Annotated in this window: 55 protein-coding genes (1 of these 55 cut by a window edge); 27 read left to right on the top strand and 28 right to left on the bottom strand. The window is 70.1% G+C overall.

Annotated elements, in window-relative coordinates; all coding sequences use genetic code 11:
- From IFT89_RS03240 to IFT89_RS03210, 7 genes are all read right to left on the bottom strand, one after another.
- Positions 1-932, bottom strand: the 5' portion of a protein-coding gene (locus tag IFT89_RS03240) for a glycoside hydrolase family 32 protein (RefSeq protein WP_202938203.1). 646 nt of this gene lie to the left of the window's left edge; 932 of the gene's 1,578 nt are visible here — the first part of the coding sequence; the start codon lies at positions 930-932; its stop codon lies beyond the left edge, outside the window.
- Between the two features lie 82 nt (positions 933-1,014).
- Positions 1,015-2,457, bottom strand: a complete 1,443-nt coding sequence (locus tag IFT89_RS03235; protein WP_202938202.1) for a glycoside hydrolase family 32 protein — start codon at positions 2,455-2,457, stop codon at positions 1,015-1,017.
- 10 nt (positions 2,458-2,467) lie between these two features.
- Positions 2,468-3,508: a LacI family DNA-binding transcriptional regulator gene (locus IFT89_RS03230; RefSeq protein WP_202938201.1), complete on the bottom strand. Its 1,041-nt coding sequence runs from the start codon at positions 3,506-3,508 to the stop codon at positions 2,468-2,470.
- Complete coding sequence (locus IFT89_RS03225) at positions 3,505-4,419, bottom strand: carbohydrate ABC transporter permease (RefSeq protein ID WP_124769781.1); 915 nt, start codon at positions 4,417-4,419, stop codon at positions 3,505-3,507. The genes IFT89_RS03230 and IFT89_RS03225 overlap by 4 nt, the downstream gene beginning before the upstream one ends.
- Complete coding sequence (locus IFT89_RS03220) at positions 4,416-5,297, bottom strand: carbohydrate ABC transporter permease (protein ID WP_056013507.1); 882 nt, start codon at positions 5,295-5,297, stop codon at positions 4,416-4,418. The genes IFT89_RS03225 and IFT89_RS03220 overlap by 4 nt, the downstream gene beginning before the upstream one ends.
- Positions 5,298-5,367: 70 nt before the next feature.
- Positions 5,368-6,729: an ABC transporter substrate-binding protein gene (locus IFT89_RS03215; protein WP_241160920.1), complete on the bottom strand. Its 1,362-nt coding sequence runs from the start codon at positions 6,727-6,729 to the stop codon at positions 5,368-5,370.
- Positions 6,730-6,810: 81 nt separating this feature from the next.
- The gene (locus IFT89_RS03210) at positions 6,811-8,301 is read right to left on the bottom strand and encodes a glycoside hydrolase family 32 protein (protein WP_124769780.1); all 1,491 of its coding nucleotides are present in this window, start codon (positions 8,299-8,301) and stop codon (positions 6,811-6,813) included.
- A 139-nt stretch (positions 8,302-8,440) separates the two neighbouring features.
- Here IFT89_RS03210 and IFT89_RS03205 point away from each other — a divergent pair, with 139 nt between their 5' ends.
- From IFT89_RS03205 to IFT89_RS03190, 4 genes are all read left to right on the top strand, one after another.
- Positions 8,441-8,716 carry a hypothetical protein gene (locus IFT89_RS03205; protein ID WP_079706952.1) on the top strand — a complete coding sequence of 92 codons (276 nt, stop codon included), beginning with the start codon at positions 8,441-8,443 and terminating at the stop codon, positions 8,714-8,716.
- A 135-nt stretch (positions 8,717-8,851) separates the two neighbouring features.
- Positions 8,852-9,832 (top strand): intradiol ring-cleavage dioxygenase, encoded by a 981-nt coding sequence (locus tag IFT89_RS03200; RefSeq protein WP_202938200.1) that lies wholly within the window; start codon positions 8,852-8,854, stop codon positions 9,830-9,832.
- A 56-nt stretch (positions 9,833-9,888) separates the two neighbouring features.
- Positions 9,889-10,092, top strand: coding sequence for a twin-arginine translocase TatA/TatE family subunit (locus IFT89_RS03195; protein ID WP_202938199.1), 204 nt, complete (start codon positions 9,889-9,891; stop codon positions 10,090-10,092).
- Between the two features lie 15 nt (positions 10,093-10,107).
- Complete coding sequence (locus tag IFT89_RS03190; RefSeq protein WP_202938198.1) at positions 10,108-10,593, top strand: Sec-independent protein translocase TatB; 486 nt, start codon at positions 10,108-10,110, stop codon at positions 10,591-10,593.
- On the opposite strand, the gene IFT89_RS03185 is transcribed toward IFT89_RS03190, so the two are convergent.
- On the bottom strand, positions 10,574-12,160 hold the full coding sequence (locus IFT89_RS03185; protein WP_202938197.1) for an MFS transporter: 1,587 nt from the start codon (positions 12,158-12,160) through the stop codon (positions 10,574-10,576). The genes IFT89_RS03190 and IFT89_RS03185 overlap by 20 nt on opposite strands.
- 237 nt (positions 12,161-12,397) lie before the next feature.
- Here IFT89_RS03185 and mmuM point away from each other — a divergent pair, with 237 nt between their 5' ends.
- Positions 12,398-13,297: a homocysteine S-methyltransferase gene (mmuM, locus tag IFT89_RS03180; protein WP_244650561.1), complete on the top strand. Its 900-nt coding sequence runs from the start codon at positions 12,398-12,400 to the stop codon at positions 13,295-13,297.
- Here mmuM and IFT89_RS03175 read toward each other — a convergent pair.
- Complete coding sequence (locus IFT89_RS03175) at positions 13,294-14,085, bottom strand: SDR family oxidoreductase (RefSeq protein WP_202938196.1); 792 nt, start codon at positions 14,083-14,085, stop codon at positions 13,294-13,296. The genes mmuM and IFT89_RS03175 overlap by 4 nt on opposite strands.
- A gap of 54 nt (positions 14,086-14,139) precedes the next feature.
- The gene (locus tag IFT89_RS03170) at positions 14,140-14,727 is read right to left on the bottom strand and encodes a TetR/AcrR family transcriptional regulator (RefSeq protein WP_137243485.1); all 588 of its coding nucleotides are present in this window, start codon (positions 14,725-14,727) and stop codon (positions 14,140-14,142) included.
- Between the two features lie 32 nt (positions 14,728-14,759).
- On the opposite strand from IFT89_RS03170, the gene IFT89_RS03165 reads away from it, so the two are divergent.
- Positions 14,760-15,785, top strand: coding sequence for a DMT family transporter (locus IFT89_RS03165; RefSeq protein ID WP_244650560.1), 1,026 nt, complete (start codon positions 14,760-14,762; stop codon positions 15,783-15,785).
- Here the strand turns inward: IFT89_RS03165 and IFT89_RS03160 are convergent.
- Together IFT89_RS03160 and IFT89_RS03155 are read right to left on the bottom strand one after the other, a co-directional pair.
- Positions 15,703-16,320, bottom strand: a complete 618-nt coding sequence (locus IFT89_RS03160) for an FMN-binding negative transcriptional regulator (protein WP_079706959.1) — start codon at positions 16,318-16,320, stop codon at positions 15,703-15,705. The two genes, IFT89_RS03165 and IFT89_RS03160, sit on opposite strands and share 83 nt — an antisense overlap.
- Before the next feature lie 7 nt (positions 16,321-16,327).
- Positions 16,328-17,242, bottom strand: coding sequence for a DMT family transporter (locus IFT89_RS03155; RefSeq protein ID WP_202938195.1), 915 nt, complete (start codon positions 17,240-17,242; stop codon positions 16,328-16,330).
- Between IFT89_RS03155 and IFT89_RS03150 the strand changes: the two genes are divergently transcribed.
- Positions 17,241-18,653, top strand: coding sequence for an aminotransferase-like domain-containing protein (locus IFT89_RS03150; protein WP_202938194.1), 1,413 nt, complete (start codon positions 17,241-17,243; stop codon positions 18,651-18,653). The two genes, IFT89_RS03155 and IFT89_RS03150, sit on opposite strands and share 2 nt — an antisense overlap.
- Positions 18,654-18,674: 21 nt before the next feature.
- Here the strand turns inward: IFT89_RS03150 and IFT89_RS03145 are convergent, their stop codons facing one another.
- Complete coding sequence (locus tag IFT89_RS03145; RefSeq protein WP_202938193.1) at positions 18,675-19,160, bottom strand: pyridoxamine 5'-phosphate oxidase family protein; 486 nt, start codon at positions 19,158-19,160, stop codon at positions 18,675-18,677.
- Between the two features lie 283 nt (positions 19,161-19,443).
- Between IFT89_RS03145 and IFT89_RS03140 the strand changes: the two genes are divergently transcribed.
- The 4 genes from IFT89_RS03140 to IFT89_RS03125 all read left to right on the top strand — a co-directional run bounded on the left by IFT89_RS03140 (position 19,444) and on the right by IFT89_RS03125 (position 21,156).
- Positions 19,444-19,752 (top strand): hypothetical protein, encoded by a 309-nt coding sequence (locus IFT89_RS03140; protein WP_079706962.1) that lies wholly within the window; start codon positions 19,444-19,446, stop codon positions 19,750-19,752.
- Positions 19,753-19,833: 81 nt separating this feature from the next.
- Complete coding sequence (locus IFT89_RS03135; RefSeq protein ID WP_202938192.1) at positions 19,834-20,166, top strand: biopolymer transporter Tol; 333 nt, start codon at positions 19,834-19,836, stop codon at positions 20,164-20,166.
- A gap of 100 nt (positions 20,167-20,266) precedes the next feature.
- A complete protein-coding gene (locus IFT89_RS03130) occupies positions 20,267-20,917 on the top strand; it encodes a DUF2975 domain-containing protein (RefSeq protein WP_202938191.1) in 651 nt (216 codons plus the stop codon).
- Complete coding sequence (locus tag IFT89_RS03125) at positions 20,917-21,156, top strand: helix-turn-helix domain-containing protein (RefSeq protein ID WP_079706965.1); 240 nt, start codon at positions 20,917-20,919, stop codon at positions 21,154-21,156. Before IFT89_RS03130 ends, IFT89_RS03125 begins: the two co-directional genes overlap by 1 nt.
- 18 nt (positions 21,157-21,174) lie before the next feature.
- Here IFT89_RS03125 and IFT89_RS03120 read toward each other — a convergent pair whose 3' ends face one another.
- From IFT89_RS03120 to IFT89_RS03100, 5 genes are read right to left on the bottom strand one after another with little or no spacing between them, the layout of a single operon-like run.
- Positions 21,175-22,203: a FecCD family ABC transporter permease gene (locus IFT89_RS03120; protein ID WP_192018446.1), complete on the bottom strand. Its 1,029-nt coding sequence runs from the start codon at positions 22,201-22,203 to the stop codon at positions 21,175-21,177.
- Positions 22,200-23,255 (bottom strand): FecCD family ABC transporter permease, encoded by a 1,056-nt coding sequence (locus tag IFT89_RS03115; RefSeq protein WP_307783408.1) that lies wholly within the window; start codon positions 23,253-23,255, stop codon positions 22,200-22,202. The genes IFT89_RS03120 and IFT89_RS03115 overlap by 4 nt, the downstream gene beginning before the upstream one ends.
- On the bottom strand, positions 23,252-24,187 hold the full coding sequence (locus IFT89_RS03110; RefSeq protein ID WP_307783407.1) for an iron-siderophore ABC transporter substrate-binding protein: 936 nt from the start codon (positions 24,185-24,187) through the stop codon (positions 23,252-23,254). Before IFT89_RS03110 ends, IFT89_RS03115 begins: the two co-directional genes overlap by 4 nt.
- Positions 24,188-24,243: 56 nt before the next feature.
- Positions 24,244-25,095 (bottom strand): siderophore-interacting protein, encoded by an 852-nt coding sequence (locus IFT89_RS03105; RefSeq protein WP_202938190.1) that lies wholly within the window; start codon positions 25,093-25,095, stop codon positions 24,244-24,246.
- Between the two features lie 50 nt (positions 25,096-25,145).
- A complete protein-coding gene (locus IFT89_RS03100) occupies positions 25,146-26,342 on the bottom strand; it encodes an MFS transporter (protein ID WP_202938189.1) in 1,197 nt (398 codons plus the stop codon).
- Positions 26,343-26,463: 121 nt separating this feature from the next.
- Here IFT89_RS03100 and IFT89_RS03095 point away from each other — a divergent pair, with 121 nt between their 5' ends.
- The 3 genes from IFT89_RS03095 to IFT89_RS03085 all read left to right on the top strand — a co-directional run bounded on the left by IFT89_RS03095 (position 26,464) and on the right by IFT89_RS03085 (position 29,731).
- A complete protein-coding gene (locus IFT89_RS03095) occupies positions 26,464-26,829 on the top strand; it encodes a MerR family transcriptional regulator (RefSeq protein WP_191941536.1) in 366 nt (121 codons plus the stop codon).
- 40 nt (positions 26,830-26,869) lie between these two features.
- Entirely contained in the window at positions 26,870-27,823 is a 954-nt protein-coding gene (locus IFT89_RS03090) for an alpha/beta hydrolase fold domain-containing protein (protein WP_202938188.1), read from the top strand.
- 135 nt (positions 27,824-27,958) lie between these two features.
- Positions 27,959-29,731 (top strand): glycoside hydrolase family 3 protein, encoded by a 1,773-nt coding sequence (locus tag IFT89_RS03085; protein ID WP_202938187.1) that lies wholly within the window; start codon positions 27,959-27,961, stop codon positions 29,729-29,731.
- A 306-nt stretch (positions 29,732-30,037) separates the two neighbouring features.
- Here the strand turns inward: IFT89_RS03085 and IFT89_RS03080 are convergent, their stop codons facing one another.
- Together IFT89_RS03080 and IFT89_RS03075 are read right to left on the bottom strand one after the other, a co-directional pair.
- On the bottom strand, positions 30,038-31,060 hold the full coding sequence (locus tag IFT89_RS03080; RefSeq protein WP_202938186.1) for a LacI family DNA-binding transcriptional regulator: 1,023 nt from the start codon (positions 31,058-31,060) through the stop codon (positions 30,038-30,040).
- Positions 31,061-31,085: 25 nt separating this feature from the next.
- Positions 31,086-32,162, bottom strand: a complete 1,077-nt coding sequence (locus IFT89_RS03075) for a carbohydrate kinase family protein (RefSeq protein ID WP_202938185.1) — start codon at positions 32,160-32,162, stop codon at positions 31,086-31,088.
- 125 nt (positions 32,163-32,287) lie between these two features.
- Between IFT89_RS03075 and IFT89_RS03070 the strand changes: the two genes are divergently transcribed.
- A complete protein-coding gene (locus IFT89_RS03070) occupies positions 32,288-33,130 on the top strand; it encodes a class I fructose-bisphosphate aldolase (protein WP_202938184.1) in 843 nt (280 codons plus the stop codon).
- Complete coding sequence (locus IFT89_RS03065; RefSeq protein WP_202938183.1) at positions 33,127-34,305, top strand: Gfo/Idh/MocA family protein; 1,179 nt, start codon at positions 33,127-33,129, stop codon at positions 34,303-34,305. The genes IFT89_RS03070 and IFT89_RS03065 overlap by 4 nt, the downstream gene beginning before the upstream one ends.
- 642 nt (positions 34,306-34,947) lie before the next feature.
- Here IFT89_RS03065 and IFT89_RS03060 read toward each other — a convergent pair.
- A complete protein-coding gene (locus IFT89_RS03060) occupies positions 34,948-35,274 on the bottom strand; it encodes a GIY-YIG nuclease family protein (protein ID WP_202938182.1) in 327 nt (108 codons plus the stop codon).
- A 1,424-nt stretch (positions 35,275-36,698) separates the two neighbouring features.
- Between IFT89_RS03060 and IFT89_RS03055 the strand changes: the two genes are divergently transcribed.
- Together IFT89_RS03055 and IFT89_RS03050 are read left to right on the top strand one after the other, a co-directional pair.
- Positions 36,699-37,250, top strand: a complete 552-nt coding sequence (locus IFT89_RS03055; RefSeq protein ID WP_202938181.1) for a GIY-YIG nuclease family protein — start codon at positions 36,699-36,701, stop codon at positions 37,248-37,250.
- A gap of 39 nt (positions 37,251-37,289) precedes the next feature.
- Positions 37,290-38,231 (top strand): linear amide C-N hydrolase, encoded by a 942-nt coding sequence (locus tag IFT89_RS03050; RefSeq protein WP_202938180.1) that lies wholly within the window; start codon positions 37,290-37,292, stop codon positions 38,229-38,231.
- Between the two features lie 168 nt (positions 38,232-38,399).
- On the opposite strand, the gene IFT89_RS03045 is transcribed toward IFT89_RS03050, so the two are convergent.
- Both IFT89_RS03045 and IFT89_RS03040 read right to left on the bottom strand, forming a co-directional pair.
- Positions 38,400-39,383, bottom strand: coding sequence for a LacI family DNA-binding transcriptional regulator (locus IFT89_RS03045; RefSeq protein ID WP_192018458.1), 984 nt, complete (start codon positions 39,381-39,383; stop codon positions 38,400-38,402).
- A gap of 36 nt (positions 39,384-39,419) precedes the next feature.
- Entirely contained in the window at positions 39,420-40,148 is a 729-nt protein-coding gene (locus IFT89_RS03040; protein ID WP_202938179.1) for an SDR family oxidoreductase, read from the bottom strand.
- A 221-nt stretch (positions 40,149-40,369) separates the two neighbouring features.
- On the opposite strand from IFT89_RS03040, the gene IFT89_RS03035 reads away from it, so the two are divergent.
- Positions 40,370-41,062, top strand: a complete 693-nt coding sequence (locus IFT89_RS03035; RefSeq protein ID WP_202938178.1) for a nucleoside/nucleotide kinase family protein — start codon at positions 40,370-40,372, stop codon at positions 41,060-41,062.
- A gap of 85 nt (positions 41,063-41,147) precedes the next feature.
- Complete coding sequence (locus IFT89_RS03030) at positions 41,148-42,641, top strand: mannitol dehydrogenase family protein (protein WP_202938177.1); 1,494 nt, start codon at positions 41,148-41,150, stop codon at positions 42,639-42,641.
- A gap of 875 nt (positions 42,642-43,516) precedes the next feature.
- Here the strand turns inward: IFT89_RS03030 and IFT89_RS03025 are convergent.
- The 3 genes from IFT89_RS03025 to IFT89_RS03015 all read right to left on the bottom strand — a co-directional run bounded on the left by IFT89_RS03025 (position 43,517) and on the right by IFT89_RS03015 (position 47,421).
- Positions 43,517-45,034 (bottom strand): HNH endonuclease signature motif containing protein, encoded by a 1,518-nt coding sequence (locus IFT89_RS03025; protein ID WP_202938176.1) that lies wholly within the window; start codon positions 45,032-45,034, stop codon positions 43,517-43,519.
- A gap of 329 nt (positions 45,035-45,363) precedes the next feature.
- On the bottom strand, positions 45,364-45,984 hold the full coding sequence (locus tag IFT89_RS03020) for a CPBP family glutamic-type intramembrane protease (RefSeq protein ID WP_202938175.1): 621 nt from the start codon (positions 45,982-45,984) through the stop codon (positions 45,364-45,366).
- 225 nt (positions 45,985-46,209) lie between these two features.
- Positions 46,210-47,421 (bottom strand): HAD-IA family hydrolase, encoded by a 1,212-nt coding sequence (locus IFT89_RS03015; RefSeq protein WP_202938174.1) that lies wholly within the window; start codon positions 47,419-47,421, stop codon positions 46,210-46,212.
- A 355-nt stretch (positions 47,422-47,776) separates the two neighbouring features.
- Here IFT89_RS03015 and IFT89_RS03010 point away from each other — a divergent pair, with 355 nt between their 5' ends.
- From IFT89_RS03010 to IFT89_RS02985, 6 genes are all read left to right on the top strand, one after another.
- Positions 47,777-48,814 carry a LacI family DNA-binding transcriptional regulator gene (locus tag IFT89_RS03010; protein ID WP_159879498.1) on the top strand — a complete coding sequence of 346 codons (1,038 nt, stop codon included), beginning with the start codon at positions 47,777-47,779 and terminating at the stop codon, positions 48,812-48,814.
- Positions 48,811-49,905 (top strand): class I mannose-6-phosphate isomerase, encoded by a 1,095-nt coding sequence (locus tag IFT89_RS03005; protein ID WP_192018464.1) that lies wholly within the window; start codon positions 48,811-48,813, stop codon positions 49,903-49,905. The genes IFT89_RS03010 and IFT89_RS03005 overlap by 4 nt, the downstream gene beginning before the upstream one ends.
- 130 nt (positions 49,906-50,035) lie before the next feature.
- Positions 50,036-50,797 (top strand): ATP-binding cassette domain-containing protein, encoded by a 762-nt coding sequence (locus tag IFT89_RS03000; RefSeq protein WP_079707372.1) that lies wholly within the window; start codon positions 50,036-50,038, stop codon positions 50,795-50,797.
- A complete protein-coding gene (locus IFT89_RS02995; protein ID WP_085512287.1) occupies positions 50,794-51,879 on the top strand; it encodes an ABC transporter permease in 1,086 nt (361 codons plus the stop codon). The genes IFT89_RS03000 and IFT89_RS02995 overlap by 4 nt, the downstream gene beginning before the upstream one ends.
- Before the next feature lie 73 nt (positions 51,880-51,952).
- Positions 51,953-52,948 carry an ABC transporter substrate-binding protein gene (locus tag IFT89_RS02990; protein WP_056013014.1) on the top strand — a complete coding sequence of 332 codons (996 nt, stop codon included), beginning with the start codon at positions 51,953-51,955 and terminating at the stop codon, positions 52,946-52,948.
- A 124-nt stretch (positions 52,949-53,072) separates the two neighbouring features.
- The gene (locus tag IFT89_RS02985; RefSeq protein WP_192018465.1) at positions 53,073-53,372 is read left to right on the top strand and encodes a hypothetical protein; all 300 of its coding nucleotides are present in this window, start codon (positions 53,073-53,075) and stop codon (positions 53,370-53,372) included.
- Positions 53,373-53,410: 38 nt separating this feature from the next.
- Here IFT89_RS02985 and IFT89_RS02980 read toward each other — a convergent pair whose 3' ends face one another.
- Both IFT89_RS02980 and IFT89_RS02975 read right to left on the bottom strand, forming a co-directional pair.
- Entirely contained in the window at positions 53,411-54,229 is an 819-nt protein-coding gene (locus IFT89_RS02980) for a class II fructose-bisphosphate aldolase (protein ID WP_192018466.1), read from the bottom strand.
- 55 nt (positions 54,230-54,284) lie between these two features.
- A complete protein-coding gene (locus IFT89_RS02975; protein ID WP_192018467.1) occupies positions 54,285-55,055 on the bottom strand; it encodes a DeoR/GlpR family DNA-binding transcription regulator in 771 nt (256 codons plus the stop codon).
- A gap of 132 nt (positions 55,056-55,187) precedes the next feature.
- Here IFT89_RS02975 and IFT89_RS02970 point away from each other — a divergent pair.
- On the top strand, positions 55,188-55,390 hold a 203-nt coding region (locus IFT89_RS02970), incomplete at its 3' end, for a hypothetical protein (RefSeq protein ID WP_202938173.1).

The following is a 55,390-nucleotide window of genomic DNA, read 5'->3' as shown; positions in this document are numbered from 1 at the left end:
TCCGCCTTCGGCCAGGTGACGGCGGCGTACCAGTCCCAGCCCCAGTCCAGCCACTGCGGGGTGAGGTCGTCGGCCGTGAACCGCGTCCCGTCCCAGGTGCCCGTCCAGTAGGCGTAGGTCATCGGCAGGCCGATCGAGTAGGCGTCCATGCTGGCGCCCAGCACCCAGTGCCAGCTGCCGTCACCCGCTCGCATCTCGAACAGGTCCGGGCATTCGATGCCGCCGAGGTCATGGTTCGGGAAGTCGAAGTTGTGCTGCAACTGCCACGTCGTGAGGTCGGTCGAGGTGTAGAAGGCCGCGTAGCGCGCCCGGCCGATGACGCACACCCATTCGTTCCTGGCCGCGTCCCAGTGGACCTTCGGGTCCCGGAACCACTCGGCGTTCTCGATCTCCGCCGTGGTCTGGGCGGCACGTCCGTCGGTGTTCACGATCACGGGGTCGGGGAGCATCGTGAACGTGAAGCCCCCGTCCGTCGACCAGTAGAGGTACTGCTCCTGGTACTTCCGGACGCCGTCCGTGGGCTGCGTCGCGAGGGCGATGACCGCACCCGCCCCGAAACCGGCGGTGTTCGCCGTGTCGACGACGGCGGAACCCGACCACACCGGGAAGTCCGGCTGCAGCGGCATGACCGTCCCGTGGTGGGTGAAGGCGACGCCGTCGGTCGTCGTCGCATGATCCCAACCGCCCGGACCGTTGTTCTGGCCGGAGTGCAGGTAGTACAGCTGGTACGCGCCGTTCGTGAACACCGGTCGTTGCGGGTCGCAGAGCCACCCCGACGGCGGCGTCATGTGGAACACCGATCTGAGGGAGGCCTGCGCCTGTGCGGTGGTCTGCGCCTGTGCGGCGAGGGGTGTACCGGCACTCGCGAACAGGGCGAGCGCCCCGAGGCCGGCGCCCTGGAGGACGGTCCGGCGGGAGAGGTCGTGCGTCATTGCTGTTCCTTTCGTCGGTGCCGCGGGCGCGCCGAAGGCACCCGTGGCGGGGATGGTGCTGGATCGTGCGGTGGAGGAATGCTCAGGCGAGCGCGTGCACCTGGTCGGTGGCGGGCGCCCGGTCGAGGACGGCGACGGCGACCGAGACAGGACTGGCGCGTTCGCTCGCGAGGGTCAGCGTCGGTCGTCCGCTCCCGAGGAGGACGAGGTCGGAGACGGTGGCGAGACCGCCGTTGACGAACAGCTCGAGCAGCGGGCCGTCGAGGCTGAGGACGAGCCGCGCCGGACGGTCGCCGGCGAGCGGGACGATGCTCGTGGAGGCGAAGTCGGGGTGCACCGTCTCCATGGCACCGCCCGACCGGGCGACGGAGAGTGAGGCCGCCGCCGGGTCGTGGACGATGAGGACCGCTCCGTCGGTGTCGGCCGTCAGTCGGAGCCGCAGCTCACCGGTGATCGACGGATCCCAGCGCAACTCGACCACGCCGTCGCCGTCGAGCGCCAGGTCGACGGCGTCCGAGGACAGAGCGACGGTCGTCGGGTCGATCGCGGCCAGTCGTTCCCGGACGAAGGCCGGCGGCTCCTGCACGAGTCGCGGCTGGCCGTCGACCGTGGTGAGGGAGAGGCGTCTGGGGAGCGACATCGCGCCCCGCCACGGCGAGGCGGGGAGGTCGGCTGCGTAGCGCCAGTTGCCCATCCAGCCGAGGATCACCGCTTCACCGTCCGGAGCGCGGTCGAACCCGACCGCGGCGTAGAAGTCCCGACCGTGGTCGAGCCGCTGCAGCTCGGCCCGCTCAGGCGTGAACACCGAGCCGTCGAAGTCGCCGACGAGATAGCTCATCGACGACCCGTCCGGGTCCTGCGCGTCGCCGATCGGGTTGGTGCTGAGGAGCAGGACCCACCGGAGCTCGTCCGGGCGGCCGTCGACCGCGAGCTGGATGAGGTCGGGGCACTCCCACACGACGCCGGTGGGACCGAACGGACCGACGGTGCTGACGTGCTCCCAGGTTCGGAGGTCGGTGGAGGAGTACACGAGGACCTGACGCTCCACGGCTTCCACCGTCAGCATGATCCAACGGAAGCCCGCGGCGTCCTCGTACCGGATGATCTTCGGGTCGCGGAACGCGTGCGAGCCGCGGTCGAGGATCGGGTTCTCCGGGTCGCGCTGCCAGGTGAGCCCGTCGTCGTCACTGGTCGCCCGGGACTGCGCCTGCCGACCGTCGGTGGACACGCTCGTGTAGTACGCCGTGAGGCGTCCGCCGGGACCCGCGGCGACCACCGATCCCGAGTACACCTGCTCCTCGGTGGTGTACCGCAGGGCGACCGGATGCTCCTCCCAGTGCTGCAGGTCGACGCTCGAGGCGTGACCCCAGCTCATGTTGCCCCAGTCGCCACCCTCCGGGTTGTACTGGAAGAACGCGTGCCACCGCCCGCGGTGGAAGACCAAGCCGTTCGGGTCGTTCATCCAGTTCCGCTCGGGCGTCAGGTGGAAGCGGGGCCGTGGAAGGGCGTGCTGTTCGTCGTGCACGGTCGCGCCCTCAGACGGAGTGCCGCGGGACGGCCGGGCAGGCGATGAGCTGCGGCCCGGCGGGCAGCGCGGCGTCGAGACCGAGCAGCCGACGGACACCGGCAGCCCCGAGCTCGTAGTGGGGGAGGGCGACCGTCGACAGCGGTGGCCGGAGGTGGGCGGCGATGACGTCCTGGTTGTCGAACCCCATGACGGCCATGTCGTCGGGGATCCGCAGTCCGTGCTCCCGCAGTCCGTCGTAGAGTCCCATCGCGACACGGTCGTTGTGGCAGAACACCGCGGTGGCGCCCGAGTCGACGACCTCGGCGGTCGCCGCGTATCCGCCCTCCTGCTCCGGTGAGGCCGGGAACACGAGGGCGTCGTCGAAGGCCACCCCCGCCGCCTGCAACGCCGAGCGGTACCCGGCGAGCCGGTCGGTCTGTGCCGGTGAGGGGGTCGTCGTGTTGACGAAGGCGATCCGTCGGTGACCGGCCGCGAGCAGCGCCTCGGTCGCGGTCCGCCCGCCCTGCTCCTCATCGGGGACGACGGCCGGGAGCCCGCTGCCGGCGGCGTAGCAGTCGACGAGCACGGTGTCGGTCTGGAGGAGCGCATCCGGCACGGTGATCTCGTGGTGGAACCAGGTCGAGTAGAGGATCCCGCGGACCTGGTGCTCGAGCATCATCGCGATGGCCTCCACCTCGGCGGCCGTGTTGCCGTCGGTGTTGGCGACGAGCAGGACGTAGCCGTGACGCCACGCCTCGTCCTGGGCGCCGTGGATGATCTGGCCGGCGAACGGGGTCGTCGCGATCGCGTCGGCGACGAGGCCGATGAACCGTGAGTGCCCCTGGGACAGCGTCTTTGCGAGGGCGTTCGGCCGGTAGCCGAGCTCCGCCACCGCCTCGTGCACCCGACGTTTCGCGTCCTCGCCGATCCGCGACCCCGGCTTGTCGTTGACGACGTGCGAGACGGTCGCCACGGAGACGCCGGCGGCCTTCGCGACGTCGCGCATCGTGATGCCCGAGGTGTTCTTCGGGTGGTCCGCGCCGGGCTTCGGCTGGTCGGTGCTGCTCATCCCTTGGTCGCTCCGCTCTCGAGGCCGCTGATCATCGCTTTGTTCAACACGAGGAACACCAGCAGCAGCGGTGTGACCGTGACGCAGACGGCGGCGAACGTCGCCGTCCAATCAGTGTTCCCCATCGCCCCGATGTAGTTCTGCAGGCCGAGCGGGATGGTCTTCAATCCGTCCGAGAGCACGAAGGTGTTCGCGAAGATGAAGTCGTTCCAGATGAAGATGCTGTTGACGAGCACGACGGTGATGATCGTGTTGACCGAGAGCGGGAAGGTGATCTGGCCGAAGATCCGGTACGGACCCGCCCCGTCGAGCGACGCGGCCTCGTACATCTCCCTCGGGATGTACTCGTAGAACGAGGAGAACAGGTACACCGCCATCGGCAGGGCGAACGCCGCCAGCGGGATGATCATCGACAGGTGGGTGTCGAGCAAGCCGACCTGCGAGTAGTCGATGAACAGCGGGACGAGGGCGATCTGCACGGGCACGATGATGCCGAGGAGGAACAGGCCGCGGACGAGCCCGCTGAACCGGAACCCGAGGACCTGGAGCGCGTACGCCGCCATCATGCCGGCGATGACGATCAGGACACTCGACCCGAGGGTGACGATCAGGCTGTTGACGATGTTCAGCCCGAGGTTGCCGGTCGAGAACGCCCGCGCGTAGTTCTCGAGCGTCCACTCGGACGGTAACGCGAAGGGGTTGCCACCGGCGAAGTCCGCCGCCGTCCGGAAGCTCGTGAGCAGCAACCAGACGAGCGGGTAGACCTGGACGATCACGATCGCGACGACGGTCACGGTGAGGATCGTCCGCTGCACCCGCACGCGCGGGGTGTGCCGGGGTTTCCGCTTCGGTGTCGGCGCTACCGGGGGCGCGACGTGTTCGGTCGGCCGGGCGGGGAGGGTGGCGGTCATGACTTGTCCTTCCGTCGGAGCAGCAGGAAGATGAGGCCGACGGCGACGAGACACTCGACGACGATGAACATGGAGATCGCGCTGGCGTAGCCGTAGTCCGTGTGGACGAACGCCGTCTTGTACATGTACGTGGTCAGCAGCTCGGACGACTGACCGGGCCCGCCGTTCGTCAGCAGGTACGGGATGTCGAAGCCGCGGAGCGCAAAGGTCGTCGCCATGACCGTCGTCGTGATCCACACCGGCCGGATGTACGGGAAGCGGATCCGCCAGAAGATCTGCCACCAGGAGGCGCCGTCCAGCCTGGCGGCCTCCTCGAGGTCGCGGGGTACGGCCATGAGGGCGGCGTAGATGATGAGCATGTACAGGCCGGTGAACCGCCAGCCCTCCGGGATCGACACGGCCGCGAGGACGGTCTGCACGTTCGACAGCCAGGCCGTCTGGAGGTCGCCGAGGCCGACCCACGCGAGCAGCTGGTTGATCAGCCCGACCGGTTCGAGCGCGTACAGCCGCTGGAACAGGATGGCGATCGCGACCGTGGAGATGACGGCCGGCAGGAGGTAGAGCGTCTTGACGAGCTCGCGGGCCCGGGGGAGGGCCGTGAGCAGCCCGGCGACGAGGAGCGCGCCGCCGAGCTGGAGCACCAGACAGATCGCGAGGTAGCCGAGGGCGTTGCCGAAGGAGGTCCAGAACACGTCGTCCCGGGTGAGCATCTTCACGTAGTTGTCGAGTCCGACGAACGCCATGTCCGTGATGCCGTCCCACGAGAAGAGGCTGAGGAACAGCGACTGCACGATCGGCAGGAGCACCGCGACACCGTAGAGGACGAGCGGCGGCACGAGGAACACGAGCACCGACAGGGTCGACCGGCGGGGCAGCATCGAGGTGGACATCGGCTTCCGCCGCCGCGGTGGGCGGGCGGATGCCGCGCCCACCGCGCTCTGGGTGAGCTCAGTCATCGACGTTCTCCGTGAGGGCCGCATCCATCGTCGTGATGAACTCGTCCGGCGTGATGTCGCCCTGCACGAGCAGGGTCAGCTCCTGCTGGAGTCGGGTGTTCGTGGCCGGGTCGAGCTGGGTGTCCCAGGGCATCGCGATCGCCGGTCCGACGCCGTCGGCCTGCGCCACGGAGCTGGCGTACAGCTCGGTCGCGTTCGCGGGGACGGTGGTCTGCGCGGAGGTCGTCGGCGACAGCGCGCCAGTCGCCGCGTAGAGCTCCGGGTAGCGCTCGAGGGCGAATGCGAGGAAGTCGCGGACGAGCGGGTCGTACGTCTTCGCGTTCACGGCCATGCCGATGCCGGAGGGGGTGACGTACTCGTTGTCGGCGGTGACGGCACCGTCGATGGTCGGCAGCGTGAAGGTGCCGACCGCGTCACGGACGCCGGGGTCGAGCGCATCCGTCGCGAGGTTCGAGAGTTCCCAGGTGCCGATGTTGTAGACCGCGGCCTTCCCCGAGGTGAAGAGCGCCTGCGCGTCCGCGTAACCGGTCGAGGAGAAGCCCTCCTGGAAGCAGCCGGCCTGCCCGAGGTCGTACAGCCACTCGGCCGCGGCCTTCCCTGCCGGGTCTGAGAAGGAGGCCTTCCCGGCCTTCAGGTCCTGGATGTACTCGGGACCCGCCATCCGGAACGGGTAGTAGGCCATGTAGCGCTCGAGCGGCCACTGGTCCTGACCGTCGAGTGCGATCGGGGTGACGCCCTTGGCGCGGAGCGCCTTGCACATGGCGGGGAAGTCGTCGAGCGTGGCCGGGACGGTGACACCGGCGTCCTCGAGGAGCGAGCGGTTGTACCAGAAGAACTCCAGCTGGAACTCGAACGGCACCATGTACAGCGAACCGTCGTCGAACCGCTGGTAGTTGAGCGCCGCCTCGCGGTAGGAGTCGGCGAGACCGAGGTCCTCGAGGAGCAGGTCGACGTCGACCATCCGGCCCTGCTTCGCGAGCTTCTGCGCGAACGGGGTCGCGTCGGTGTCGAAGAGCTCGGGGAGCTTGTTCGCGGCCGCGAGGGTCTCGTACTTCTGGATGTAGGACGGGCGGTCGGGCGTCGTGATGAGGTTGAGCGAGAAGCCGGGGTGGTCCTTCGCGTACTCGTCGGCTATCTGCTCCATGGCGGTGATCACCCCGCCGTCGGCCGGGCGGGAGAGCAGCCACGAGATCTCGCGGGGGACGATGTCGCCCTTCGGGTCGACGTCGGTCGGGTCCGTGGCACTCGATCCGCCGGCGCAGCCGGAGAGGGCGAGCGCTGCAGCGGCGACGAGCGCCACGAAGGCGGTGCTGCGGGTGGGGCGCATGGTGCGGGGGCGTGCGGTGGTTGGCATGGTCGGAATCTCCGTTGATCGATCACAGGTGGGTGCGGGTGTGCGGGTGGTGGTGCAGCAGGGCGGAGCGTGGTGTCGGGATCAGGACGTGGTGCTGGTGAGGAGTCGGTGTGAGGTGGGGTCGTCGTCGGAGTCGCCGCCGTCGCGTTCCAGGAGCGTGCACGCCTCGACGGTGACGGTCCCTTCACCGACGAAGATGCCGACGCGACCGCTCGGTCGGTCGTAGAGGCGCGTGCTGAGGACGACCGCGTCGTCGACGGTCGCGACGCAGAGGTCGCCGTCGACGATCACCTCGAGCTCGTGCAAGCCGGGGGCGAGGTGGCAGGGGCGTTCGAGTTCGACGACGAACGGGACGTCGCCCGAGATCTGCCACTGCTCCGTGCCGGTGCTGGAGCGGGGCCAGCGGTCGAACACGAGGCGGTCGCGCTTCGGCTCCAGGCGCAGGACGTAGCCCTCGTCGCCGTCGTCGCTCGCCCGGAGGAGGACGCCGCACTCGGTCGTGCCGGGGGCGATGTCGAACCGGGCGACCAGTCGGAAGGAACTCGGTGCGTCCACGGCCGACAGGGCGTCGGCGTACCCGTCGGGGGCGCTCAGGACCGTGCCCGGGGCGACGACGGTGTCCGTCGGCTCGTCGGCGGGCGCGAAGGTGTCGCTGAGTTCGGTGGGCGGATGGAAGGCGAGGGTGCCGTCGGCACGCTGCTCCGCTTCGAGGACCGACATGGTGCCGGCCCACTGCCAGGCGCCGGCGTCGTGGGCTCCCTCACGCGAGGCGATCCAGCCGAAGAAGAACCGGCGTCCGTCGCGGGCGGCGGACTTCGCCGCGTAGTAGGCGCGTCCGTCGAGCGTGTCGTGCTCGGGGACGATCCAGGGTCCGTGCAGGGTGCGCGACATCCGGTAGCGCGTCGTGAACGACTCACTGAACTCGGAGTACACGAGGTACCACCAGTCGCCCCACTGGAAGACCTCGGGGCACTCGTGGGCGATGTAGCGGCGCGGGTCCCAGAACGGCTCGACGGGTTCCCAGGTCGAGAGATCCGTGGAGGTGCACTGGGCGATGACGCCGCGACGCCGTTCCGGGCCGTGTGCGTGCCGGGCGGTGATGAGCATCCGCCAGACGGCCGCGTCCTCGTCCCAGAAGACGAAGGGGTCCCGCCAGTCGGCGGTCTCATATCCTGCGGTGGCGCCGAAGGTGTCGGCCTCCCGGCGTTCCCAGGTGCGCATGCCGTCGGTGCTGACGGCGTGCATGACGAGTTGCAGCGCCAGACCGTCGGCACCGCGGCGCTCCGGGTGCTGTCCCGTGTAGAAGACGTGGTGGACCCGGTCGGGGCCCAGGACGACGCTGCCCGTGTAGACGTTGAAGTCCGGCGCGGACGGTCCGCCCGACGCCAGTGCCTCGCCGAGGTCGTCGAAGTCGACGAGGTTCCGGGTGGTCACGCGATGCCACGGCATGCCGATCTTGGGCACGCGACGCGACTCGTGCAGGTAGAGGAGGTGGAAGACACCGTCCTCCTGCCAGGGGATGACGTCTCCGACCCATGCGCCGTTCGGCTGGTGGAACCCTCGTTGGTTCATGACGTCCTCTGCAGTGAGTGGTTAATCGGTTACGCAGTTACCGTAGCGGGATGCCGAGAAGGTGGTCAAGCGGTTAAGCAAAGTTAAGCAGCTCGATCGTCGACTTGCCCCACGCGACATTCGAACGTATGTTCGACATATGACCCGCCCGCGTCCGATCCGCCTCGACCACGACACGTGGCTCGTGATGCGGAACGACCCGGTGATCCCGAAGGCGGTCATCGAACGGCGCCGGGATCGGGGCGGCGCCGACGCGTACTTCGTCATCGCCTGGGACATCGATCCGCTCAAGCGGGTGTTGATGAGCGTGCAGCCGAGCCTGGAACGCGCCGATGCGCTCGTCCGGTATGACGTGCCGCGCACCACCTCCGACCGCGACGGACCGCCCAACGGGCTCAAGGCCACCCCGCGCTGATCAGCGGACTCGGCAATCACCCAGCAGAACCATCGACGACGTATGGACGGCTCAGAGGAAGCCCATAGCCGGCACGCCGATGCTCGTCTCACGACCGATCGAGACCACCGATCGCAGACGAAGGCGAGGCGCACCATGAGCAGGATCCCGACACCCGAGACCACCCCGGACGGCCCGGCCTACGAGGGGCGCCTGCTCGACCGGGCAGACGAGGAGGTCGTCGACCAGGGCGTCGCGTTCGACCTCGGGACCCTCGTCAGCCGACGCACGGTGCTGAGCCTCGTGGGCGCCGGGGTCGGGGCCGTCGCGCTCGCCGCCTGCTCCACCGGGGCGTCCGGCAGCAGCAGCATGAGCACGGGCGCCGCGAGTTCCGGCACGAGCACCGCGACCGCGACCGGCGACCTCCCATCGGGCGAGATCCCCGACGAGACCGCGGGCCCCTACCCGGGCGATGGCTCGAACGGAGCCGACGTGCTCGAGGAGTCCGGCATCGTCCGCAGCGACATCCGGTCGAGCATCGGGTCCGGCACCACCGCGAGCGGGGTCCCCATGGCCCTCTCGCTCACCATCCTCGACATGGCGAACGGTGACACCCCGTTCGCCGACGTCGCCGTCTACGTCTGGCACTGCGACGCATCGGGCGGCTACTCGATGTACTCCGACGGGATCGAGGACGAGACCTACCTCCGCGGCGTCCAGGTCGCCGACAGCTCGGGGACCGTCTCGTACACCTCGATCTTCCCGGCCTGCTACTCGGGCCGGTGGCCGCACATCCACTTCGAGGTGTACCCCACGGTGAACGACATCTCCGACTCCGCGAACGCGATCGCGACCTCCCAGGTCGCCCTCCCGCAGGCGGCGTGCGACACCGTCTACGCGCTGTCGGGCTACGACGGTTCGAGCGCGAACCTCGCCCAGGTGAGTCTCGACGACGACAACGTCTTCGGCGACGACGGCGGTGCCCTGCAGCTCGCGACGGTGACGGGCGATGCGACCTCCGGGTACCAGGTGGCGCTCACCGTCCGGGTGGACACCACGACGACGCCGACCGCCGGCGTCGCTCCGTCCGGTGGTGGTGGGGCCGGCGGCGGTGGAACGCCGCCGAGCGGGCCCTGACCGCGCCACCTCCACGCACTCCTGTCCCGACCCGCATCGACCCGAAAGGACCCGTCATGGGATTCCTCCAGAACCTCACCGGCTGGCACGCCCTCATCGTCCTCGCCGTCATCCTGTTGTTCTTCGGCGCGGCGAAACTCCCCAGCCTCGCCCGCAGCGTCGGGCAGTCGGCGCGCATCCTGAAGGACGAGGTGTCGGCCGACGCAGACACGCGCGCAGACACCCGCGCCGACACCCGCGCCGACGCCCCTGCCACCTGATCATCGGAGCGCATCGTGTTCGGACTCACCATGGACAAGCTGATCGTCATCGGCATCCTCGCGGCCGTGCTCATCGGCCCGAAACAGTTGCCGGTGTACGCCGAGCGACTCGGGGTGCTCGTCCGCACCGTCCGCGACCTCGTCGCGACGACCAAGGCGCGAGCCGCCGAGGAACTGGGCCCCGAGTTCGACCCGACCGAGTGGAAACGCCTCGACCCTCGACAGTTCGATCCCCGACGGATCATCCAGGAGGCACTCGTCGAGGAGCGTGGGCCGGTCGCGCAGCTCGAGCAGTCGACGACGTCGGAGGTGCAGGTGGAGCCGACCGTGCCGTCTGTCCCGGCGAAGCCGGTCGCGAGCGGCGGCTGGCAGGCCGCGCTCCTCGAACGGGTCGGACGCGACGGGGCGGATGCGCACCGCGCACCCGCCCCGATCGTGATCACTGAACGCGTCGTCCTCGACGAACGCGTCGACGAGTCCGCTAGCCGGCGGGCGTCGTGACGCGTCCGTCCTGGCCGTCCGCCGCGGCACCGGTGGTCGACGCGGCCGGCAGGATGTCGAGCGGCATCGTGTGGGTGTCGATGAGCGGGTTGTCGTCCTGCCCCTTGACGAGTTCCACCGCCTCGGCCTTCGTCTCGACCGTCGGCACCGAGCCGATGAGCGGACGACGAGCCGTCTCCCGCATCGTGAGCACGCCGACGCCCGCCACCGCCGCGAAGAACATGATGTAGAACGCGGGCATGAAGGTGTTGCCGGTGAGCTGGATGAGGAACTCGCTGAACAGCGGCGTCGTGCCGCCGAAGAGCGAGACCGACAGGTTGTAGGCGATCGCCATCGCGCCGAAGCGGGACGCCGTCGGGAAGAACGCCGGCAGCGAGGCCGCGGACGGTCCCGCCCACAGCGCGACCGGGGCGGCCACCATGAAGAGGGCGATGAAGATGGCCCAGATCTCACCGATCTGCATGACCGCGAACGCCGGCACCATGAGGGCGAGGGTCGCACCGACGGCCATGAGGTAGACGGGCTTGCGGCCGAGCTTGTCGGACATCCGGCCGACGAGCGGCAGGCAGGCGGACATGATGAGCAGGACCGGGATGGTCGCGACCGCCGCCGTCAGGTTGGAGACGCCGACGTCCTTCTCGAGGTAGGTCGGCATGTAGCTCGTGAGCGCGTAGCCGGCGGTGTTCGTCGCGGCGACGATCGCCATCGCGATGAGGATCTGGCGCCAGAAGTGACGGAAGATCCCGAAGACACCCTGGCGGGCCATGGGGTCTTCGTGCTCGGACTCGATCCCGCCGGCGGTCTCGGCGACCTCATAGGCCGGGGTCTCCGGGATCTTGAGGCGGAACCACACCGCCACCGCACCGAGCGGCAGGGCGATGAGGAACGGGATGCGCCAACCGAACTCGGTCATCGCGTCGGGGCCCGCGAGGCCCTCCGCGATCAGCGTGGTGAGGGCGACGGTCCCGGCGCCGGCCGCGAAGCCGACGTAGGACCCGACGTCGAGCCAGGAGGCCCAGAACCCGCGGCGACGGTCGGGTGAGAACTCGGCGACGTAGGTGGACGCGCCGGCGTACTCACCGCCGGTCGAGAAGCCCTGGATCATCTTGAGGAGGTACAGCGGGGCGATGGCCCACAGCCCGATCTGGGCGGCGGTCGGCAGCACGCCGATGAGGGCCGTCGCCGCGGCCATCATCGACATCGTGAGGAAGAGGATCTTCTTTCGGCCGATCTTGTCGCCGAGCGGTCCGAGCACGAGCCCGCCGAGCGGACGCACGAGGAACGACACGGCGAAACCGAACAGGGTGACGAGGATGCCGGCCTCAGGAGGGAGTCCCTCGGTGAAGACGACGGTCATCGTGACCGCGAGGTAGCCGTAGATGCCGAAGTCGAACCACTCCATGAAGTTGCCGACGACGGTGCCTGAGATGGCGGTGCGGATGCGCGACCGCTTCACGACGAGGACGTCGTCGACGCGGAGACGCCTGGTCTTGCGGGCCGGCTTCCGGCCGGTTTTGGGGGAGGGGGATGCGGGGGACGATGATGCCGCGTTGTCGCTGGAGTTCACAAGCAGTACTCGTTTCCTGACAGTCGTGTTGAATCATTCGGCACTCGCGTAATCGCTCAGTGCCCGAGAAATGCCGGAGGATCGCCATGCTGCACTGGCACGGAGCTCGGGGGAGCTGCACGTCGGGTGGCGGGTCGTTCTCGGGGAGAACGCGTCCTCTCGGCTCTGGACGGGTATAGACAATACCAGGTGTCCAGCGGCGCCCCTCCCCGCGGTGGTGCGGGCACAATGGACGGCATGGATCTTCGGCGCGGTGTCTGGCCCCTCGACGGCGGACTCGGAACGCTGCTCGAGGCACGAGGGCACGACCTCTCCGACGCGCTGTGGAGCGCCGGGCTGCTCCTCGAGAATCCATCGGCAATTCTGGCCGCTCATCGGGAGTTCTTCGCCGCCGGTGCGCAGATCGCGATCACCTCGTCGTACCAGGTCGGCTTCGAGGCGTTCGAGCGGATCGGCATCACGCCCGCCGACACGGAACGGCTCCTGCGATCGAGCGTCGAACTGGCGCGGACGGCGCGCGACACGCGGTCGGAATCAGACCCCGACGGTCCGCTCCTCGTCGCCGCGTCGGTCGGTCCGTACGGCGCGACGCTCGGCGACGGCTCGGAGTACCGGGGCGCCTCTGGTCTCAGTCGGACCGAGCTGCGGCAGTGGCACGAGCGGCGTCTGGCAGTGCTGGTCGACGCGGCCCCCGACCTCCTCGCCCTCGAGACCATCCCGACGCTCGATGAGGCGACGGCGCTCGCCGATCTGGTGCGGGGTTCGGGCGTGCCGGCATGGTTGTCGTTCACGGTGGAGGGCGGTCGTCTCCGCTCGGGCGAGCCGATGGCGGAGGGCTTCCGTCTCGTCGAGCGGATCGACGAGTTCCAGGCCGTCGGTGTCAACTGCTCGCACCCGGACGAGGTCCTCCCGGCCATCGCCGCTGCGCGGTCCGTGACGGACAAGGCGGTGGTGGTCTACCCGAACTCGGGCGAGCGCTGGGACGCCGGCGCCCGCTGTTGGCGCGGAGCCGCCGGGGTCGGCGAGGTGGAGGCCTGGCTGGAGGCCGGGGCGACGATCATCGGCGGCTGCTGCCGGATCATGCCGACCGACATCGCCGACATCCGTGCCCTGGTGGGCCGGGACACACGTTCCTAACCGACGTTGAAGCCGCCGTTGCTCGAGAGCACCTGGCCGTTGATCCAGGAGCCCGGGGCTGAGAACAGGAAGCGGACGAGGTCGGCGGTGTCGGACGGCGTTCCGAGCCTGCCGGCGGGCGTCGCCTCGGTACCCCAGCGGAGGATGTCGTCGGTCATCCAGCCCGTGTCGATCGGGCCCGGGTTGATGACGTTCGCCCGCACCCCGCGGTCGCCCAGCTCCACCGCCGCAGCGGTCACGATGCGGTCGAGCGCACCCTTGCTCGCCCCGTAGGGGAGGTTGTTCACGGTGTGATCGCTCGTGAGGGCGATGATGCGACCGGCCACCCGGGGCGGTGCCTCCTGCACGGGGAGCTGTTCGGCGAAGGCCTTGATGAGGAGCCACGTCGCCCGCGCGTTCACGGCGAAGTGGCGGTCCCAGCTGTCGAGGTCGGTCGTGAGGATCGAGCTGTCGACCGACTCGCAGTGCGACATGACGAGCCCCGACACGGGACCCAGCTGCGCCGCGCGCTCGACGAGCTCGGCCGGGAACGCCGGGTCGGCGAGGTCGCCGAGCACGAGCTCGACGGTGACGCCGAGCGCGCGGCACTCGTCGGCGATCGCCTCGGGGTCGTCGGGGGTCCGCTCGTAGCCGACGCGGTCGTCGTAAGGTCGCCAGGCGTTGAGGACGAGGTTCCAGCCGTCCGCGGCGAGACCGGTGGCGAGCCCTGCACCGATCGAGCGGCGGCGCCCGACCCCGGTGATGATGGCGATGCGGTCGGCGGCGGTGGCGTCGTCGGTGAAGTCCATCCCGAGACCCTACGCGATGTCGGACGGTCGGCGACAGGCCGGCGCCTCCTCTGGTCAGGCGGACAGGAGTCGACGGGCGATCGCGCGGGCGGTCTCGAACGGTTCGCGGAAGGTGCGCATCCCGACCGTCACGATGGCGCCCTCGTAGAGCAGCATGAGTTCGCGGGCGCGCGCTCCGGGGTCCGACAGGCCGGCTTCGGTGATGAGCTCGGCGAAGCGGTCGAGCAGCCACTGCTTCTGTCGGGTGACCTCGGGGAGGACGAGGCCGCTCGTCGCGTGGTCGGGGATCTCCGCGCGTGCGTTGACGGCGCTGCAGCCCTTGGGGCTGTTGTCGTCCGACCAGCCGATCGCCGCGTCGAAGATCGCGAGGACCCGGTCGATCCCGGGCTCCGGGTGCCGGGCGAGGAACTCGTCGACCCAGACGCGCCAGCGGGCGTCGCGATGCTGCAGGTAGGAGAGCACGAGGGCCTCCTTGCTGCCGAAGCGGTCGTAGAGCGTCTTCTTCGTGACCCCGGCCGCCTCCGCGATGGTGTCGACGCCGACCGCGTGGATGCCGTTCTCGTAGAAGAGCACGGAGGCGGCGTCGAGCACGCGTCGGGCGCCCGGCGTGAGGGGTGCGAGCTCTGGAGTGTCGACCGTCATGCGAAAACTATACCAGTCTGTATACTGCGGGGATGAGTAAACAGATCGGTATACCTGTGGCCCGGATGATCCGTGCCGTCATCGTCCCCCTCGCAGCGATCGGGTTCGTCCTCGCGTGGAGCTCCGGGTTCATCGTCGCGAAGATCGGGACCGAGACCGTGCCGGTGCTCACCGTGCTCCTCTGGCGGTTCGTTCCGCTCGCCGTGGGGCTCGCGATCGTGCTACTGCTCAGCGGGCAATGGCGGAACGCCACCCGGGCACAGGTGCGGTCGCAGCTCGTCATCGGCCTCTTCGCGCAGTTCGGCTACGTCGTGTTCGTCTACGCCTCGGTCGCGGTGGGCATCTCGACCGGGACGACCGCGCTCATCGACGCCGTCCAGCCGCTCGTCATCGCGGCGCTCGCCGGACCGCTGCTGCACGTGCGGGTTCCGGGTGCCCAGTGGCTGGGACTCGGGATCGGCGCGGTCGGGGTGTTCCTCATCGTGCAGTCCCAGTTCGGCGCCTCGGACGCACCGCCGATCGCCTACGCCCTGCCTGTACTGGCCATGGTCAGCCTCATCACCGCGACGATCCTGGAACGGCGCTCGCCGCACCGATCCCCGGTCCTCCTCACGCTGACCGTCCACGCGACGGCGACCATGGTGCTCCTCGCCGTGCTCGCTCTCGCGACCGGTGAGGCGGTGCCGCCGGGCGACGCGACCTTCTGGCTCACGACGCTCTTCCTTGCGCTCGTCCCGACGCTGTCGGCCTACGGGCTCTACTGGTGGCTGCTGCGTCGCATCGGGGTCACGGTCCTCAACGCGCTCCTGTTCCTCGTCGCGCCGACGACCGCCGTCGCGGGTGCGCTCCTGTTCCGGGAGCCGTTCACGCTCCTGACCGCCGGCGGGTTCCTGCTCAGCGCGGCGGGCGTCGCCCTCGTGCTCGTGAGCGACGCCCGCGGTCGCGTCGGTGCCCGTCGGGTCGGGGCCCGTCGGGTCAGTGCCCCGCCGGCCGCCGATCCTGCTGACGGCGCATCTCCTCGGCCAGTGCCGGATTCCGCTCCGCAAGGTGCGCGGTGATGTCGTCGACCACCTCGGGCGTCTTGTTCTGACTGAGCTTCGCGCGGGCGTCGAAGCGGGTCACGCGCATCCGGAGGCCGACCGTCCCCTTCGCTGCGCGCCGGGTGCCGGCCTCGTCCTGGGACAGGTGGCGGCCGTCCGGTCGGTGATCCTCGAAGTGGTCGGTGAGTCGCGAGAGCATCTCGTAGTTCTCGTCCTCGCTGAGGACCTCCGGCGTGCCGTACAGGTGCGCGGTGACGTGGTTCCACGTCGGGATCAGCTGGCCCTCCGGGTACCAGCTCGGCGAGACGTAGTCGTGCGGTCCCTGGATGATGACGAGGATCTCGTGCTCGCCGAGCTCGTGCGAGTGCTCGTCCGGTCGGCCGAAGTGGCTGACGATCGACAGCTCGTCCCGGTCCTCCTCGAGGATCGCCGGGTAGTGGGAGGCGACGAGACCGGTGCTCGCGGGCGAGACGAACGTCGCCCACGGGTGGTTGCGGATGAGGCGCTTGACCTCGTCGACGTCGGTCATCAGGTACGTGGGGGTGTGGCGCATGGTGGGGTCACTTCCGGTCGAGACGGGTGCGGACGGCGAGGCCGGCGCACAGGATGACCGCGAGCCCGCCGAGCACGGTGGCCCAGTCGAGTCGCTCGCGGAGGATGAGGGCCGCCCAGACGATGCTCAGCACCGGCTGGACGAGTTGGATCTGGCTGACCCGGGCGATCGGGCCGATCGCGAGTCCGCGATACCAGGCGAAGAAGCCGAGGAACATGCTCACGACGCCGAGGTAGCCGAACGCCAGCCAGCTGCCGATGGCTGCGGTCGGCGGCTGCTGGACGACCGACAGCGCTGTGAGGGCGACCATGAGCGGTGCTGCCACGACGAGCGCCCAGGAGATCGTCTGCCAGGAGCCCAGCTCCCGGGCGAGCACTCCGCCCTCCGCGTAGCCGACGGCGGCCGCGACGACGGCGCCGAGGAGGAGGAGGTCCGACCAGGCCAGCGGCGCGAGGCCGCCGTGCTGCACCGAGGCGAACAGCATCGCCGCGACCGCGCCAGACCCCGCGAAGATCCAGAAGCGACGCGTCGGGCGCTCGCCGCCCCGGAGGACGGCGGCGACCGCCGTCGCCGCCGGGAGGAGGCCGATCACCACGGCGCTGTGACCGGCGGGAGCGGTGGTCAGCGCGAAGGAGGTCAGGAGCGGGAATCCGACGACGACACCGCCGGCGACGATCGCGACGCGAGCCCACTGCACGCCCGTCGGTCGTCGGGCTCGCAGAGTGGCGAGGGTGATCGCGGCGAGCAGGGCTGCGATGACCGCGCGCCCGGAACCGATGAAGAGTGGCGAGAGTCCGACGAGTGCGACCTTCGTGACGGGGACCGTGAAGGAGAACGCCAGGACGCCGAGGAAGCCCCAGCCGAGCCCGCTGCGGGATAACACTCGCGCCGGCGTCACGATAACGCTACTCTGTGAACTCATGGACAACGATAGCACCGGGCGGATCGTCGCCGCCATGACCGCTTGGATCGCAGCGGCACCTCCGGGTGCACGCGTGCCCTCCAATCGGGCGTTGACCGCCGAGTTCGCAGCGAGCCCCGTCACCGTCCAGAACGCGATGCGCCAGCTCGCCGGCCGAGGGCTCATCGAGAGTCGGCCGGGCGTCGGCACCTTCGTGCGTGCGGCTCGTCCGGCGCGGTCGGCGGACTACGGCTGGCAGACCGCTGCGCTCGGCGCGCTGCCGTGGCGCTCTGGCGCGCTCTCCTCGGCGCAACGGTCGGTCGCACCCGCCGCGATCGCGATGCACTCCGGATACCCCGCCCGAGAACTGTTGCCTGAACGGCTGGTCCGCGCCGCGCTCGCGCGTGCCGCCCGCACCGACGTGGCGATGACCCGATCACCGGCGGCCGGCTCGCCGGAACTCCAGGCGTGGTTCGCAGCCGACCTCGCGGAAGCCGCACCGCCCGGGGTCACGCCGCCGACCGCGCGGGACGTCATCGTGATCTCCGGCAGCCAGAGCGGACTCAGCTCGATCTTCCGGGCACTCGTCGGCCCGGGGCAGCCGATGCTCATCGAGTCGCCGAGCTACTGGGGTGCGATCCTCGCGGCCGAGCAGGCGGGTGTGACGCTGGTCCCCGTGCCGACCGGCCCGGACGGACCGGACCCGGACGTCGTGGAGCGCGCGTTCCAGGACACCGGTGCGCGGGCGTTCTACGCACAGCCGACCTTCGCGAATCCGACCGGCGGCCGCTGGTCGCCGGAGACGGGGGTCGCGATCCTCGAGACCGTCCGGCGGCACGGCGCGTTCCTCATCGAGGACGACTGGGCGCACGACCTCGCGATCGACGTCGATGCCCGGCCGCTCGCCGCGCTCGACGACGACGGACACGTCATCTACCTGCGGTCGCTGACCAAGAGCGTCTCGCCGGCGCTGCGGATCGCCGCCGTCATCGCGCGGGGGCCCGCCCACGACCGGATCCTGGCCGACCTGGCCGCCGAGTCGATGTACATCAGCGGGGTCCTGCAGGCCGCAGCCCTCGACGTGGTCACCCAGCCCGGGTGGCGGTCGCACCTCCGTGGTCTGCGACCGCTCCTCCGGGCCCGGCGGGACCTGCTCGTCGCGAGCCTGCGCGATCACGCCCCGACGGCGCACCTCGAGCGGCTGCCGCTCGGTGGACTGAACCTGTGGCTGCGGCTCCCGGAAGGCACCGATGTGCCGCGCGTGGTCCGCACCTGCGAGAGCCGTGGGCTCATCGTCTCCGACGGCACCGAGTGGTTCCCGGCGGAGCCCGCGGGGTCCTACCTCCGGGTCAACTACTCCGGCGAGGACGCGGGTCGCTTCGATGAGGCGGCCCGCATCCTCGGCGGTGTCCTGGCGGACGAACGCGCCTGAAGGTGTCCAGGCGACCGTTCGTTACAGGTCGAGCTTCGCGTTGTCGCCGCCGTCGTAGGTCTCGCCGGTGACCTTCGACTTCACGAACGCGACGGCGGTCGCGATCTTGCCGCCGGGGCTGTCCCAGTACTCGGCGCTGTCGGCCGAGAACTTCAGCAGACCGACGCGCGGGTCGGAGGGGCCGTCCGGGAACCAGGCCTCGACGACGCTGTTCCAGAGCTGTTCCAGCTTGGCGTGGTCCTCGACGAGCTCGGCGGTGCCGGCGAGCGACACCCATGAGCTGTCCGAGCTCAGCGTGACGCCGGCGTTCGGGTTGACGTCGAGCTGCTGGACGGCGGAGGCGTCCTTGCCGACGATGAACCACAGGTCGCCGTCGAACTCGCGCTCCTGGACGGTGAGCGGGTGGGCGACGAGCTTGCCGTCGAGGTCCACCGTGGTGAGCATCGCGAAGCGGAAGTCCGCGAGCAGCTTGTTGAGGGTCGTGTAGGGGTCGGTGTCTCCGGCCATGGGGGTCTCCTTCGTCTCGTCGACCGGCCCGTCGGTGTCGGGGTGCCGGTCTGCGTGGCTCGCAGCCTACGACTCGCGGCTCCGACGGCACCTGGATGGTGCCGACCGTTGACGCGAGGCGGATCTTCTGCTCCTGCGGCGACTCCGGTCGTCGTGTCCGGTCGCCGACTCCAGTCGACGTCTCCGCTCGCCCCATCGCACATCTCGTGCGCGAGCGCCATGCTCCCGCCGTTCCCGGGTCCGCTCACTACCCTGGACGCTTCACCACCGTAGGGAGAGACACATGAACACCTCATCGCTCACGAACCAGATCAACGAGGCGCTCGCGGCACTTGGCGGCGGTCCGTTCCTCACGACGAAGACCACCGAGAAGGACGCCACGACCACGGTCACCGGCACCCTCGGCGACAGCGAGATCCACATCGACTTCATCGAGGAGGGCAACGGCACCGAGGCTGAGAAGGACCACACGGTCGTCGTCCGCGACGCCTCGGGCAAGCAGATCGGCGAGGGACGCGGCGACTCGACCTTCGCCGACGCCATCTCCGCCTTCGGCTGGGCGGGCGTGCTCGACGCCGTCAAGAACGGCTGATCGCGTCGTCATGACCTCCAGGGTCCGGTCTCGTCCGCATTCGCGGTGGGCCGGGCCCTGCGTCGTCTCCAGGAGGCACCCGTGACGCCGCGATCGGACGACGGGCCGGTGGAGGACGAGCACTGGTTCGTCGTGAACGGCAGGCGCTGGCGCCGGACGGATCCGAGTCTGCCGTCGGAGCTCGTCGCGTCCCTGCAGTCCCATCTCGGCCGCGGGCGCTCGGGCGTCGGCGTCGCGAAGCGGGCGGGTGACGACGACGCTGTCGCTGCTGCCCGCCGTCGGGTCGGCCTCGCCAAGCACGGGCTCGGTGAACGCGGCCCGAAGTGGTGGGAGGAGCCGGCGGCTGATCGACTCGAGCGCGCCGAGGCGGCGCTGCGTGAGCTCGAGGCGCTCGACGAGTCGCCGCCCGGGTGATCCGGTCGGGTGGACGTGCTCTCCGCCCCCTCTTGCGTTCTGATCGGTCTTGGCATATCGTTTATCGATACCAACGACAATCGATATGGATGTGATGATCATGACCGAGTCCACCGATCGCCCGACGCCGTCCGGCTTCGACCACGCGGCCTGGCAGGCTGCGAAGACCCAGCGCTCCAACCGCAACGACCTCGTATCCGTGCTCGGTACCGCCGTCGTCGCGGCAGGGGCTGTCGTCGTCACGCTCGTCCTCCGGCTGCTCGACGTCTTCGGCACCGACGGGACCCGGGTGCCCGTGTTCTTCGACGCCGTCGACGCAGTCCTGCCGAGTGCGGCAGGAGCCGGCGCCTTCACGATCGACCAGGGCTCGGTCGTCGTGGCCGACCTCCCGGTGGTGACCTTCGTGTGCGTGCTGCTCGCCGCGATCCTGCCGGCGATCGCGAACCTCGTGGTCATCGTCTGCGCGTTCCGCTTCTTCCGCCGCCTGCTGCGTGGCGATGCCTTCGCGCCCGGGAACGCACGGCTGCTCTCGATCGCCTCCATCGCCATCCTCTGCGGGTGGATCGCGGACACCTGGTTCGGCACGATGGCGTCCAACGGCGCGCTCGCGGCCGCGACCGACGGCGCCGTCGACGGAACCCCCTACCCGCTCACCTGGATCCCGTTCTTCGTCGCCATGGCGGTCGGCGGCCTCGCGATCGCCTTCCGCGCCGGTGAGCGCCTGCGCGCCGACACCGAGGGACTCGTCTGATGGTGCCGGCGCCCGAGGAGGACGTCGCGACCGGCGTGCACTGCAACCTCGACCGGTTGCTCGCCGACCGTGGTCTCACCCTCGCCCGGCTCAGCGAGCTCGTCGGGGTGAGCGTGGTGAACCTGTCGGTGCTGAAGAACGACCGCGCGAAGGCGATCCGGTTCTCGACGCTGACGGCGATCTGCCGGGTGCTCGACTGCACGGTCGGCGAACTGCTGGAGCTCGACGACGCCCGCTGAGTGGTCCGGTACCGACCGTCAGCGCCGGCGTTCCCGGAGCAGCAACTGGGTGAGGTACAGGCCGCCGACGACCACCGTGACGACGCCGACCGGCACCGTCAGCGGGATCAGGTGCTGGGCCACGAGGTCGGACGCGAGGAGCAGGACGCCGCCGACGAGCCCCGTCGCGACCAGCGGGATGCCCGGCGAGCGGGTCAGCCGGCGGGCGATCTGCGGAGCGGCCAGGGCGATGAACGCGATCGGGCCGGCGACGGCGGTCACCGCGCTCACCAGCGCGACCGCGAGGCCGATGAGGATGGCGCGTTCACGGGTGAGGCGCACCCCGGTCGCAGCGGCCACGTCGTCACCGAGTTCCAGCTGGCGGAGCGGACGGGCGGCGAACGGTAGGACCGCGAAGAGCACCACGAGGCACGCGAGTGCCGGCCAGACGACGGTCGCGGTCGCGGTGTTGAGCGTCCCCGCGCCCCAGGCCGCCGCGAAGAGCGCGACGTCGAGGTCGGCCCGGAGCAGGAGCCAGCTGTTGAACGCCGCGAGCATGGCCGAGACGCCGATGCCCACGACGATGAAGCGGAAGCCCGACAAGCCCTGGCGGAGGGCCAGCAGGAAGATCGCGACCGCGGCCGCCAGACCGCCGATCAGCGACCCGGCCATCAACGCCGGCCAGCTGCCGCCGAGAAGGAGGAGCGCGACGAGCATCCCGGTGAACGAGCCGTTCGCGAGGCCGATGATATCGGGGCTCGCGAGCGGATTCCGGGTGAGCGTCTGGAAGATCGCTCCCGAGACACCGAGCGCTGCGCCGAAACCGATCGCCGCGAGCACGCGGGGCAGTCGCCAGTCCAGGACGACCGTGCGGGCCAGGCCGTCGACGCGTCCGGTGAGGACGCCGATCACCTCGTCGGTGGTCAGCGGGTAGTCGCCGAGCGCGAGACCGGCGATCGCCGCGACGACGATCGCCAGGAGTGCGGCGGCGCAGACGAGGAGGGTCCGTCGTGCCGGTCGGCGCCCGGTGATCGGACGTGCGGTCTCCCGTTCCCGTGTCGTGCTCACAGGCCCGAGGCCGTTCTGCGTCGGGCGAGCGCGATGAGGACGGGCGCCCCGACGAACGCGGTCACGAGCCCGACAGGCATCTCACCTGGGAGCACCGCGATCCGTCCGACGACGTCGGAGCACAGCACGAGGACGCAGCCGACGAGGACCGAACCCCCGAGGATACGGCGCTGATCACTGCCGACCGACCAGCGCACGAGGTGGGGCACGACGAGGCCGACGAAGGCGATCGGGCCGGCGATCGCGGTGGCACCACCGGCGAGCAGCGTGACCGCGGCGAGCACCAGGATCCGACTGCGCGTGACGCTGACGCCCTGTGCTCTGGCGACGTCCGGACCGAGGGCGATCGCGTTCAGGCTCCGCGCGCTCGCCGCCGCCAGGACGAGCCCCACGGCGAGGAAGGGGAGGACCGGCACGACGACACCGAGGTCGCGTTCGAGCAGGCTGCCGGCGTTCCAGCCGCGCATCCGGTCGAACGCGTCGGGGTGGGTGATGGCGATCCCCGTCGTCAGCCCGGCGAGTACGGCACCGAACGCGACGCCCGTGACGGTGAGGCGGGCGGTGGAGGACTGCTCACGCCCGCCCGAACCGATCGCGTACACGACGAGGGTGACGACGAGCGCCCCACCGCAGGCGAGCCAGGCGATGTCGCCCGGCGCCCGGACGCCGAGGAACGCCAGGCCGACGGCGACCGCGAAGCCTGCCCCGGCGTTGACCCCGAGGATGCCGGGATCGGCGAGCGGGTTCCGGGTGAACGCCTGCATGAGCGCGCCCGCTACGCCGAGGGCCGCACCGACGGCCAGTGCCGCGACCGTGCGTGGCACCCGCTGATCCCACACGACGAAGTTCGCCTCGTCCGAGCCCGCGCCGAGGAGCGCCGCACGGACGTCATCCGGCGCGATGGGGTTCGCGCCGACGAACACTGACAGGAGGACGGCGACCGCGAGCGCCGCGATGCCCGCGAGCAGCACGACGAGCAGGCGGTGTCGTTGCGGCGCCCGCCGTCCCACCGAGGTGTCGCGGGCGGTCAGGATCGCGGTCGGGTTCGTCACGACCCGTCGGAGAGCAGCCGGTCGAGGTCGTCGAGGACGGCCATGCCGCCGAGGGGGCCGACGCCGGTGATCCAGAAGGACTGGTCGACGAGGTGCAGCTCGGGGAAGGCGTCCGTGTTCGCGGTGAGCGAGGCGGGCAGGGTCGAGGTGTCGTCGGGGTCGACGCTCGTCACGAAGACCTGGTCGGCCTTCGCCTCGAGCACGCGCTCGGGGGAGAGGTCGAGGGAGATGTCCTCCCAGGCGTGTTCGGGCGTCGTGAACCCGGCGCACTCGAGGGTGCTACCGGCGAAGGAGGTCGGGCCGTAGAGGGTCAGGACGCCGTCGCGGGGGCGGATCAGCTGTGCCGTCTTCCCGGCGGTGTCGTGCTTCTTGGCGATCTCCGCGCAGCGTGCGTCGTAGGCGTCGAGGAGTTCGTCCGCGCCGTCCGGGTCACCGAGTGCTTCGGCGACAAAGTGCACGTTGTCGCGCCAGGGGTCGGTCTGCGTCGCCATGAACACGGTCGGCGCGATCTCGGACAACTGGTCGTACAGGGCGGAGTGTCGCGACTCGGTGCCGATGATGAGGTCGGGCTTCGCGGCGGCGATCAGCTGCACGTTCGGCTCCGCCACGGTCCCGACGGTGGGGATGTCGGCGGCCTGCTCGCCGAGGTAGGCGGGGACGCCGGCGGTCTCGTTCAGCACCGCTGCGCCAACCGGGGTGATGCCGAGCGCGACGGTCGTGTCGAGCTGCACCGGTTCGAGGACGACGACCCGCTTGGGCGCGTCGGGGATGCTGGTCTCGCCGTGGGCGTGGTCCATGACGTGCGTCGCGCTCGTCGCGGTGTCCGAGGGGGTCGAGGCGCTCGAGCTGCTGCAGGCGGAGAGGCCGAGGGCGGCGATGGAGAGGGCGGCGACGGCGACGAGACGTCGACGATGGGCGAGGGGGAGGGGCACGGATCACCTTTCGAACGGGTCGCGAGGCATGCGACCGAGTAAGGCAAGCATAACCTTCATTCGGGTGTGGCTCTGGGGCGAGCGTTCCAGTAGCCCTGCCCGTGGACGCGCTCCGGATCGATCCCGTGGTCGGTCGTCGCAGCGCGCAGGAGGGGGATCCGGGTGCTCTCGGTCACCAGCCAGGCGGCGAAGTCGGTGCCCAGTGTCGCCGCCGACGACCCGTGCAGATGGAGCCACCGCTCGACGCCGGCGACGAGCGCGTCACCGCCCGGCCGCCCGGCCCGTTCATGGACCTCGACCGTGTGACGCTCGAGCAGTGGCCCGAGCAGGGCGGTGTCGGCGGGGTCGCCGAGCTCGAGAAGGACGTGGGCGCGGACGTCCTCGTCGAGGGAGCGCAGGATCCCGTGGACGGCGGGGAAGGCCGTCTCGTCGGCGGCGATGAGCACGTTCGTCGCGGTACCGGGCGCCCACTGGACACCGTGCGTCGGCTCGCCGCGACGGACGTCCGGCCCCGAGACGAGCAACCGGTCGCCCTTCCGCGCCCCGAGCGCCCATCGACTCGCCGGGCCCGCCGGCTCGTGGATGAACACGTCGAGGTCGACCTCCTGCTGCGCCGGCCTGACGCGGTGGGCCGTGTAGCTGCGCATCACCGGGCGGTCCGCCGGTGGGAGCGCTCGCCAGGCGCGCCGCCACGCGTGCTCCGGCAGGCCGCCGTGGAGTCCGTCCGGGTACGCGCCGTCGTCTCCCGGCAGCAGGATCTTGATCCGCTGGTCCCGTTCGTACGGGGCGAAGTCGGCGAGCGAGGCACCGGCGAGGGTGAGGCGGACGAAGCCGGGGGACAGCCGTTCCGTGCGGTCCACGACGGTGTCGAACAGGATGTTCGGCGAGTGCAGGAACGGGACGGGCATCGCATCGAGTCTAGGAGGACCCGGCGCTGGCGTGCCGGGTCCTCCGTCGTTCACCCACGGCGGACGGCGCGTGCGATCACGGCGCAGAGGGGGATGGCGACGATGGTCAGCGCGGCCGCTGCCGGGAGGAGCAGGGCCGGGCCCCAGGTGCCGAGGATGATCCCGCCGACCGCCCCGCCGGTGGCGATCGAGCAGTTCCACACCGTGACGAGCGCCGACTGGGCCGCGTCAGCAGCGTTCCCGGCGACCCGGGCGATCGCCACCTGGAAGAGCACGGAGTAGGCGCCGAAGGCGAGCCCCCAGCCTGCCGCCGCGATGAGGAGGACGACGACCGGGGGATCCCAGGCCACGACGGCGAGGCCGACGGTCCCGAGGAGGGCGGCCGTGAGGATGGTCGTCCCGAGGCGCAGGTTCGCCAGCCGTCCGGCGCCGAGCGTGCCGACGACCGACGCCACACCGAAGGTGGCGAGGAGCACCTCGAGCGGCACGGGCGTCCCGCGGGAGAACAGGACGGGTGCGAGGTAGGTGTACGCGATGTTCTGGCCGATGATGCAGACGGCGAGGGCCACGAGGATCGTGACGACCGCGGGGATGCCGAGCGCCGCACCCATGCGTGTCGAACGCCCGGGGGCGCTGCCTGCCACGCGGGGAGCGACGACGACCGCGATGACGCCGAGGAGCGCGGTGGTGGCGGCGACGATCCCGAACACCGTGCGCCAACCGAACCCCTCACCGAGGACCGCGCCGGCCGGGACGCCGAGCGCGAAGCCGAGCGTGGCACCGGACAGCACGATGCCGAGCGTGGAGCCGAACCGCTCCGGGGTGGTGAACCCGCGCGTGTACCCCGGGAGCATCGCCCAGACGACGCCGGCCACGAGCCCCGCGACGAACCGGGTCGCGAGATGCGTGAGCAGGTCGGGCGCGACGGCCGTGCCGGCGTTCGCGAGCGCCGAGACGACCAGGGCGAGCAGCACGACCGTCCGGCGGTCGAGCTTCGCGAGCGCACGGCTGAGCGGGATCGCGGCGACGATGCAGCCGAGTGCGAAGACGGCGACGCTCTGGCCCGCGATCGACTCCGAGACGCCCAGGTCGGCGGCCATCGCGGGGAGGACCCCGGCCGGGAGCACCTCGGTGAGGAGTGTCACGAATCCGACGGTGGCGAGGAGCAGCGCGGTCGGGAGGGGAGAGCGGGTTCGGGTGGCAGGAGGGGGCGTGGATCGTGCCGTGCGCAAACTGTCGGTGGTCATGTCGGTGAGTCTCCCGGCCTGCCACTGGTGGCAGGGTCAAGTCGACGAGGGTGCGCCGGGAATATCCGCCCGGCACCGACGGCTGCTCCAAGAGGACACAACTCGGTCGAAGGGGTCTTGCATGCGCATCGGCGAACTGGCGGCGGCCACCGGGAGCACGCCGCGGCTGCTCCGGTACTACGAGGAACAGGGGTTGCTGCGCCCGACCCGCTGCCCGAACGGGTACCGCGAGTACGGGGACCACCTCGTCGCGAAGGTGCAGCGCATCCGCGAGCTGATCGCCGTCGGCATGCCGACCGCGCTCATCCTCCAGGTCCTGCCCTGCTTCGAGGACGACGACACGATCTACCAGGTGACGCCCTCGGCGGAGGTGCTGGAGCGGTTGCTCGAGCATCGCGAGCGACTGGACGCGAAGCTCGGCTGCATCCAGGAGAGCCGGGACGCCATCGACGTCTACCTCCACCGCGTCGGCGGCGTCGTGGTCTGAGTCGGCTGGGTCGACCGAGTCTGCTGGGTAGGCTCGGCGCATGTCACTCGATCCGTACTACCGCGACCGCCTGAGCCTCTTCGACGGGTTCTCGAACGCCGATCGCGCTGCCGCCGGTGGGACCCTCGACGAGGAGTTCCAGGAACGACTCGACGCATACGGTGACGACGGGCCGTGGAGTCCACCGAGCGACGTGGTGATCACCGACGAGGTCGTCGACGGTCCGCACGGCACGGTCCCGATCCGACGCTACGTCCCGGCCGACCCCAGTGGTGTCGCCCTCCTCTGGGTGCACGGCGGCGGCTTCGCGGCGGGGACGCTCGACTGGCCGGAGGCGCACGTCGTGAGCGCCGAACTGGCGGCGCGAGCGGGTGCCGAGGTCGTCTCCGTCGACTATCGACTGGCGGACGGCACGACGCGATACCCGGTGCCGCTCGACGACGTGCTCGCGGTCTGGGAGCAACTCGACGACGAGCGGTCGGCCGTTCCCGGTGCGCGGACGGCCATCGGTGGGGCCAGCGCCGGAGCGGCCCTCGCGCTCGCCGCGTCACTCCGCAGCGATCGACGTGCGGACGCCGTGCTGCTGGCCTACCCGTTCCTGCACGCCGTCGTGCCAGCGCTGCCCGCGGACGTCCTGGCCGAGATGGCGGTCCTCCCGGACTTCATGCGGTTCCCGACCGAGTCGATCGACTGGATGGTCGGGAACTACGTCGGTCGGCTGGAGGACGTGCCCGAGCTCGCGCTGCCGGGAATCGTCCCCGTGACCCCGGACCGCCCGCCGCTGTCGGTCCTGCTCTCGGAGTTCGACGACCTCCGGCCGTCGGGGGAGCTGCTCATCGCGGCGTCGGAGGCCGCCGGTGCTCCCGTCCGCAGTCGGCTCGAGCCAGGCGTCCTCCATGGCCACCTCAATCGCCATCCGGTCGCGCCAGGCGTCTCCCCGTCGCTGGACTGGCTGGCCGACGGGCTGCGCGCCATGGGGAATCACGCCGACTGAGTCTTGCGTGATCCTCGTCAGCGGGCATACTGGAGTCACGCTCCGTTCCCGAACGGAGTTCGGTTTTCGCTTCCGGCTCGCCTGAGCCCGGGTGATCCCGACGCCGCCCCACTCACTGACGAGAAACGGACCACCATGAGCGAGCATGAACCGGCGCTGCCCTACCGCGACGCGAGCCTGCCGGTGGAGGACCGGGTGGAGGACCTCCTCGGACGGATGACCGTCGCCGAGAAGGCCGGCATGCTCTTCCAGACGATGATCGCCCCGGGGCCCATCGACGAGGCGAACCCGCACATGGGACTCGCGAGTGGCGAGCACATGATCGGCGAGCAGCTCATGTCCCACTTCAACGTCCTCGGCACCGCGCCCGACACGACGGCGCTCGCCGAGTGGACCAACGCCCTGCAGGAGCGCGCGTCGCGCACGCGACTCGGCATCCCGGTCACGCTGTCGACCGACCCCCGCAACCACTTCACCGACAACGTGGGGACGGCCGCCCGTGCCGGCGCGTTCTCGCAGTGGCCCGAGACGCTTGGCCTCGCGGCGATCGGATCGGCAGACCTCGTCGAGGCCTTCGCCGACACCGCGAGGCAGGAGTACCTCGCCGTCGGGATCCGGCTGGCGCTCCACCCGCAGGTCGACCTCGCGACCGAGCCGCGCTGGTCGCGCATCGGCGGCACCTTCGGCGAGGACGCCGAGCTCAGTGCCGAACTCGTCGCCGGTTACATCCGAGGGTTCCAGGGCGCCGAACTCGGGCCGCAGTCGGTCTCCACGATGACGAAGCACTTCCCGGGTGGTGGGCCCCAGCTCGACGGGGAGGACCCGCACTTCGCCTACGGGCGCGAACAGGTGTACCCCGGCGACAACTTCGACTACCACCTCATCCCGTTCCGCGCCGCGATCGCCGCCGGAGCCGCGCAGATGATGCCCTACTACGGCATGCCCGTCGGAACCGAACACGAGGAGGTCGCGTTCGCCTTCAACCACGGGATCATCACCGGGCTCCTCCGCGAGGAACTCGGCTTCGCAGGCATCGTCTGCACCGACTGGGGGCTCGTCACCGACACGTCGATCATGGGACAGGACATGCCAGCGCGGGCCTGGGGCCTGGAGCACCTCGACGAGTTGTCCCGGGTCGAGCGCATCCTGCAGGCCGGCTGCGACCAGTTCGGTGGCGAGGCCCGACCCGAGCTCGTCGTCGAACTCGTCGAACAGGGACGGATCACCGAGGACCGCATCGACGCGTCCGTCCGGAGACTGCTCCGCGAGAAGTTCGTGCTCGGGCTCTTCGAGCAGCCGTACGTGGACGCGGGCGCCGCGAGTGGGATCGTCGGGCGCGCGGACTTCGTCGCCGCCGGCGAGGCCGCACAGCGCCGCGCGTTCACCGTCCTGACGAACGTGGAGGAGACGCTGCCGGTGCGCTCGCCGCGTCCCCGGTTGTACCTGGAGGGTGTCGACCCCGAGGTCGCGGGCGCGTACGGCGAGGTCGTCGCGGATCCGGCGTCGGCGGACGTCGCCCTCGTGCGCATGCAGACGCCGTACGAACCGCGGCCCGGCGGCTTCGAGGCCATGTTCCACGCCGGCTCGCTCGACATCCCGGCCGACGAGGTCGAGCGGTTGCAGACGCTCGCGCTGACGGTGCCGACCGTGCTCGACATACACCTCGACCGACCGGCGATCCTCGCCGGGGTGGCAGATGCGGTCGCGGCGCTCGTCGCGAGCTTCGGCGGCAGTGATGCGGCGTTCCTCGACGTCGTCTTCGGTCGGGCACTGCCGGAGGGTCGGCTCCCGTTCGACCTGCCGCGCTCGATGGCGGCCGTCGAGGCGAGTCGGTCCGACGTCCCCTACGACACCGAGGACCCGCTCTTCCGCTTCGGCCACGGTCTCACGTACCCCGCCGGTCCCTGAGCGCCTCTCCCGGTCCCTGAGCTTGTCGAAGGGCGGTCCGGGTGCACCTCTTCCGGTCCCTGAGCACTTCTTCCGGTCCCTGAGCTCGTCGAAGGGCGGCGTCTTCTCGTGTGCCCTCCGACAGGCTCAGGGAGCGGTTCTCCGTCCGTGGTTTCTTCGTGCTCGGGGTCGCTTCCCACGGTCCGTGAATGCCCCTCCGGTCCCGGAGCACCTCTTCCGGTCCCTGAGCTTGTCGAAGGGTGGTCCGGGTGCACTTCTTCCGGTCCCTGAGCACCCGTCACCGGTCCCTGAGCTTGTCGAAGGGCGTCAGCGCTCGGAACCGCGCAGCTCCAGGCGCACGTCCAGGGTGTGGGTCACGGGTGGGCCCGCCTCGCCGGCGATGAGTCCGAGGAGGGTCTCCGCCGCGACCCGGCCCATGAGCGCGACGTCCTGCGCCACCACCGACACCGCCGGGGACACGAGCGGTGCCGCCTCGAAGTCGTCGAACCCCACGAGCGGCAGCCGGTGCCCGGCCGTCGCGAACGCCTGCATGGCCCCGATCGCGGCCCGGTTGTTCGCTGCGAACACCGCGTCGACCTCGCCCGACGCCAGGAACCCCGCCACGACCGCCGCAGCGTCCTCGACGGAGTGTGCGCCGTCGGAGACGATCGGCTCGATCGGACCCGTCCCCGTCGCGCCGCCGAGATCGGCCTCGGCGAGCGCCCGGTGGTAGCCGGCCAGTCGCTCGCGCATCGTGTACAGCTCGAGTGAGTCGCCGAGGAACGCGACCCGACGTGCACCCGCGGCGAGCATGGCCGCGGTCGCCCGGGTCGCCCCGCCCGCGTTGTCGGCGAGCACCGTGTGCACCTCGACCGACTCGAGCGGCCCGGTCGGTCGGTCGACGAGCACCATCGGGACGTGCACGATCGTGCTCGTGGCCCAGGACGTGGTCGCCTGCCGTGGTGGCACGACGACGAGGCCGTCCACGCGTTGTGCGACCAGCCGGTCGACGAGCAGCCGGTGCCGGCCGGCGTCCTCCTCGGAGCTCGCGGACATCAGCAGGTAGCCGTGTTCCGTGCACACGCGCTCCACCGAGCGTGCCAACACCGAGTAATAGGGGTTCGCCAGGTCGCTGATGATCAGCCCGATGACCTTGCTCGACCGGCCGGGCCGGATGCTCGCGGCCGCCAGGTTGTGTCGGTAGCCGAGGGCCTCGATCGCCGCGCCGATCCGTTCCGACAGCTCCTGGTTGATGTTCGTCGCGCCGTTCACGTACCGCGACACCGTCTTCAGCCCGACCCCGGCTGCCGCGGCGACATCGTTCATGGTCGGGGGTCGGGAGCTGCGCATGCTCACCATCCTGGCGTATGGGGGATCATGCGATCGGCTCGCCCGCCCCCGCGACCGCGAAGAGCCCGCTGAGTCCGGGGCGCAGTCGGGTGATCTCGGCCGCCGTCGGACGGCGTCCCGCGATCGTCGCTGCGGCACTCGCGCCCGCGAGTTCGGCCGCTTCCGCCGGTGCGGCACCGTGTGACATCGCGAAGAGCAGGCCGGCGGTCGACGCGTCCCCGGCGCCGTTGGTCGACACGAACGCGGGTGCGGGGACGGGCGGCGCGACGAGGTCGACGTCGGCCCAGGCCTCGGCGAGCGGTGCGAGCATCCGTCCGCCCGAACGCAGGCGGTCGACACCGGCGGCCCGGAGGAGCAGACCGTCCTCGCCGGCCGAGATCGCCACGACCCCGGCACCCCAGGCGAGCAGCAGGTCGGCGAACGCCGCCGCTTGGGCCAGGGGCGATGCGCTGGTCCCGGCGGGTAGGCGGAGCGTGCCGAGCGCCGAACGCAGGTCGTCGACGCTCGGACTCACGATGTCGGTCAGCGGCAGGGTGCGCCGGAGGATCGCCTCCCAGTCCAGATGACCGACGGCGCTCGTGGGGTCGACGACGGCGAGGTCCATCGAGGTGGTGGCACCGTGTCGGTGGATCCGTTCGAGCAGCCTCGCGAGGGGCGCCGCGTCGTCGGCGACGATCCCGGGGAGCAGCGGGGGATAGCCGAGGTGGACGAGGTCCGCGTCGCCGACGGCCAGGTGCTCGCCGGTGAACACCTCGTTGGCACCGGTGTGGTGCCAGAAGGTCCGGTCGAGGCCGGCGGGCTCGACGACGACGCTGTAGGAGGTCGCGGCCCGGTCGGTGACCTCGAGCGCCGGGTGCAGCCGCTCGTGCGCGGCGATGCGCGACGCGACGATCGCGCCGAGCTCGTCGTCGCCGACGGTCGCGTGCAGGCGGACCGTGCTCCCGAGGTCGGCGAGGGCCAGGCCGGTGTTCGCGACGCAGCCGCCGAGGGAGATGCGGAGCGGGCCGGTGTCGATGAGGGCGCCCGGATCGATTCGTGCGCTCGCGCTCAGCCCTGGCGACAGGTCGACGCAGATGTGACCGGCGACGACGATCTCGCCCATGGACCCTCCGTTCTTCGCCCCGGGGCTGACCCGACGCAAGCTAGACAACGTTGTCTCAGGCCACTACTGTGACACACCGAGGGACGATTCGGAAACCCTCCCCGTCACGATCAGGAGCCGCCGCAATGTCGCTGTACCGCCTCAATCGTCTCTTCAACGCCCGATCCGGTCGCGCGCTCGACGTCGCCGTCGACCACGGGTTCTTCGGCGAGCGTTCGTTCATCACCGGTATCGAGGACATGGGCGAGGTCGTCCGCACCCTCGTCGCCGCGGGCCCGGACGCCGTCCAGCTGACCCTCGGCCAGGCCCGTCTCCTGCAGCAGGTCCCCGGCAAGGACAAGCCGGCGCTCGTCCTGCGGACGGACGTCGCGAACGTCTACGGCAACCCGCTCGACTCGATCCTCTACAGCCACCACGTGCCGCACGCGATCGAGGAGGCCGTCCGGCTGGACGCCGTCGCCGTGTGCGTCAACCTCATGCAGATCCCCGACCACCCCGAGGTCCGTGAGGCGAACATCCGCTCGATCATGGCCCTGCGCCGCGAAGCGACCCGGTACGGGATGCCGCTCATGATCGAACCGCTCGTCATGCAGGACAACACGACGGCCGGCGGGTACCAGGTTGACGGCGACATCGAGAAGATCGTCACCCTCGTGCGCCAGGCGGTCGAACTCGGCGCCGACCTCATCAAGGCCGACCCGAGTAGCGACATCACCGAGTACCCGCGGGTCGTGCAGGTCGCCGGAGACATCCCCGTCCTCGTCCGCGGCGGCGGTCGCGTCGACGACCGGACCCTGCTGGAGCGCACGGTCGCCGTCCTCGACGCGGGGGTCAGCGGCATCGTCTACGGCCGCAACATCATCCAGCACGAGCATCCGGCCGCCATCACCGCGGCACTCATGGCGGTGCTGCACGACGGCGCCGACGCCGATGCCGGCCTCGCGATCCTCGAGGCGGCTCGCGCATGAGCGCCGACCAGGTGACGGCCGACCGGGCGACGGCGGAGCGCGTCAACGTCGCGATCATCGGCGGCGGACTCATGGGGCGCGAGATCGCAGCCGCCATCCAGCGGTGGCCGGCACTCATCGACCACCCGGTGCGACCGCGACTGACGGCCGTCTGCGACATCAACCCGGCGGCGCTCGACTGGTTCGACGAGATCGACACGGTCGTCACGAAGACCACGGACTACCACGAGCTGCTCGCCGACCCGTCGGTCGACGTCGTCTACGTGGCCGTGCGTCACGACCTCCACGAGCAGATCTACACCGACGTCATCCGAGCCGGGAAGGGTCTCCTGGCGGAGAAGCCGTTCGGGATCGACGCGGCGGCCGCGCAGTCCGTCCTCGCGGCGATGGCGGAGCACCCGGAGAGCTTCGTCCGGTGTTCGAGTGAGATGCCGTTCTTCCCGGGAGCGCAGCTGGCGATCGACTACGTGCGGTCCGGGGCGCTCGGCACGATCGTCGAGGCGCGCAACAGTTTCCTGCACTCGAGTGACATCGATCGGGGCAAGCAGATCAACTGGAAGCGCCAGACGCAGTTCTGCGGTGAGGCCGGCGTGATGAACGACCTCGGGATGCACACCTGGCACGTGCCGCTGCGGCTCGGCTGGGCACCCGAGAGCGTGTACGGGGTGCTGCAGAACATCGTCACCGAGCGTCCCGGCCCCGACGGTTCGCTCGTGCCATGCGACACCTGGGACAACGCCGTGCTGCACAGCTGGGCGACCCACGACGGTGTCCGCTTCCCGCTGGCGACCGAGACGAAGCGCATCGATCCCGGACAGAAGAACACGTGGGAGTTCGAGGCGATCGGTCTCGACGGCGGGGTCCGGTTCAGCACGAAGAACCCGAAGCTCGTCGAGGTGTTCGCGGTGCGGGACATCCCGGGCGGCGGTCGGGAGCAGGTGTGGCAGCAGCTCGACGCAGGCAGCCAGTCGGTCTGGCCGACGGTGACCGGCCCGAACTTCGAGTCCGGGTTCTCCGACACGATCCTCCAGATGTGGGCCGTGTTCCTCGCCGAGCGACACGGCTCCCTCGGCGACCGGTTCGGGGCGGCGCGCCCCGAGGAGGCGGCGCTCACCCACGACATCTACCGAGCGGCGATCCGCTCCCACGAGGAGGGTCGCGCGATCGCGCTGTGACGTGCGCATCGGCTGGGAGGCCACCCGATCGTCTCCCAGCCGAACGCCCTTCGCCGGTCCGCTCCCTGAGCGTGTCGAAGGGCGCTCCCTGTCCGGTCCCTGAGCCTGTCGAAGGGTTGTCCGCTCGCCTGTCTGGTCCCTGAGCCTGACGAAGGGCGGTCCCTGCCAGCCCAACCGTTCGGTCCCTGAGCTTGTCGAAGGGCGGGGTCTGTCCGTGTGCCCTTCGACAGGCTCAGGGACCGGGGTTGGAGTCGGTCGTTTCTGAAGGGTCGGTCCTTGTCTGCTCACTCGGCCGGTCCCTGCCAGCCCACCCGTTCGGTCCCTGAGCTTGTCGAAGGGCGGGGTCTGTCCGTGTGCCCTTCGACAGGCTCAGGGACCGGGGTCGGAGTCGGTCGTTTCCGAACGGTCGGTCCCTGTCCGCTCACCCAGCCGGTCCTTGCCAGCCCAACCGTTCGGTCCCTGAGCTTGTCGAAGGGCGGGGTCTGTCCGTGTGCCCTTCGACAGGCTCAGGGACCGGGTCGGAGTCGGTCGTTTCCGAACGGCCGGTCCTTGTCTGCTCACTCGGCCGGTCCCTGCCAGCCCACCCGTTCGGTCCCTGAGCTTGTCGAAGGGCGGGGTCTGTCCGTGTGCCCTTCGACAGGCTCAGGGACCGGCCACCGGGTCCGTTCCGGGTTCTGGATCGCGCCATGCGGTGATCCGCGAGCAGCTGAGGCGCGGGAGGTCGTCGAACCGCCCGTCGATCACTGCTTGCTTCTTCGCCCGGCTCCACCCCTGAAGACGTTTCTCGATGAAGAATGCGTCGTCCACGCGGTCGTACTCGGCCGACCAGACGAGTGTGACGGGCAGTCGGTCGCGGGTGTAGGTCGCTCCGAGGCCGTCCATGTGCTCGGCGACTCGTCGAGCAAGGTCGATGGTGCTGCCGGTGTAGAAGGATCCGTCGGCGCATTTGAGGATGTAGACGTGGGGCATCCGGGAAGCCTCTCAGGACCTCGATCCTGTCTGTCTGCGCTGACGTCCGACGGTGGACGCTCTCGGATCACAGGGGAGTTGTGGAGGACCGTCGCTCGACCCTGCCGCTTCGCCCGTTCGGTCCCTGAGCTTGTCGAAGGGTGGGGTCTGGCCGTGTGCCCTTCGACAGGCTCAGGGACCGGGGTTGGAGTCGGTCGTTTCGTTCGCCCGTCCGGTCGGTCCCTGCCAGCGCAACCGTTCGGTCCCTGAGCTTGTCGAAGGGTGGGGTCTGTCCGTGTGCCCTTCGACAGGCTCAGGGACCGGGGTTGGAGTCGGTCGTTTGTTCGCTCACCCAGCCGGTCCCTGCCGGCGCAACCGTTCGGTCCCTGAGCTTGTCGAAGGGTGGGGTCTGTTCGTGTGCCCTTCGACAGGCTCAGGGACCGGGGTTGGAGTCGGTCGTTTGTTCGCTCACCCAGCCGGTCCCTGCCGGCGCAACCGTTCGGTCCCTGAGCTTGTCGAAGGGTGGGGTCTGTTCGTGTGCCCTTCGACAGGCTCAGGGACCGGGGTTGGAGTCGGTCGTTTGTTCGCTCACCCAGCCGGTCCCTGCCGGCGCAACCGTTCGGTCCCTGAGCTTGTCGAAGGGTGGGGTCTGTTCGTGTGCCCTTCGACAGGCTCAGGGACCGGGGTTGGAGTCGGTCGTTTGTTCGCTCACCCAGCCGGTCCCTGCCGGCGCAACCGTTCGGTCCCTGAGCTTGTCGAAGGGTGGGGTCTGTTCGTGTGCCCTTCGACAGGCTCAGGGACCGGGGTTGGAGTCGGTCGTTTGTTCGCTCACCCAGCCGGTCCCTGCCGGCGCAACCGTTCGGTCCCTGAGCTTGTCGAAGGGTGGGGTCTGTTCGTGTGCCCTTCGACAGGCTCAGGGACCGGGGTTGGAGTCGGTCGTTTGTTCGCTCACCCAGCCGGTCCCTGCCGGCGCAACCGTTCGGTCCCTGAGCTTGTCGAAGGGTGGGGTCTGTTCGTGTGCCCTTCGACAGGCTCAGGGACCGGGGTTGGAGTCGGTCGTTTGTTCGCTCACCCAGCCGGTCCCTGCCGGCGCAACCGTTCGGTCCCTGAGCTTGTCGAAGGGTGGGGTCTGTTCGTGTGCCCTTCGACAGGCTCAGGGACCGGGGTTGGAGTCGGTCGTTTGTTCGCTCACCCAGCCGGTCCCTGCCAGCCCAACCGTTCGGTCCCTGAGCTTGTTGAACGGCGGGGTCTGTCCGTGTGCCCTTCGACAGGCTCAGGGACCGGGGTTGGAGTCGGTCGTTTGTTCGCTCACCCAGCCGGTCCCTGCCGGCCCAACCGATCGGTCCCTGGGCTTGTCGAAGGGTGGGGTCTGTTCGTGTGCCCTTCGACAGGCTCAGGGACCGGGGTTGGAGGCCGGTGTCGGCGGGTTGGGGGACACTCGGGAGATGCCCCACAGACGATGCGTACAACCCGGGTGTGACGCCGCGGCACCGGTCGACGCGCCCGTCGCGCTCTGCGAGGATCATCTGGCCCTCGCCGCCGACTGGGCGGAGCGCCGTTGGGGTGTGGTCGACGTCCTGCCGTCGCCGTGCATCATGTGCGGCTCGCGGCTCGGCCGGCACTACCCGTCCGCCTGGTTGTGCGCCGCGTGCGAGTGGCGGCACGGGGACGTGCCCGACGACGACCTCGCCCGGCCGCGGATCGACGTCGTCTACTACCTCCGCCACGGCGACCGCGTGAAGATCGGCACCACGACGAACCCACGCCAGCGGTTCGCCGCGATCTGGCACGACGAACTGCTCGCCCTCGAACGCGGCGACCGGCACGTCGAGCGTGCGCGTCACGAACAGTTCGCCCGCGAGCGCCTCGAACGTTCCGAATGGTTCACGGGGTCGCCCCGACTGCTCGCCCACATCGCCTCGGTCGCCCGCGACGTCGACCCCTGGGACTGCTACAGCCGATGGCTCAGCGAGGCGGCGGCACTGCGTGGGCGATAGCCCCTCCGGCGCGGAGCGCGCTCGGAGTACGCTCAGCGCGTGTGCACTCGAATCTTCTGGAACGACAACGCGGTCGCCAAGACGGTCAGCCGCTGCATGGACTGGTCGGAGAGTGACGAACCTGAGCTGTGGTTCGTCCCGAGCGGTACCGACCGAGGTGGCACGGGCGACGCCACCTCGCACCGGTGGACCTCCCGGTACGGCAGTGTCGTCACGAGCATGTGGGGGATGGGGACCGTCGACGGCCTGAACACGGCGGGCCTCGGAGCACACGCGCTCTACCTCGACCCGGAGGACGTGACGTTCGCCGAGCCCGACGGCCGTCCGACGGTCTCGAACGCGCTCTGGGTGCAGTACCTCCTCGACACCTACGCCTCGGTCGCCGAGGCCATCGCCGACATCGACACGGTCCGCATCACGTCCCCGATGTTCCGCGGCCTCCAGATGGGGATCCACATCGCCATCGAGGACGCATCGGGTGACTCCGCGATCATCGAGCCGATCGACGGCCGGCTCGTGGTCCACCACGGCCGCGAGTACACCGTCATGGCCAACTCGCCGAGCCTCGACGAGCAGCTCGCCAACCGCGACCGCTACCGGCCGTTCGGCGGCGAGCTGCCGCCTCCCGGCGACATCACCTCGGTCGACCGCTTCGTGCGGGCCTCCTACTTCCTCCACTACCTGCCGGAGCCGGCGGACACCGTCGAGGCGGTGGCGGGTGTGTTCCAGCTCATCGCGAACGTGTCGGTGCCGTACGGCGCGCCGTACTCGACGGGCGACGTGTACCCGACGTGGTGGCGGGCCGGCGCGGACCTCACGAACCGGGTGTACTACTTCGGCTCGACACGGAGTCCGAACATCTTCTGGATCGAGCTCGACGAACTCGCGGATGCCGGCGAGGTCCGCCGCCTCGACCCGCGCGACCCGAGCCGCGTCGGCGACCAGACCGCGGAGCTCGCGCCAGCGACGTTGAGCTACTAGGCCGGCCGGGTTCGGTTCCCGAGCCGGTCGAGTTTCCGGGGCGTTCGCGTGGCGCCCTTCGACAGGCTCAGGGACCGAGATGGTTCAGGGACCGAGATGGTTCAGGGGCCGGGATGGTTCAGGGGCCGGGGATTCGACGGCTATACGGGGCGGCTCGGAGCCGGCGACTCAGCGCACCGCGGGCGCGGCCCGGCATGAGTCGCGCTCGACGAGGTGCACCGGGAGGACCGTGCTCCGGCGGTATCGCGCGTCGGGGCGGTCGAGGCGGTCGATGATCCGTTCCGCAGCGAGTCGGCCGAGGGCCTCCGGGTCCTGCGTGATCACGGACACCGACGGTCGCAGGAGCTCTGCCAGGGGGAAGTCGCCGAACGCGACGAGTGGGAGCGGTTGCTCGGCGAGTGCGGGCAGCAACGCCATCGTGCAGACGGCGTTCGACGAGAACAGGGCCGTCGCCTTCGAGTCGATCGCCGCCAGCGCACGAGCCGCCCCCTCGCGGGTCGCCGCGCCGAGGGCGATGAGTTCCTCGTCGGCGGGCAGCCCGGCTTCGGTGAGTGCCGCCCGGTACCCGCGCAGCCGCTCGGCGGTCGTCGGCAGGGCCAGCTCGTCGCCGACGAAGGCGATCCGGCGGTGGCCGTGCTCGACGAGGTGCGTCGTCGCCGCGAACGCCCCACCGAAGTCGTCCTGCGTGAAGGCGTCGGCGGCGAGGCCACCCGGCGCGCGGTCGACGAACACGAACGGCGTCCGCGACGCCCACGCGGCCAGTGAGCTCTGGTCGTCGCTGATCGGCGCGAGCACCACTCCGGCCAGCTGGCGCCGGAGCATCGGCTCGAGGACCGCGCGCTCGCGGTCCGGGTCGTCGCCGAGGCTCGTGACGAGCGTCGACATGTCGTGATCGCGCGCCGTCCGCTCTACCGCACGCGCGATCTCGGCGAAGAACGGGTCGACGATGTCGGGCACGGCGACCCCGATGACCGACGGGCGGCCCGAGCGGAACGCCGTCGCGAGGGAGTTCGGCACGTAGTCGAGCTCCCGCATGATCGACTCGACCCGTTCTCGGGTCGCCGGGAGGACGTGCGGGTCCTCGTTGAAGACCCGCGAGACCGTCTTCGCGCTCACGCCGGCGGCTGCGGCGATCTGGCGCATCGTGGCCATGCTCGGGTCCCTTCCGTTCGGTCCTGCCGGATCGGGTCAGCGCGCGGTGTAGCCGCCGTCGATCGGCAGCGAGACGCCGGAGATCATGCAGGCGGCGTCGCTCAGCAGGAAGGTGATCGGGCCGGCGATGTCGTCCTCGGTGGCCCACTTGCCGAGCGGCATCGCCTCGAGGAAGGGGCCTTCGATGTCGGGGCGACCCCAGTACCAGGCGGACATCGGCGTCATCACGACGGTCGGGTTGACGGCGTTCACCCGGATGCCGTACTTCCCGAGTTCCAGGGCGGAGACCCGCGTGATGTTGTCGAGCGCGGCCTTCGACGAGCCGTAGGAGATGTGGCCGGAGAGGGCGACGAGGCTCGCCTGGCTCGAGACGTTGACGATCGCGCCGCCGCGTTCCTGGCGGATCATCTCGCGGGACGCGTACTTGGTGACGAGCAGCGATCCGCGTGCGTTGATGCTGATGACCTTGTCGAACACGTCGATGTCGGTCTCCTGTGGGGAGGCGATCTCGCCGCCCCAACCGCCGGAGTTGACGACGCCCCAGATGTCGCGTCCCTCGATCGCGTCGCGGATGCTGTCCTCCGAGGTGAGGTCGAAGGGCAGCGGTTCGGCGCCCGTCTCGGCGGCGATGGCGTCGAGGTGTTCGACGTTGCGACCGGAGGCGATCACCTGCGCGCCCGCTGCGACGAGGTGGCGGACAGTGGTGCCGCCGATGCCGCCGCTCGCTCCCGTGACGAGGATGGTGCGGCCGTTGAAGTCAGTCATGAGGTGGTCCGATCGACGTGATGAGGCCCGTGCGTCGGTGCACCGGGTCGGGAGCATCATAACCACGGAATGACGGTCGTGTCACCCGTGACATGGATTTCACCAACAGATCATGACACCGGTGACATCCGGTGTTGACACACGCATCCCCTGGACCTACCGTGAGTCGGGCGACGGCGCGATCGCGACCGGTCGGCTCCCAGGAGAGGTCAGGCATCACGATGAGCGGCATCACGATCGGGACCGACCTCGACGGCCTCATCGATCACGCCCGTTCGCTCGCCGCCACCGGGTCCCGCCGGATCCTCGGGATCGTCGGTGCGCCCGGAGCGGGTAAGTCGACCGTGAGCGACGCGATCGCCGCGGCGCTCGGCGACCAGGCCGTCATCGTCGGGATGGACGGCTTCCACCTCGACAACGCCGAGCTCGTCCGCCTCGGGCGACGCGACCGCAAGGGCGCGCCCGACACCTTCGACGTCGACGGCTACGTCGCACTGCTGTCCCGCCTCGCGCGTGCTGGACGCACCGCCGATTCTCCGGGCACACCGATCTACGCACCCCGGTTCGACCGCTCGCTCGAGGCGTCGATCGGCAGTGCCGTCCTCGTCCGCCCCGAGGTGCCGCTCGTGATCACGGAGGGCAACTACCTCCTGTTCGACGACCACGGCTGGCAGGGTGTCGCCGCGCATCTCGACGAGTCCTGGTACGTCGACGTGGACGACGAGGTGCGCCGCGACCGACTCATCGCCCGACGCCTCGGTCACGGCCACCCGCTCGACGAGGCCGAAGCCTGGGTGCTCGGCGTCGACGAGCCGAATGCCCGCCTGGTCGACGCCACCAAGCAACGTGCCACCCGCATCGTCACGCTCGACGCGTCGACGCCGGTGGAGACCGAATCCACCCACGGCGCCTGATCCACCCTGCAGCCGCAGCACGCTCGACCCGCACCACCCTCGACCTGCACCGCCCGGAACCCGCTCACCGACGAGAAGGCACCACATGACCCAGCTCTCCGACGCCACCCTCACCGCTCTCGACGAGCAGGTGGCCGTCCCCGCCTATGACCGCTCGGCCATCCGACCCGGCATCGTCCACTTCGGGGTCGGCGCCTTCCATCGTGCGCACGGGGCGATGTTCGTCGACCGCGTGCTCGGGCTCCCCGGCGACGAGCACGCGTCCTGGGGGCTCGTCGGCGTCGGCACACTGCCCGGTGACGCCGCCATGCGGGACGCGCTCGGCGCTCAGGACCGGCTCTACACGCTCGTGACGACGAGTCCGGACGGCGAGATCGAGGCGCGCGTCGTCGGGTCGATCGTCGAGTACCTGTTCGCTCCCGACGACCCGGGAGCGGTCCTCGCACGCGTGAGCGATCCGTCGACGCGGATCGTGTCGCTCACGATCACCGAGGGCGGCTACGGGGTGAACGATGCGACCGGGGCGTTCGAGCCGAGCGACGGTGCGACGCTCGCGGACCTCGACGGGCTGCCAGCGCGGGCGCTGCCGCAGAGCCCGCTCGGGTTCATCACGGCGGCCCTCCGTGCCCGGCGCGACGCCGGTGCGGTTCCGTTCACGGTCATGTCGTGCGACAACATCCAGGGCAACGGGCACGTCGCCCGGACCGCGATCCTCGCCTTCGCCGAGCGCATCGACCCGGCGCTCGCCGCCTGGATCGGTGCCGAGGTGCGGTTCCCGAACTCGATGGTGGACCGCATCACGCCGGCGACGACGGACGAGCAGCGCGCGTTCGTCTCCGAGCGGTTCGGGATCGACGACCGCTGGCCGGTGCTCTCGGAGTCGTTCGAGCAGTGGGTGCTCGAGGACGACTTCTCGGACGGCCGTCCGCCGTACGAGCAGGTGGGCGTGCAGCTCGTGGAGGACGTCGAGCCGTATGAGCTGATGAAGCTCCGGTTGTTGAACGCCTCCCACCAGGCGATGAGCTACCTGGGGCTGCTGGCGGGGGAGACCTACGTGCACGACGTTTGCCGTGACGAGCTGTTCTCGCGGTTCCTCCTCGGGTACATGCACGAGGAGGCGAGGCCGACGCTCGCGCCGGTCCCGGGGATCGACATCGACGCGTACTGTGCGGAGCTGATGCGCCGGTTCGGCAGTGAGGCGATCAAGGACACGTTGGCGCGGCAGATCGTCGACGGTTCGGAGCGCATCCCCAAGTTCCTGCTCCCGGTCGTCCGTGAGCAGTTGCGGACCGGCGGCGGGATCGCGCGTTCGGCGCTCGTCCTCGCGGCGTGGAGTCGGTTCATCGAGGGTGTCGGTGACGATGGGCGGGAGCTTGCGCCGGTCGACCGGCGGTTGGCCGAGTTGCAGGCGGCCGTCGCGCAGGAGGCGGAGCGCCCCGGCGCGTTCCTCGACCTGGAGGTCGTGTTCGGCGACCTCGGATCGGACGCGCGACTGCGCGAGGCGTTCATCGCGGCCCGGGCGCGGCTGGCGGCCGTCGGTGCGCGGGTGGCGGTGGAAGAGGTCGTCGCCGCGGGGTGACCCTGCGGCGGTCGGACGGTGCCTCGTGTGCCCTTCGACAGGCTCAGGGACCGGGGTGGCCGGGTTGTCGAGGTCGGCGTCGGTCGCTGAGGTTGGCTATGCGCGATGGTGTCCCGTCTCGGTCCCTGAGCTTGTCGAAGGGTAGGTATGACGGTTGTTCGTGGGTCCGTCGACAGGCTCAGGGGCCGGGGTGGCCGGGTTGTCGAGGACGGCGTCGGTCGCTGAGCGTGTCCGAGGCATGGTGGTTCCCGTCTCGGTCCCTGAGCTTGTCGAAGGGCAGGTGGTCGCTCGCGTGCCCTTCGACAGGCTCAGGGACCGGGGTGGCTGGGTTGTCGAGTAGGGCGTCGGTCGCTGAGCGTGTACGAGGCAGGGTGGTTTCCGTCTCGGTCCCTGAGCTTGTCGAAGGGCAGGTGGTCGCTCGTGTGCCCTTCGACAGGCTCAGGGACCGGGGTGGCTGGGTTGTCGAGTAGGGCGTCGGTCGCTGAGCGTGTACGAGGCAGGGTGGTTCCGGTTTCGGTCCCTGAGCTTGTCGAAGGGCAGGTATGACGGTTCGTCGTGGGCCCTTCGACAGGCTCAGGGGCCGGGGTGGCCGGGTTGTCGAGTAGGGCGTCGGTCGCTGAGCGTGTACGAGGCATGGTGGTTCCTGTCTCGGTCCCTGAGCTTGTCGAAGGGCAGGTTCAACGGTTGTTCGTGGGCCCTTCGACAGGCTCAGGGACCGGGGTGGCTGGGTTGTCGAGGACGGCGTCGGTCGCTGAGTGTGTCCGAGGCAGGGCGGTTCCCGTCTCGGTCCCTGAGCTTGTCGAAGGGTGGTTCTCGTGTCGGTCGCTGAGCTTGTCGGAGGGCAGGCGGGTGTGCAGGCGGACGGGTGCCTTGGTTCAGGCGGCGAGGTGGAGGCGTCCGCCTCGGATGGGTGTTTGGTGGCGGTCGATGTGGCTGGGTGGGATGAACCAGGGGATGCCGTTTTGGATGGTGATGGTCCAGTGGTCGTCGTGGATGCGGTGGTGGTGGAAGGGGCAGAGGAGTATGCCGTTGTCGAGGTTGGTGGGTCCGCCTTGGGACCACCATCGGATGTGGTGGGCTTCGGTGAAGGAGGGTGGGTGGGTGCAGCCGGTCCAGGCGCAGCCGCCGTCGCGTTCGGCGAGGGCGAGTTTTTGTCCGCGGGTGAACAGTCGGGTGCTGGTGCCGAGGTCGAGGACCTGGGAGGGGCCGCTCAACACCATGGGGATGAGGTTGGCGTCGGCGGCGAGGCGGCGGAGGGCGCCGGGGCCGATGGGTTCGTCGATGCCGTCGATGGTGGCAGCACCGAGGCCGGTTTCGAGGGTGTCGTGGTCGGTGCGGATGATGACGGTGACGGGGGTGAGTTCGGTGGCGGCGCGACCGCAGCCGGCCAGGTGTCGGAAGGTCTCGGTGAGGGCGATGGCGCGTCGCCGGTCGGTGGGGATGAGCGTGGGTCCGTCGGGCATGGGGTGACCGGATCCGTCGGGTTGGTGGGCGGGGTCGGCCGTGTCGGGGTGGGTGAAGTGGGGTTTGTGGTGGGTGGCGCCGATGAGGGCGTCGAGGCCGGCGCGGATGAAGGCGGCGCTTTCTGGGGCGAGTTCGGCGCGGAGGAGGGTCATGCCGGTGGGGAGTTCGTGGATGGTGCAGCGTTCCGCTCGGCGGAGGAGTTCGTCGCGGGGTTCGCGGCCGTCTTGGTCGAGGCGGGTGCGGACGAGTTTCGCGATGCGGGTGACGTCCTGCAGTGGCGCGTGGGCGGCGTGCTCGACCGCGATCACCGACGCCGCCTCGAGCTCGCCTCTGCTGCAGATGCGGCCGGCGTTGCGGAGCTCGCGGACGATGACCGCGGCACCGTCGACGCTGAGGGGTGAGCGTGGGCTGCCGAGGGCAGTGGACGCGTCACCATCCGTGGTGGCCGACGAGGATGACCCGCTGGGTCCGTCGGCCTGGGCGGTTGTGGCGTCGGAACCGGGTGCCGGTTCGAGGGCGGCAGCGACCGCCGGGAACGGGCATTCCTCCAACTCGCCGAGCAGCCCGCGCGGCTGGGTGATCGCGGCACCGACCTCGGCGATCGCCGCGCCGCGGGCGCGCGCAACCCGCCACCGCTCGGACACCATGACACCCGGGTTCGCGTAACCAGCGGCGCGCACGAGCGTGCCGTCGCGGCGGGAAGGCGACGGGCGCAACGCGATCGCGCCGACGACGCGGGCGGCGAGGACCTCGACCGCATGCTGCACGGCACCGAGTTCGTCCAGGACCCGGAGGACCGCCTCGTCGTTCATGTTCTCGAGCTGCTCCGCGACACCCGAGCCCGGACGGATCGCATCGAGCGCGCCCTGCCAGACCGCATCGAACCCGGCCGCGGCGGCGGCGAGCGGGTTCGGTGCGGTGCTGGTCATGGATCCATCCAAACACGGACCACTGACATTCGAACGCGCACCGAATTAGCCCTTGATCTGGGTATTTATTCGACAGTTGATGCTTTGCTCGGGTGCCCTTCGACAAGCTCAGGGACCGGCCGTGACGCGGTCGCCGAGCCGGTCGAGGTGCGGTGAGGGGAGGTTGCTCGTGGGCCCCTCGACAGGCTCAGGGAACGAGTCTCCGCAGTCGTCGAGGTGCATTGCGGAAGGGATCAGTGGGAGCGTCCGCAGGATCAGCGGTTCAGTGCCCGATCGTCAAGTCGGTCGAGGTGCTCGCCGATGGTCGCGTTCGGGCGTGCGGCCTGACCTCACGCGAAGACGAAGTAGAACGACAGGTGCAGCGTCAGGATGAGGTGCATCGTCGTGAACCGGTGACGGAGCCACGCGAGCAGGAGGCCGAGCGCGAGCATGCTCAGTGCGGGGAGCGGGCTCGGCACGAGCCCGAACTTGTCGGGGAGCAGGATGACGTGTCCGAGGGCGAACAGGACGGCGACGGCGGGGATGACCGCGCGCGACGGCAAGCGCGCGGCGAGATGGCGTTGCAGGAGTCCGAAGGTCAGGTAGTCCTGCCAGAACACCGAGACGGTCATCCAGAAGATGTAGAGCAGCACGGGGAACTCGAGCTCGTAGTGCAACGGCAACGCGAGTGCGAGCACGACCGGGATGACGTACAGGAACCGCTGCCGGGACGGTGCGAAGAGTTCACGGGTGTGGGTGCGCTGCAGGATGGCGATGGCGATCACCAGGAGGCCGGCGATCAGGGACTCGAGGAACACCACGACGGTGTCCTCCTGCACCAGGAGACGCACGGGGCCTCGGCCGGTGATGCCCGGGGTCAGGCACCACAGGGCGAACCACGCCGCGGCTATTGCGAGTGCGGAGAACAAGCGGAGGGATTGGCGCGAGGGGGCGTTTCCGACGGTCGACATGGCAGTCGATATGTTAGCAGTGTTATTTCAGATGCAAGGCAAGGGGGATCGCAACCGCCCGAGGCGGCGGCGGAGAACGAGCCGTCGTCGTGGGGTAGTCGTCACGATCGAGGAGGGGTTCGGAGGCCCTTCGACAGGCTCAGGGAGCGAAGGTGCACGGTTGTCGACGTGCGGTGGGGAGGGTACTCGGAGGCCCGTCGACAGGCCCCTGCATCGGGCTGCCGCTCAGCCGAGCGAAGCCGGGACGAGTCGGAACCCGCCCTCGGCGACCGGCTCGAGCCGCAGTTGGAAGAGGCCGTCGATCACGAGGTCCGCATCGAGTTCGTGCGCCTCGTGCGTACCCGCGATGCCGACCGTCCAGCAGCCGGCGGCGCGCGCTGCGGCGAGCCCGGCCGGTGCGTCCTCGAACACGACGCACGACTGCGACTCCAAGCCCAGCCGGGTGCGGCCGAGCAGGAACGGTTCGGGGTCCGGCTTGCCCTTCGTGACGTCGTCGAAGGTCACGACGACCTCCGGCCGCACGAGGCCGGCGGCCGCGATCCGGTTGCCGGCGATGAGCCTCGTGCCACTCGTGACGATCGCCTTCGCGTCGTCGCCGAGCGCTGCCAGAGCCTCCGCCGCCCCCGGGAGCGCGATGACGTCGGCGACCTCGTCGGCCTCGATCTCGATGATCCGTGCGAGCGCTCCGGCGACCTGCTCGGGCGGGAAGATCGCGGCGAGCACCTGGGCGGCGGGCTGGCCGTGTCCCGCGGCGAGCAGGTCGCCCTCGAGGCCGTACTCGCGGGCGAGCTGCGCCCACGACCGGTTCACCGCCGGCGTCGAGTCGATGAGGGTCCCGTCGAGGTCGAAGAGCCCGGCGGCGAAGACCTGGTCGAAGATCGGCGCGGAGGCCTCGATGGTCCGTCCGAGCCCGAGCGCGCGTTGGACGGCGGCGAGCTGCTGCGAGGTGGACAACGCCGCTTCGATCGACAGGTGCTCGATGGCGGGTGGGGTGTCGGTGGACGGGTCCACGATGTGCGTGTCCCGCTCGGCACCGCGTTCGGCCCGGCGGGCTGCGAGCGTGGCGGCATCGGCGTGCAGCCAGACGACCTTCGGGACGAGCCCGGCGGCCTCGACGAGCGCGTCCCATTCGGCGCCGCCGCGGAGCTCTGCGGTGAAGGGTGCGACGAGCACCGCGCCGACACCGCTGTCGCGTTGGTCGGCGAGGACCGCTCGCAGGGCCGCGTACCGTGCCGGGCGCATGGTCGGGCGCAGCTTCGCGTCGTTCCAGTGGAGCGGTTCGGCGCCGTCGGGATCGGTCACCGCACCGAGACCGTCGAGCAACGGATTGGTGATGGTGTCGAGGTCGAGGAGCGGGAGTCGGAGGGCCCTGGCGAGCTCACGTCCGAGGGTGGTCTTGCCGCTTCCGGCTGCTCCTGCGACGACGACGACGATCACGCTGACTCCTCGATGATTCCGGGGTGGTGACCCGCATCCGAGGGTCTGAACGCCTCTTCGATGCGAGTTCCAAATGAATTTGATCTCTTTCAGACAACGTTGCTTGACAACGTTGTCGGTCTGCGGTCAGTATAGGCGCACGAAGGAACGACGGGGTTCTGCAGCTGCACCACCCCGACCGATGACAACGCTGTCAGGAGGTGGAGCCCATGGGCACCTGCAACCCCGCGATCACCGCGACCAGTCCGATCCGGACACGTGCGCACGTCCCGTCGCTCCGGACCGGCTGCGACGTCCGACCCGTTCCGCTTCCCGTCATGGGGACCCGCTGATGCGGCCGCCCGGGATCAAGGATGTGGCTGCGCAGTCCGGCGTCAGCATCAAGACCGTCTCGCGGGTGGTGAACGGCGAACCGTCCGTGCACCCCGAGACCCGAAGCCGCGTGCTCGAGGCGATCGATCGCCTCGGGTACGTGCCCAACACGGCCGCCCGCTCCCTGAAGTCCGGCACCGGCGGCGCGATCGGCGTTCTCATCGACTCGCTCGCCGACCCGTTCTTCGCCTCGCTCGTGAGCGCCATCGAAGCCCGCGCGCTCAAGGAGGGCCTCAGCGTCCTCGTCGCGAGCACCGGGCTCGACGAGGGGCGCGAGCGCGACCAGTTGACCGGGTTCATCGCCGGCCACCAGGTCGCCGGCGTCATCATCGCCCCTGTCGCTGCGGAGCTGCCCTACCTGGAGGCGTTCCGGAACGTGACGCCCGTCGTCGCCGTCGACCGTCCGCTCGCCGCCTTCGACAGCGTCGTGGTCGACGATTACGCCGCCACCCAGCTCGCGATCCGCCAGTTCGTCGAGCTCGGCCACACCCGCATCGCCTTCTACGACCGGGACGAACGCTTCCTCACCATCCGTCGGCGCTACCAGGGCTACACCGACGTCCTCGCCGAGGCCGGCATCGACCTCGACCCGTCGCTCGTCTCCTGGACCATCGACGGCTCGCTCGACTACGCCGCCGAGACGGAGCGCCTGCTCGGACTCGAGGACCCGCCCACCGCGTTCTTCGCGTCGAACGCGAAGGCGGCGATCGGCCTGACGACCTCCCTGCACCGCATCGGGCGGGAGGGGACGGCGCACATCGCGTTCGGCGACTTCACCCTCGCCGACGTCCTGCGACCGGCCGTCAGCTGCATCAACCAGGATCCGTTCGTCATCGGGACCGCCGCCATCGAACGACTCCTCGAACTGCGCGAATCACCGGCCGACGAGCCGCGCGAGTGGGTCGTCCCGACCTCCCTGGTGTCGCGTGGTTCCGGAGAGATCCCCGGCCCGGCACAGCGTCACACCGTGGACGCGCGCACCGCGTCCACCACGAGCATGGTCGGAGGACCAGCAGCATGAGCACGACCCAGCCCACGAGGCTCGCCCAGCCGACGCGACTCGCGCCGAACCTCATCGAGCACTTCTACCGCGGCGGTGACCGCATCGCCGGCTTGCGCGGCATCGAGCAGCAGAGCGAGTTCCAGCCGGAGGAGTGGCTCGGGGCGACCGTGAGCCGCGCCGACCAGGAGCCCGGCGGTGCCATCGGCCTCGCCCGCACCGTCGACGGCGTCCTCCTCCGCGACCTCGTCGCGGCCGACCCGGAGCAGTGGACCGGGGCGGGACAGGATCACGGCACCGACGCCGCCGACACCGGCATCCTCGTCAAGCTGCTCGACGCCCGTCAGCGACTCCCCGTCCACGTCCACCCGGATCGAGCGTTCGCCGCCTCCCACCTCGACTGCGCCTACGGCAAGACGGAAGCCTGGTTCATCCTCGACGCCGAGCCCGGTTCGGCCGTCCACCTCGGATGGAGCGAGGACGTCGACCCCGACGAACTCGACCGTCGTCGCGACGCCCAGGACAGCGAGTGGATGCTGTCGCACATGAACCGGATCGTCGTCGAGCGCGGCATGGGCATCCTCGTCCCGGCCGGCACGGCCCACGCGATCGACGGCGGCATCTTCCTCGCGGAGGTGCAGGAACCGACCGACCTCTCCATCCTCCTCGAGTGGTCGGTCACGACCTCGACGCGCGACGAGTCCCACCTCGGCCTCGGATTCGAGACCGTGATGGGCGCGGTGTCGACGACGGCACTCCCGCAGTCCGAGATCGAACACCTCGTCGTGCTGCACGACCTCGACGCCCGGACGGACGCGCCGGTGTCGCTGTTGCCCGAGGCCGCCGACCCCTACTTCCAGCTCTTTGCCGTGGCGCCCGGCACCGACGGCAGCGCGCCCGTGGTCGCCGGCTTCTCGGTGGCCCTCGCGCTCACCGGCGCAGGCGCACTGGTCTCTGAGACCGGCGCCGAGGCTGTCGAGTTCTCCGCCGGAGAGGTCTTCGCCGTCCCGGCCGGGTTCGGGCCCTGGACCGTCAGCGGTTCCGGGACCGTGCTCGCCGCCGGCCCCGGTGCGGGCTGGCCGGCGACCCTCGCATCGGGAGGCATCCGATGACGCCACCCCTCGACGCAGGACCCACGATCACGCAGCAGCTCACCACACACCACCGCCCCGAACGGCGGTACGACAGCCACCACACGCCGGACCCGTCCACCGGGGCCGGCTGGAAAGGAACGAGAACGACATGACGACTCCCGTCTTGGAGGCCAGAGGCCTCACCCGGCAGTTCGGGCACGTCCGCGCCCTCGACGAAGCGGACTTCGAGGTCTACCCCGGCGAGGTCACCGCCCTCATCGGCGACAACGGGGCGGGCAAGTCCACCCTGGTCAAGGCACTCTCCGGCAACCTCGCGGTCGACAGCGGCGTGATCAAGTTCGAAGGCGAACCGATCACCCTCACCTCGCCCATGCAGTCGAGCGCGCTCGGCATCGAGACGGTCTACCAGGACCTCGCACTCGCGCCCCACCTCGATCCCGTGCAGAACGTCTACCTCGGCCGCGAGATCATGCGGCCTGGCCTCGGCGGGCTGCTCGGCCTCATGAACGTCAAGGAGATGAGCAAGCAGTCGCGTCACGCCTTCGACGAACTCGGCGCGACCGTCCGCTCGCTCACCGACCCGGTGGGCGCGATGTCCGGTGGGCAGCGCCAGGCGATCGCCATCGCCCGCGCGGTGCACTGGGCCAACAAGGTCGTCTTCCTCGACGAACCGACGGCCGCCCTCGGCGTCCGCCAGACGAAGAACGTGCTCGAGACGATCCGCCGGGTGCGCGACAAGGGCATCGCGGTCGTCTTCATCAGCCACTCGATGCCGCACGTCATGGAGGTGTCCGACCGCGTGCAGGTGCTGCGGCTCGGCCACCGCGCGGCGACGGTCGACACGAAGGACACGAACATGGAAGAACTCGTCGGTCTCATGACCGGTGCCAGCACGAGGAACGTCGCATGAGCGCGGTGAAGCAGGCCGAGATGGGGCCGGAGACGACCGCCATCGAGACGGCCAAGGATCGGGAGACCCCGATCAGGAAGCTCTTCAAGGCCCAGGCCTTCCAGATCTTCATCGTCCTCCTCGTCGTCATCGCGATCTTCTCCGCGATCGCGCCCGACACCTTCGCGCAGCTGTCCAACCTGCGGCTCGTCGTGCAGAACGCCTCGATCCTCGCGGTGCTCGGCGTCGGCATGACCTACGTCATCATCACCTCCGGCATCGACCTCTCGATCGGATCCGTCCTCGTCTTCTCGGGCGTCGTGTCCGCGACGACGATGCGGGCCATGGGCGGCGACGACTGGGGGACCGCGATCGTCGGGATCATCGTCTCGATCGGCGTCGGCATCCTCTGGGGCACGTTCAACGGCATCCTCATCTCCAAGGCGAAGGTGCCGCCGCTGATCGTCACCCTCGGTAGCCTCGGCATGGCGCTCGGCCTCGCCCAGATCCTCACCGGCGGTGTCGACATCCGCGAGGTGCCCTCGGTCCTCACCGACTCGATCGGGTACGGCAACATCTTCGGCGCAGTCCCGATCATCTCGGTCATCGCCCTCGTCGTCGTCATCATCGGTGCGCTCATCCTCCACAAGACGAAGTTCGGCCTGTACACCTACGCGGTCGGATCGAGCGAGGAGGCGGCACGACGCGTCGGCGTGAAGGTCGACCGTCACCTCATCCGCATCTACGCGATCTCGGGTGGCCTCGCGGGTCTCGCCGGCATCCTGTCGCTGTCGCAGTTCGGCACCACCGCGATCGCCGGTCAGTCGCAGACGAACCTGAACGTCATCGCCGCGGTCGTCATCGGTGGCACCTCGCTCTTCGGTGGCTACGGGACGATCTTCGGCACCGTCGTCGGTCTGTTCATCCCCGCCGTCCTCCAGAACGGCTTCGTCATCACCGGCGTGCAGCCGTTCTGGCAGCAGGTCGCGGTCGGCGCCGTCCTCATCCTGGCCGTCTACGTCGACCAGGTCCGCCGTTCCTCCGCAGCCCGCGGTGGATCCACCAGCTTCTGGCGAGCCCTCGTCAGCAGGAAGAAGAAATAACCCCCTACACAGATCAACACCCCCCCCGCACCATCCCAGTAGTCCAGCAGTTCAAGAGAAACGGGTAATCACAATGAAGTGGAAGAAGTCAGTTCTCGGAGTCCTCGCGCTCGGCGCGTCGGCAGGCCTCATGCTCACCGGCTGTTCCGGTGGCGCGAGCTCGGGCGGCAGCAGCGCAGGCGCAGGTTCCGACGGCTACAAGATCGCGTTCATCCAGGGCGTCGCAGGCGACGAGTTCTACATCTCGATGCAGTGCGGTATCGAATCGGCGGCGAAGGACGCCGGCGCGACGGTCACGACCCAGGGTCCGGAGAAGTTCGACCCGACGCTGCAGAAGCCGCTCGTCGACTCGGTCGTCGCCTCGAAGCCGGACGCGATCCTCGTCGCCCCGACCGATGTGAAGGCCATGGAGGCCCCGCTGAAGGCTGCGGCCGACGCGGGCATCAAGGTCGTCCTCGTCGACACCACCGTCGACGACCCGTCGTTCGCGGTCTCGCAGATCTCGAGCGACAACAAGGGCGGCGGCGCTGCGGCGTTCGACGCGATCAAGGAAGCGCACCCCGAGGGCGGCAAGGTCCTCGTGGTCTCGGTCGACCCCGGCATCTCGACCACGGACGCCCGTGCCGAGGGCTTCCAGGAAGCGGTGAAGGGCGATGACAAGTTCACCGACCTCGGCGTGCAGTACAGCCACAACGAGCCGTCCACGGCTGCCGAGATCGTGACCGCGGCGCTCCAGAAGGACCCCGACATCGTGGGCATCTTCGCAGCGAACCTGTTCGCGGCCGAAGGTTCCGCGACCGGTGTCAAGCAGGCCGGTAAGGAGGACTCGGTCACCATCGTCGGGTTCGACGCGGGTCCCGCTCAGGTCAAGCAGCTGAAGGAGGGCACCGTCCAGGCGCTCGTCGCTCAGGAGCCGGCCACCATCGGCAAGGACGGCGTCGCCCAGGCGATCGCCGCTCTGAACGGTGACAAGGTCGAGGCCAAGATCGAGACCGGCTTCACCATCATCACCAAAGACAACGTCGACGGCGACGCGAAGGATGCCGTCTACCAGTCCAAGTGCGGCTAGGCCTGCCGGCCACCCCGCACCACCAGACCGCGACGGCGTCGGAGCTTCGAGCTCCGGCGCCGTCGCGCTGCGTCCGGTCCGCTCCGCCTCGACGCCACCCTCCACGGGATGCGAGAATCGCGACATGACCCAGGTGATCGTCGCGGTGACCGCGGTGCGCCGGCTGTCCGACGCTGCTCCGGGACGGATCGAGGCCGAGGTCGTCGATGCAGCGGGGCGAGCCCACCGCCTGGTCATCACGGTCCCCGAACGCGCGAGCCGCGCGGCCGCCGCGTCGACCGACGTCCCGTTCCGACTCGGGCTCCGGGCCGAGTACGTGCGTATGGAGGGACCGGCCGTGGTGATCCGGTTCGCGGACGGCGTCACCACCACCGAGGGCCTCGGCGAGGTCTGCCTCGACCCGGACATCGTCCACTGGTTGTGAACGACTCGATCGACTGACGGTCGGGTCGGCGACGAGTCCTATGCGACGAGGGTGAGGAGCCGCACGACCTCGGCAGCGACGGCGTCGCGTGCCGGGCCGAGGTACTTCCGCGGGTCGACGAGTGATGGGTCCGCGTCGAGGCGCTCACGGACGGCTCGGGTGAAGACGCCGTTGATGTGGGTCGAGATGTTGATCTTGCGCATGCCCGCGTCCACCGCCCGCACGAGGTCCTCGTCGCTCACGCCGCTCGAACCGTGCAGGACGAGCGGGACGGGGACGGCTGCCGCGAGTTCGCGGATGAGGCCGAAGTCGAGGGTCGCGCTCCGGGAGGTCATCGCGTGCGAGCTGCCGACCGCGACCGCGAGGCCGTCGACGCCGGTGCCCGCGACGAACGCCGCGGCTTCACCGGAGTCGGTCCGGACGCCGGGCGTGTGTGCGCCGCCCTTCCCGCCGATCGCCCCCAGTTCCGCCTCGACCCACACGCCCTGCGCCTGAGCCGCGCGGGCGACCGCTGCGGTGCGCTCGCGGTTCTCCTCGTCGGGGAGGGTCGCCGCATCGAACATGACCGAGGTGAATCCGAGCCGCACCGCCTCCTCGACGAGCGTCTCGTCCTCGGCGTGGTCGAGGTGCACGGCGGTCGCGATGCCGGCCTCGCGGGCGAGCTCCAGGCTCGCGAGCCCGATCGGCGCGAGGCCGCCGTGGTACCTCGCCGCGTTCTCGGACACCTGCAGGATGACGCCCCGGCCCGCGAGCTCCGCGCCGCGGAGGATGGCCTCGCCGTGTTCGAGCTGGATGACGTTGAAGGCGAGCACGGCGCGCTGCGCGTCGAGGAGCGCAGCGGTGGAGACGAGCGTCATGGTGGTTCCTCTCGGGGTGCACGCGGGATGATCGACCCGGTGCCGGTGGGGATGGTCAGGTGGTGGCCAGCAGCAGCTCTGGACCGCTCTCGGCGAGCGCGTCGACGGTGTCCGGGTCGAGCCCGTCGTCGGTCACGATCTGATCGAACTCGTCGAGTCCCGCGGCCCGGTGGAACGAGGTGGTGGCGAACTTCGCGGCGGTGACGGCGAGGATGCGTCGTCTGGAGATACCGAGCATCGCCCGCTTCACCTCGGCCTCCTCCGGCAGCGTCGTCGTGGCGCCCGAGGTGAGCCCCACCCCGTTGGCGCCGAGGACGGCGACGTCGGCGTGGAGCCCCGACAGCCGTTCGACGGTCCACGCGCCGACGGTCGCCTGCGTGACGGCGCGGACCCGCCCGGGCAGGGCGAGCACGGTGAGGCGCGGCCGGCCACCGAGCAGAGCGACGATCGGCAGGCTGTTCGTCACCACGAGGAGTCGGCTGGCGTGGGGGAGGAGTGCGGCGACCTCGAGGGTCATCGCACCGGAGTCGAGCAGGACGACCCCTTCCTCGGGGAGCTGCTCGACGACGAGGCGGGCGACGGCGGCGCGCTCGATGCGCTCGCCCTCGCGGCGTCGTTGGAGGCTGGGCTCGAACGCGGATCGTCGGGCGAGGACCGCGCCACCGTGGTGGCGGCGGATGAGCCCCTGTCGTTCGAGCACCGCGAGGTCGCGCCGGATGGTCTCCGGTGTGACGCCGAGTCGGCTGCTCAGCTCGGCGACCGACAGGGCGCCGTCGCCGTCGCGGGCACCCGCGAGGATCGCGGCGTGACGCTCTGCTGGGTACATGACTGCTCCGTCCGATCCGGCCAGCGTATCCGAATCTGTCCGATATGCCTTCCGATTCCGTGGGATCGGTGCAAAGATCAACATGATCGGGCGCACCCGACGACGATGATGACGACGAACGGAAGGCCGCCGATGGCTGAGCACGGGCCGCACAGCGCACCCCACGAGTCGGGGTCGCGGTTCCTGCTCGGGATCGACGTCGGGCAGACCGCCGTCAAGGCCGTCCTGCACGACGAGCGGTTGCTGCCGGTCGCGGTCGCTCGGCGCGCGAGCCCCGTCGACCGCCCGGTCGCCCGGCATGCCGAGCGGCCGCAGGACGCCCTATGGGCCGCGGT

It is taken from the genome of Plantibacter sp. CFBP 13570 (assembly GCF_014841395.1).
Taxonomy (GTDB): domain Bacteria; phylum Actinomycetota; class Actinomycetes; order Actinomycetales; family Microbacteriaceae; genus Plantibacter; species Plantibacter auratus.
This window is presented reverse-complemented; position numbering and strand designations above follow the sequence as displayed.

Excerpts from the sequence above, each read along its gene's own strand:
- IFT89_RS03020 (WP_202938175.1), bottom strand. The coding sequence starts at position 45,984 with ATGTCGACCGTCGGAAACGCCCCCTCGCGCCAATCCCTCCGCTTGTTC.
- IFT89_RS03095 (WP_191941536.1), top strand. The coding sequence starts at position 26,464 with ATGCGCATCGGCGAACTGGCGGCGGCCACCGGGAGCACGCCGCGGCTG.
- IFT89_RS02980 (WP_192018466.1), bottom strand. The coding sequence starts at position 54,229 with ATGACGCTCGTCTCCACCGCTGCGCTCCTCGACGCGCAGCGCGCCGTG.
- IFT89_RS03105 (WP_202938190.1), bottom strand. The coding sequence starts at position 25,095 with ATGCCCGTCCCGTTCCTGCACTCGCCGAACATCCTGTTCGACACCGTC.
- IFT89_RS03150 (WP_202938194.1), top strand. The coding sequence starts at position 17,241 with ATGGACAACGATAGCACCGGGCGGATCGTCGCCGCCATGACCGCTTGG.
- IFT89_RS03090 (WP_202938188.1), top strand. The coding sequence starts at position 26,870 with ATGTCACTCGATCCGTACTACCGCGACCGCCTGAGCCTCTTCGACGGG.
- IFT89_RS03070 (WP_202938184.1), top strand. The coding sequence starts at position 32,288 with ATGTCGCTGTACCGCCTCAATCGTCTCTTCAACGCCCGATCCGGTCGC.
- IFT89_RS03165 (WP_244650560.1), top strand. The coding sequence starts at position 14,760 with ATGAGTAAACAGATCGGTATACCTGTGGCCCGGATGATCCGTGCCGTC.
- IFT89_RS03145 (WP_202938193.1), bottom strand. The coding sequence starts at position 19,160 with ATGGCCGGAGACACCGACCCCTACACGACCCTCAACAAGCTGCTCGCG.
- IFT89_RS03060 (WP_202938182.1), bottom strand. The coding sequence starts at position 35,274 with ATGCCCCACGTCTACATCCTCAAATGCGCCGACGGATCCTTCTACACC.
- IFT89_RS02985 (WP_192018465.1), top strand. The coding sequence starts at position 53,073 with ATGACCCAGGTGATCGTCGCGGTGACCGCGGTGCGCCGGCTGTCCGAC.
- IFT89_RS03035 (WP_202938178.1), top strand. The coding sequence starts at position 40,370 with ATGAGCGGCATCACGATCGGGACCGACCTCGACGGCCTCATCGATCAC.
- IFT89_RS03160 (WP_079706959.1), bottom strand. The coding sequence starts at position 16,320 with ATGCGCCACACCCCCACGTACCTGATGACCGACGTCGACGAGGTCAAG.
- IFT89_RS03000 (WP_079707372.1), top strand. The coding sequence starts at position 50,036 with ATGACGACTCCCGTCTTGGAGGCCAGAGGCCTCACCCGGCAGTTCGGG.
- IFT89_RS03130 (WP_202938191.1), top strand. The coding sequence starts at position 20,267 with ATGACCGAGTCCACCGATCGCCCGACGCCGTCCGGCTTCGACCACGCG.
- IFT89_RS03080 (WP_202938186.1), bottom strand. The coding sequence starts at position 31,060 with ATGCGCAGCTCCCGACCCCCGACCATGAACGATGTCGCCGCGGCAGCC.
- IFT89_RS03230 (WP_202938201.1), bottom strand. The coding sequence starts at position 3,508 with ATGAGCAGCACCGACCAGCCGAAGCCCGGCGCGGACCACCCGAAGAAC.
- IFT89_RS03155 (WP_202938195.1), bottom strand. The coding sequence starts at position 17,242 with ATGAGTTCACAGAGTAGCGTTATCGTGACGCCGGCGCGAGTGTTATCC.
- IFT89_RS03040 (WP_202938179.1), bottom strand. The coding sequence starts at position 40,148 with ATGACTGACTTCAACGGCCGCACCATCCTCGTCACGGGAGCGAGCGGC.
- IFT89_RS03215 (WP_241160920.1), bottom strand. The coding sequence starts at position 6,729 with ATGCCAACCACCGCACGCCCCCGCACCATGCGCCCCACCCGCAGCACC.
- IFT89_RS03055 (WP_202938181.1), top strand. The coding sequence starts at position 36,699 with ATGCCCCACAGACGATGCGTACAACCCGGGTGTGACGCCGCGGCACCG.
- IFT89_RS03195 (WP_202938199.1), top strand. The coding sequence starts at position 9,889 with ATGGGATTCCTCCAGAACCTCACCGGCTGGCACGCCCTCATCGTCCTC.
- mmuM (WP_244650561.1), top strand. The coding sequence starts at position 12,398 with ATGGATCTTCGGCGCGGTGTCTGGCCCCTCGACGGCGGACTCGGAACG.
- IFT89_RS03075 (WP_202938185.1), bottom strand. The coding sequence starts at position 32,162 with ATGGGCGAGATCGTCGTCGCCGGTCACATCTGCGTCGACCTGTCGCCA.
- IFT89_RS02995 (WP_085512287.1), top strand. The coding sequence starts at position 50,794 with ATGAGCGCGGTGAAGCAGGCCGAGATGGGGCCGGAGACGACCGCCATC.
- IFT89_RS03045 (WP_192018458.1), bottom strand. The coding sequence starts at position 39,383 with ATGGCCACGATGCGCCAGATCGCCGCAGCCGCCGGCGTGAGCGCGAAG.
- IFT89_RS03225 (WP_124769781.1), bottom strand. The coding sequence starts at position 4,419 with ATGACCGCCACCCTCCCCGCCCGGCCGACCGAACACGTCGCGCCCCCG.
- IFT89_RS03140 (WP_079706962.1), top strand. The coding sequence starts at position 19,444 with ATGAACACCTCATCGCTCACGAACCAGATCAACGAGGCGCTCGCGGCA.
- IFT89_RS03100 (WP_202938189.1), bottom strand. The coding sequence starts at position 26,342 with ATGACCACCGACAGTTTGCGCACGGCACGATCCACGCCCCCTCCTGCC.
- IFT89_RS03030 (WP_202938177.1), top strand. The coding sequence starts at position 41,148 with ATGACCCAGCTCTCCGACGCCACCCTCACCGCTCTCGACGAGCAGGTG.
- IFT89_RS03125 (WP_079706965.1), top strand. The coding sequence starts at position 20,917 with ATGGTGCCGGCGCCCGAGGAGGACGTCGCGACCGGCGTGCACTGCAAC.
- IFT89_RS03210 (WP_124769780.1), bottom strand. The coding sequence starts at position 8,301 with ATGAACCAACGAGGGTTCCACCAGCCGAACGGCGCATGGGTCGGAGAC.
- IFT89_RS03220 (WP_056013507.1), bottom strand. The coding sequence starts at position 5,297 with ATGCTGCCCCGCCGGTCGACCCTGTCGGTGCTCGTGTTCCTCGTGCCG.
- IFT89_RS03175 (WP_202938196.1), bottom strand. The coding sequence starts at position 14,085 with ATGGACTTCACCGACGACGCCACCGCCGCCGACCGCATCGCCATCATC.
- IFT89_RS03025 (WP_202938176.1), bottom strand. The coding sequence starts at position 45,034 with ATGACCAGCACCGCACCGAACCCGCTCGCCGCCGCCGCGGCCGGGTTC.
- IFT89_RS02975 (WP_192018467.1), bottom strand. The coding sequence starts at position 55,055 with ATGTACCCAGCAGAGCGTCACGCCGCGATCCTCGCGGGTGCCCGCGAC.
- IFT89_RS03065 (WP_202938183.1), top strand. The coding sequence starts at position 33,127 with ATGAGCGCCGACCAGGTGACGGCCGACCGGGCGACGGCGGAGCGCGTC.
- IFT89_RS03205 (WP_079706952.1), top strand. The coding sequence starts at position 8,441 with ATGACCCGCCCGCGTCCGATCCGCCTCGACCACGACACGTGGCTCGTG.
- IFT89_RS03085 (WP_202938187.1), top strand. The coding sequence starts at position 27,959 with ATGAGCGAGCATGAACCGGCGCTGCCCTACCGCGACGCGAGCCTGCCG.
- IFT89_RS03170 (WP_137243485.1), bottom strand. The coding sequence starts at position 14,727 with ATGACGGTCGACACTCCAGAGCTCGCACCCCTCACGCCGGGCGCCCGA.
- IFT89_RS03200 (WP_202938200.1), top strand. The coding sequence starts at position 8,852 with ATGAGCAGGATCCCGACACCCGAGACCACCCCGGACGGCCCGGCCTAC.
- IFT89_RS03005 (WP_192018464.1), top strand. The coding sequence starts at position 48,811 with ATGAGCACGACCCAGCCCACGAGGCTCGCCCAGCCGACGCGACTCGCG.
- IFT89_RS02990 (WP_056013014.1), top strand. The coding sequence starts at position 51,953 with ATGAAGTGGAAGAAGTCAGTTCTCGGAGTCCTCGCGCTCGGCGCGTCG.